At 63.1% G+C, this 45236-nt stretch carries 46 protein-coding genes, 2 pseudogenes and 1 riboswitch; of the genes and pseudogenes, 23 read left to right on the top strand and 25 right to left on the bottom strand.

Annotation, left to right across the window (positions count from 1 at the left end; translation table 11 throughout):
- The 3 genes and pseudogenes from D1012_RS20990 to D1012_RS21000 form a co-directional block, all read left to right on the top strand.
- Positions 1–111, top strand: a pseudogene (locus D1012_RS20990) (IS5/IS1182 family transposase); the annotation flags it as partial.
- A gap of 445 nt (positions 112–556) precedes the next feature.
- Complete coding sequence (locus tag D1012_RS20995; protein WP_118156090.1) at positions 557–3559, top strand: calcium-binding protein; 3003 nt, start codon at positions 557–559, stop codon at positions 3557–3559.
- Complete coding sequence (locus tag D1012_RS21000; RefSeq protein ID WP_118156091.1) at positions 3559–4959, top strand: calcium-binding protein; 1401 nt, start codon at positions 3559–3561, stop codon at positions 4957–4959. Before D1012_RS20995 ends, D1012_RS21000 begins: the two co-directional genes overlap by 1 nt.
- A gap of 43 nt (positions 4960–5002) precedes the next feature.
- Here D1012_RS21000 and D1012_RS21005 read toward each other — a convergent pair whose 3' ends face one another.
- Complete coding sequence (locus D1012_RS21005; protein WP_267897843.1) at positions 5003–5395, bottom strand: transposase; 393 nt, start codon at positions 5393–5395, stop codon at positions 5003–5005.
- 15 nt (positions 5396–5410) lie between these two features.
- Between D1012_RS21005 and D1012_RS21010 the strand changes: the two are divergent.
- The 7 genes and pseudogenes from D1012_RS21010 to modC form a co-directional block, all read left to right on the top strand.
- Positions 5411–5868: pseudogene (locus tag D1012_RS21010) on the top strand (transposase); the annotation flags it as partial.
- A gap of 251 nt (positions 5869–6119) precedes the next feature.
- On the top strand, positions 6120–6392 hold the full coding sequence (locus D1012_RS21015) for a hypothetical protein (protein WP_147335766.1): 273 nt from the start codon (positions 6120–6122) through the stop codon (positions 6390–6392).
- Between the two features lie 135 nt (positions 6393–6527).
- Positions 6528–7220: a sulfotransferase family protein gene (locus tag D1012_RS21020; RefSeq protein WP_158569417.1), complete on the top strand. Its 693-nt coding sequence runs from the start codon at positions 6528–6530 to the stop codon at positions 7218–7220.
- A gap of 159 nt (positions 7221–7379) precedes the next feature.
- The gene (locus D1012_RS21025) at positions 7380–7757 is read left to right on the top strand and encodes a winged helix-turn-helix domain-containing protein (RefSeq protein ID WP_118156095.1); all 378 of its coding nucleotides are present in this window, start codon (positions 7380–7382) and stop codon (positions 7755–7757) included.
- Positions 7758–7819: 62 nt separating this feature from the next.
- On the top strand, positions 7820–8611 hold the full coding sequence (modA, locus tag D1012_RS21030) for a molybdate ABC transporter substrate-binding protein (protein ID WP_118156096.1): 792 nt from the start codon (positions 7820–7822) through the stop codon (positions 8609–8611).
- A gap of 3 nt (positions 8612–8614) precedes the next feature.
- Positions 8615–9283, top strand: coding sequence for a molybdate ABC transporter permease subunit (gene modB, locus D1012_RS21035; RefSeq protein ID WP_118156097.1), 669 nt, complete (start codon positions 8615–8617; stop codon positions 9281–9283).
- Positions 9280–10380, top strand: coding sequence for a molybdenum ABC transporter ATP-binding protein (gene modC, locus D1012_RS21040; protein WP_118156098.1), 1101 nt, complete (start codon positions 9280–9282; stop codon positions 10378–10380). The genes modB and modC overlap by 4 nt, the downstream gene beginning before the upstream one ends.
- Positions 10381–10418: 38 nt before the next feature.
- Here modC and D1012_RS21045 read toward each other — a convergent pair whose 3' ends face one another.
- Positions 10419–11342: an OmpA family protein gene (locus D1012_RS21045; protein ID WP_118156099.1), complete on the bottom strand. Its 924-nt coding sequence runs from the start codon at positions 11340–11342 to the stop codon at positions 10419–10421.
- 343 nt (positions 11343–11685) lie between these two features.
- Here D1012_RS21045 and D1012_RS21050 point away from each other — a divergent pair, with 343 nt between their 5' ends.
- Genes D1012_RS21050 through D1012_RS21060 form a run of 3 tightly spaced genes read left to right on the top strand, consistent with a single transcriptional unit; the run spans position 11686 to position 16810 of the window.
- Complete coding sequence (locus D1012_RS21050) at positions 11686–13401, top strand: cation:proton antiporter (RefSeq protein ID WP_118156125.1); 1716 nt, start codon at positions 11686–11688, stop codon at positions 13399–13401.
- 29 nt (positions 13402–13430) lie between these two features.
- Positions 13431–14201 carry an SDR family NAD(P)-dependent oxidoreductase gene (locus D1012_RS21055; RefSeq protein ID WP_118156126.1) on the top strand — a complete coding sequence of 257 codons (771 nt, stop codon included), beginning with the start codon at positions 13431–13433 and terminating at the stop codon, positions 14199–14201.
- Positions 14201–16810: a cation-transporting P-type ATPase gene (locus D1012_RS21060; RefSeq protein ID WP_118156127.1), complete on the top strand. Its 2610-nt coding sequence runs from the start codon at positions 14201–14203 to the stop codon at positions 16808–16810. The genes D1012_RS21055 and D1012_RS21060 overlap by 1 nt, the downstream gene beginning before the upstream one ends.
- A 29-nt stretch (positions 16811–16839) precedes the next feature.
- Here the strand turns inward: D1012_RS21060 and D1012_RS21065 are convergent, their stop codons facing one another.
- From D1012_RS21065 to D1012_RS21095, 7 genes are all read right to left on the bottom strand, one after another.
- The gene (locus D1012_RS21065; RefSeq protein WP_118156100.1) at positions 16840–17853 is read right to left on the bottom strand and encodes a Gfo/Idh/MocA family protein; all 1014 of its coding nucleotides are present in this window, start codon (positions 17851–17853) and stop codon (positions 16840–16842) included.
- Positions 17850–18737, bottom strand: a complete 888-nt coding sequence (locus tag D1012_RS21070; protein ID WP_118156128.1) for a sugar phosphate isomerase/epimerase family protein — start codon at positions 18735–18737, stop codon at positions 17850–17852. The genes D1012_RS21065 and D1012_RS21070 overlap by 4 nt, the downstream gene beginning before the upstream one ends.
- A 10-nt stretch (positions 18738–18747) precedes the next feature.
- Positions 18748–19578 carry a carbohydrate ABC transporter permease gene (locus tag D1012_RS21075; RefSeq protein ID WP_118156101.1) on the bottom strand — a complete coding sequence of 277 codons (831 nt, stop codon included), beginning with the start codon at positions 19576–19578 and terminating at the stop codon, positions 18748–18750.
- A complete protein-coding gene (locus tag D1012_RS21080) occupies positions 19578–20477 on the bottom strand; it encodes a carbohydrate ABC transporter permease (RefSeq protein ID WP_118156102.1) in 900 nt (299 codons plus the stop codon). Before D1012_RS21080 ends, D1012_RS21075 begins: the two co-directional genes overlap by 1 nt.
- Positions 20478–20552: 75 nt before the next feature.
- Positions 20553–21779, bottom strand: coding sequence for an ABC transporter substrate-binding protein (locus tag D1012_RS21085; RefSeq protein ID WP_118156103.1), 1227 nt, complete (start codon positions 21777–21779; stop codon positions 20553–20555).
- Entirely contained in the window at positions 21776–22753 is a 978-nt protein-coding gene (locus D1012_RS21090) for an alpha/beta hydrolase (protein WP_118156104.1), read from the bottom strand. The genes D1012_RS21085 and D1012_RS21090 overlap by 4 nt, the downstream gene beginning before the upstream one ends.
- Positions 22750–23445: a GntR family transcriptional regulator gene (locus D1012_RS21095; RefSeq protein ID WP_118156105.1), complete on the bottom strand. Its 696-nt coding sequence runs from the start codon at positions 23443–23445 to the stop codon at positions 22750–22752. The genes D1012_RS21090 and D1012_RS21095 overlap by 4 nt, the downstream gene beginning before the upstream one ends.
- 93 nt (positions 23446–23538) lie before the next feature.
- Here D1012_RS21095 and D1012_RS21100 point away from each other — a divergent pair, with 93 nt between their 5' ends.
- Positions 23539–24621, top strand: a complete 1083-nt coding sequence (locus D1012_RS21100; protein WP_118156106.1) for an ABC transporter ATP-binding protein — start codon at positions 23539–23541, stop codon at positions 24619–24621.
- A 21-nt stretch (positions 24622–24642) separates the two neighbouring features.
- Here the strand turns inward: D1012_RS21100 and D1012_RS21105 are convergent, their stop codons facing one another.
- From D1012_RS21105 to D1012_RS21135, 7 genes are all read right to left on the bottom strand, one after another.
- Positions 24643–25260, bottom strand: coding sequence for a TetR/AcrR family transcriptional regulator (locus D1012_RS21105; RefSeq protein WP_118156129.1), 618 nt, complete (start codon positions 25258–25260; stop codon positions 24643–24645).
- A 70-nt stretch (positions 25261–25330) separates the two neighbouring features.
- Positions 25331–26578, bottom strand: coding sequence for a mandelate racemase/muconate lactonizing enzyme family protein (locus D1012_RS21110; RefSeq protein WP_118156107.1), 1248 nt, complete (start codon positions 26576–26578; stop codon positions 25331–25333).
- Between the two features lie 140 nt (positions 26579–26718).
- Entirely contained in the window at positions 26719–27942 is a 1224-nt protein-coding gene (locus tag D1012_RS21115) for a TCR/Tet family MFS transporter (protein ID WP_118156108.1), read from the bottom strand.
- Positions 27939–28661: an alpha/beta fold hydrolase gene (locus D1012_RS21120; RefSeq protein ID WP_118156109.1), complete on the bottom strand. Its 723-nt coding sequence runs from the start codon at positions 28659–28661 to the stop codon at positions 27939–27941. The genes D1012_RS21115 and D1012_RS21120 overlap by 4 nt, the downstream gene beginning before the upstream one ends.
- Complete coding sequence (gene pcaD / locus D1012_RS21125; protein WP_118156110.1) at positions 28654–29439, bottom strand: 3-oxoadipate enol-lactonase; 786 nt, start codon at positions 29437–29439, stop codon at positions 28654–28656. The genes D1012_RS21120 and pcaD overlap by 8 nt, the downstream gene beginning before the upstream one ends.
- Positions 29440–29442: 3 nt before the next feature.
- Positions 29443–30399 (bottom strand): threonine ammonia-lyase, encoded by a 957-nt coding sequence (locus tag D1012_RS21130; protein ID WP_118156111.1) that lies wholly within the window; start codon positions 30397–30399, stop codon positions 29443–29445.
- Positions 30396–31220: an alpha/beta fold hydrolase gene (locus D1012_RS21135; protein ID WP_118156130.1), complete on the bottom strand. Its 825-nt coding sequence runs from the start codon at positions 31218–31220 to the stop codon at positions 30396–30398. The genes D1012_RS21130 and D1012_RS21135 overlap by 4 nt, the downstream gene beginning before the upstream one ends.
- Positions 31221–31495: 275 nt before the next feature.
- Here D1012_RS21135 and D1012_RS21140 point away from each other — a divergent pair, with 275 nt between their 5' ends.
- From D1012_RS21140 to D1012_RS21150, 3 genes are all read left to right on the top strand, one after another.
- Positions 31496–33280 (top strand): ABC transporter transmembrane domain-containing protein, encoded by a 1785-nt coding sequence (locus D1012_RS21140; RefSeq protein ID WP_118156112.1) that lies wholly within the window; start codon positions 31496–31498, stop codon positions 33278–33280.
- A gap of 356 nt (positions 33281–33636) precedes the next feature.
- A complete protein-coding gene (locus D1012_RS21145) occupies positions 33637–35526 on the top strand; it encodes an acyl-CoA synthetase (protein ID WP_118156113.1) in 1890 nt (629 codons plus the stop codon).
- Positions 35527–35724: 198 nt separating this feature from the next.
- Entirely contained in the window at positions 35725–36426 is a 702-nt protein-coding gene (locus tag D1012_RS21150) for a sulfotransferase family 2 domain-containing protein (RefSeq protein ID WP_118156114.1), read from the top strand.
- Positions 36427–36483: 57 nt separating this feature from the next.
- Here the strand turns inward: D1012_RS21150 and D1012_RS21155 are convergent, their stop codons facing one another.
- Positions 36484–37383: a DMT family transporter gene (locus D1012_RS21155; protein WP_233517227.1), complete on the bottom strand. Its 900-nt coding sequence runs from the start codon at positions 37381–37383 to the stop codon at positions 36484–36486.
- Positions 37384–37505: 122 nt separating this feature from the next.
- On the opposite strand from D1012_RS21155, the gene D1012_RS21160 reads away from it, so the two are divergent.
- Positions 37506–38084 (top strand): bifunctional transcriptional activator/DNA repair enzyme AdaA, encoded by a 579-nt coding sequence (locus tag D1012_RS21160; protein ID WP_118156115.1) that lies wholly within the window; start codon positions 37506–37508, stop codon positions 38082–38084.
- A 174-nt stretch (positions 38085–38258) separates the two neighbouring features.
- Here the strand turns inward: D1012_RS21160 and D1012_RS21165 are convergent, their stop codons facing one another.
- Together D1012_RS21165 and D1012_RS21170 are read right to left on the bottom strand one after the other, a co-directional pair.
- A complete protein-coding gene (locus D1012_RS21165; RefSeq protein ID WP_199489598.1) occupies positions 38259–38948 on the bottom strand; it encodes an EI24 domain-containing protein in 690 nt (229 codons plus the stop codon).
- A gap of 4 nt (positions 38949–38952) precedes the next feature.
- Positions 38953–39525 (bottom strand): nitroreductase family protein, encoded by a 573-nt coding sequence (locus D1012_RS21170; protein ID WP_118156117.1) that lies wholly within the window; start codon positions 39523–39525, stop codon positions 38953–38955.
- 120 nt (positions 39526–39645) lie between these two features.
- Between D1012_RS21170 and D1012_RS21175 the strand changes: the two genes are divergently transcribed.
- Positions 39646–39900 carry a DUF167 domain-containing protein gene (locus D1012_RS21175; RefSeq protein ID WP_118156118.1) on the top strand — a complete coding sequence of 85 codons (255 nt, stop codon included), beginning with the start codon at positions 39646–39648 and terminating at the stop codon, positions 39898–39900.
- Between the two features lie 24 nt (positions 39901–39924).
- Positions 39925–40362 carry a DMT family transporter gene (locus D1012_RS21180; RefSeq protein ID WP_118156119.1) on the top strand — a complete coding sequence of 146 codons (438 nt, stop codon included), beginning with the start codon at positions 39925–39927 and terminating at the stop codon, positions 40360–40362.
- A 4-nt stretch (positions 40363–40366) separates the two neighbouring features.
- On the opposite strand, the gene D1012_RS21185 is transcribed toward D1012_RS21180, so the two are convergent.
- A complete protein-coding gene (locus D1012_RS21185; protein ID WP_118156120.1) occupies positions 40367–40609 on the bottom strand; it encodes a DUF8831 family protein in 243 nt (80 codons plus the stop codon).
- A gap of 145 nt (positions 40610–40754) precedes the next feature.
- Here D1012_RS21185 and D1012_RS21190 point away from each other — a divergent pair, with 145 nt between their 5' ends.
- The 3 genes from D1012_RS21190 to D1012_RS21200 all read left to right on the top strand — a co-directional run bounded on the left by D1012_RS21190 (position 40755) and on the right by D1012_RS21200 (position 42239).
- Complete coding sequence (locus tag D1012_RS21190; protein ID WP_199489595.1) at positions 40755–41480, top strand: M48 family metallopeptidase; 726 nt, start codon at positions 40755–40757, stop codon at positions 41478–41480.
- A gap of 86 nt (positions 41481–41566) precedes the next feature.
- The gene (locus D1012_RS21195; protein WP_118156121.1) at positions 41567–41824 is read left to right on the top strand and encodes a DUF6455 family protein; all 258 of its coding nucleotides are present in this window, start codon (positions 41567–41569) and stop codon (positions 41822–41824) included.
- 49 nt (positions 41825–41873) lie between these two features.
- On the top strand, positions 41874–42239 hold the full coding sequence (locus D1012_RS21200; RefSeq protein ID WP_118156122.1) for a YigZ family protein: 366 nt from the start codon (positions 41874–41876) through the stop codon (positions 42237–42239).
- A gap of 9 nt (positions 42240–42248) precedes the next feature.
- On the opposite strand, the gene D1012_RS21205 is transcribed toward D1012_RS21200, so the two are convergent.
- The 5 genes from D1012_RS21205 to D1012_RS21225 form a co-directional block, all read right to left on the bottom strand.
- Positions 42249–42605 (bottom strand): thiol-disulfide oxidoreductase DCC family protein, encoded by a 357-nt coding sequence (locus tag D1012_RS21205; protein WP_118156123.1) that lies wholly within the window; start codon positions 42603–42605, stop codon positions 42249–42251.
- Positions 42606–42695: 90 nt separating this feature from the next.
- Complete coding sequence (locus D1012_RS21210; RefSeq protein ID WP_118156133.1) at positions 42696–43187, bottom strand: 6,7-dimethyl-8-ribityllumazine synthase; 492 nt, start codon at positions 43185–43187, stop codon at positions 42696–42698.
- Positions 43188–43256: 69 nt separating this feature from the next.
- Positions 43257–43395: riboswitch (FMN riboswitch) on the bottom strand.
- A 111-nt stretch (positions 43396–43506) separates the two neighbouring features.
- Positions 43507–44199: a phosphate regulon transcriptional regulator PhoB gene (phoB, locus tag D1012_RS21215; RefSeq protein ID WP_118156124.1), complete on the bottom strand. Its 693-nt coding sequence runs from the start codon at positions 44197–44199 to the stop codon at positions 43507–43509.
- Between the two features lie 7 nt (positions 44200–44206).
- Positions 44207–44929: a phosphate signaling complex protein PhoU gene (gene phoU, locus D1012_RS21220; RefSeq protein WP_118156134.1), complete on the bottom strand. Its 723-nt coding sequence runs from the start codon at positions 44927–44929 to the stop codon at positions 44207–44209.
- A gap of 6 nt (positions 44930–44935) precedes the next feature.
- The coding region (locus D1012_RS21225) for a phosphate ABC transporter ATP-binding protein (protein ID WP_435530939.1) at positions 44936–45236 on the bottom strand (301 nt) is incomplete at its 5' end.

Raw genomic sequence — 45236 nt, forward strand, 5'->3', positions numbered from 1 at the left:
ATGTTTGGAAAACTCAAGGACTGGAGGCGCATTCACACACGATACGACCGCTGCGCCCACACCTTCATGTCCGCAATCGCCATAGCCGCCATCGTCATCTTCTGGATATGATCAATGAGTCCTGAGCCTAGGTCGATACACTTGTTTACCGTCGCCATCTTGCGGGAAATTGTGCGCAATTCTAAGCAATCACACGTGAGGTTTCGTTAGGGCCAGGCGTCGATCAGTGGGTGGGGCGGCTCGGCGATGATGAATTGCGTGAATCTATATTCGCCGATACTGCAAACCAGGAAGGCTAAAATTTATTTCTTAACAAAGTGGCTACCATAGGTCGTGTCTCTGCTGGTAGCCAATTTGATGTAGCGCATTGAATTTGAAGAATTAATATTTTTCCAAATCTTGTGGTAGGATATTTTCTATCGCATTTTACACAACTAAAATGAACTTGTTAATATTAGTATCAAAAATCTGAAGACAAAGGACCTCTTTGTGGTCGGCAGCAATCCGGCATTAATTCAAAACTGGCAACAGTTTCCCATCTACGTATGGGATTGCTATGTACCGCACAGATTGGGAAGGGCTTAGAGTAAGTAGCGAGATTTCCCGTGATCTTCATGGGGGAAATTTTGTGGCCACCGCGAACTCAATCTCGCCCGGTGATTCTTCTGCAGCAGTCATAGATACTCTTTCCTTTTCGTCGATCCGCTTTCCAGGAGGCGATGTCACTGAACGTTATCTTTCTCCTACAGAGCCAACTTGGCTTGAATGGATATCGTCTGAGCAAGCAACCATCTCTTTGCCCAACGGTCGTCAATTTGCGTCGCTCCAGTCGTTTATCAATCATGCAAGTGATCAGAACCTGCAAATTAGCATAGTTCTTCCTACCGAAGGACTTCTGATCAGGAACCCGGACGGCACGGTTTCTGTAGATCAGGAAGCACTTGATCAAGTAGTAGAGTTTGCATGTGATCTGGTATCCGGCAGGTATGGGGATATTACCATACGGCAGTTTGAGATCGGAAACGAATACTACATGAACGGAAGGATGTCCGGCGCCGAATATGGTTTGGTAGCAAACGAAATGGTAGAATCTTTAGGACGAGCGCTTGATGAAATCGGAGATAGTCGTCCGCATGGGCTGTTTAACGAACCAGATATTCTGGTACAGGCGGGGCCTCCGTGGAGGGGGTCAGACAACGAAACAATAATAAACTCTTTAAGCCCAGAAGCGAGAGAATACGTCGACGGCGTCATAATCCACTGGTACCCAAGGAACCTTGCCGGGATTGATAATCTTAATAACAATTTTGAAACTATAGACGCATGGCAGGCAGCTGACGGCTTCATCGATCTTGATTTGCATGTCACGGAATGGAATATCTTCAATAGTCCTGCCGCTGACACGGGATTCTATCAAGCGTCTACTCTGCTTGAAAGCTACGAGCGCCTAGCAATTCAAGAGATATCTTCGGCGGACATCTGGGGAACTTCGTTTCCTAGACTACTCACACGGTTGGCAGTACCCGGGGAAGCCAGTTTGGATGATCCAGGGTTTCGACTCACGCCCGCGGGTGAGGTAGTTAGATCTTTGTTCGCGACAACTGCGGACTTACACGTACTCGAATTGAGCATCGATCACATTGTTAATGCCAATTTTGACTTGGGCGAGGAAAATATTGACTATACATTAGCTTCATTTGGAGATGCTAATCGAGCTGTAGTGTATATTTCATCACGCTCAGATGAGGCGCTCCGGTTGGAGCTCGATATAGATAAGTTTTTTGGTGATGCACATCATGTTGTTGTGCAGACTTTTGAGCTTCATGATGATCCAACAACGTCTGTAAACGAAGCATCTCCCGGACACGCACCATATGCTCAGGTTGTGACGCGTACTTACACAAGAGATGAACTCGCTGAGCTTTTAGTGGAGCTTGGCCCTGGAGAAATAGCTCGAATTGAGTATATAATGGGAGAGGTTGGTGTCCATATAGAAGGTCAGATTGGCTCCCCTGTTCCGGGAATCTCATATGCCGACACATTGGTTGGCACGACTTTTTCTGACACCCTCCTTGGCTACCAAGGTGATGACTTACTTTATGGTGGAGGGGGTAGAGACATCCTTGATGGTGGATCAGGTAATGATCATATATATGGCGGAGGCGGCCATGATCTAATTATGGGCGATAGCGGCGATGATATACTAAGCGGTGCTTCTGGTTCGGACGTCATTCTGGGAGGAACTGGAAATGATAAATTGCAGGGCGGCAACCACGCTGATCTTTTGTTTGGTGGCGAAGGAAACAACACACTGCGAGGGGAAAGTGGTGATGACACCCTTATTGCAACGGGCGACGACGATGTTCTGTATGGGGGGGAGGGAGGAGACACCTTTTCTATTTCAACGGCGGGCAACTCTGTCATTGAAGATTGGTCGCATGAAGATGAAGACTTGATATCATTTCAGGGCCAATATGAGAGTCCCGATCATGTTCGTGAAAGAATGGTCGAGGTTCATTACAGTGACAACCGTCCAGGTGATCTCATTATTGAGCATGACGGAGGCACATCCACCACAATTCGCGGTGCAGCCGGACAGCAGGATGCGGTTATCGATCGGTTGTTTGATCATCAACCTTTAGCGCTTAATACCCTTGCTCAGGCCAATCTATTGACCATAATGACACCTGCTCAAGTGAGGTCAGTCACCGAAGCAATGGGGACAGAAGAGTACGATGCTTATAGATCAGCCATAGATCCAACGCTACTGGCTCAGAACCTGGATGGAGAGCGGCTGTCGAGCTTCCTTAACGGGATGGACGGTATTGAAGCTCAAGAGTTCATTCGTGATATTCCAGAGTCAGATCGTCATGAGCTTTTGTCTGAAATGGAAGGTCTTGAGCTAAACTCGTTTTTGAGCAATCTTGGTTATGATCAGATGGTAGCCCTGCTCTCAAGCATTAGCAATTCTCACTTGGTCGGACTTTCGCACTCATTCGATGATAATACTACTCGTCACATCAATGACCTGATGGCCAGGTTCTTCTCGGATTTGGAGAGTTTGAACGATCATCCAGAGGACAGCGCCCTCGATGACCTGTCTTGGCTGCAAGGACTGCAATCTTCGCCAGGTAGTCCGCCTCTGCAAACAACAGATGATGAAGAACTTGAGCGCGAAGAGCCAAACGCTCCGGAAGCCCCATCCGGAGAAACAAGCGCCGGATGCTTCGTTGCGACGGCTGTATATGCGGATCCAAATCACCCGGACGTTTGGCTCCTCCGATGGTACCGTGACGAAGTCTTGAGGAGTTGTACCTTGGGTCGCCTCTTCATAGCTGTATACTGGGTTGTAGGGCCCAGAATCGCTGAGACAGTTTCTAAATACGCGTTTCTTGTAAATCTGTTCTTGTCGATTATTCGCTTTATCGTGTTGCTAATATGCAGAGCTTACAGTCGCAAACCTGGAAAACAGTTTGACCACATAGATTATCCAGACAGTCGGTATATTACGATAGGGGTGGTGGCAAAAGAAATGGCAAAAAGACGGGAGGAACGGTGATGGCGCTTGGGATGCTCATAATGGGAGGTCTATTTCTTTCGGCGCTACTTATAAACTTCAGTCAAGAACCTGATGAAGAATCTTCTGACCATACAGATGAAGACAGTGGCGATTCTGATGATGATTTGGCTGACTATCTGCCAGACTCTGAAAGTGGCGGCACTGAGGAGCTTGAAGAAGGTGAGCAGGCCCCAGATGTAGATGAGACAGCACCCGACTTATATCTAGACGGAAATACCCTAACAATTGTTATTCCTGAAAATGGATCATCTAGAGTTGACGTTACCCAAAGTGGGAGCTCGGTGGAAGAACTTCGGATTGAAAGTGATCGTGAATCTGTTCAGCTGTCTTGGGGACAGGACGATGATGGTGCATGGATATCTATTTCGTCGGGTGAAGGTCAGCTTGATTTAGATTTTCCTGGGTTTGACTCACCGCCTTTGGATAGCTTCACGATCACTGGCTGCAGCACAACGGGTGAATTATTTGAAGTGATGCCATATGATTATATCACGGATCAAGAATCTGCGACATTTCTGTTTGGTTCACATGATCTATCTGCCCGTGACGTCGATCCTAACTCGTTTTTAATTGGTGGAGCAGACCACGATACGATAATTTCACGCGGCGACGGAGCTCATGCTGAGGTTTCTTTTGAGCGAGGTATCTTGCAGACGTCAGGTCCTTGGACAGGACAGATTTTTGGGGAGGCGGGAAACGATACTATTGTGGCAAATGAGGGCAACTTTCTGATCTATGGGGCGGCGGGTAATGACTGGATCGAATTGAAGGGAAGTTCTGCCGTAGTGTTTGGTGGCATGGGCAATGACACATTGTCCTCAGAAACCCACGCAAGTTTTTTATCTGGAGATGATGGAAATGACGAGTTGCGTGGAGGTGGGGGGCACGATACGTTGATTGGCGGGGCAGGGCGCGACACACTGTTTGGAGGAGGTGGAAACGATCTTCTCGATGGGCACGGACTTTGGATTACTGAACCAGCGGAGCGGGTTGCGTCCCTTTCCAGTATGCTTGAAAGTAGTCCAAACCTAGTTTACGGTGGAGATGGGGCCGATACGATAATTGCCACTGCTGGTGACATGATATACGGTGGTGACGGAGCGGATAGTATTGTTGTTTACATTCTGCCAGGCGAGCAGCCTGTTGATTTGAGGGATTTTGATGCTTCGGACACGTTGGTAGTCGATGTCATTTTGCGCGATCCATTTAATGACGACGAAATGCAGGAGCAGATTTCATTCCAGAATTCCGAGGGAACAGTGAAGCTTTTGTTCCACGGTGATGCGATTGTTGTACTCCCAGCTGAGAGCGTGACAGGCAACAGTAGCATTCTGGTGCGTTTCTCTGCGGTCGGGCCAGACGGAGAGTACCTAGGTTGATTTTCAGTTATTGGTTTAATAGGTGAGTTAGCAACTGTATCTGTCAGGGCCTTGAGGCGGTCCATTTTTGACGGTTCTTGCATAGCGCGTTCGCGATAGTGACCAACTTTCTGGCGACCGCGGTGATGATGACCTTGTGCGGTTTTCCGGCCTTGCGGAGGCGGTCTGCGAAGGATTTCTGGCTCGGGTTGTGATGTGCTGCGACCAATGCCGCTTGGAACATCACGTGCCGCAGGGCGCGACGACCACCGGCAATGGCCCGTTTTCCGCGAAGGGTTCCGCTGTCGTGCGCAACCGGGGCCAATCCAGTGAGTGCGGCAGCTTCCTCGCCGGTGATGGTGCCGATCTCGGGCATTTCTGCGACCAGCATTGAACTCGCAACCGGGCTGACGTTGCCCCCTGCACCTAATCCAGTTTGAGGTAGACTCTGGCCCAACCGAAAGGACCAGAGATGAAGCGCAGCAGGTTCACCGAAGACCAGATCATCGGCATTTTGAAATAGCACGAGGCAGGGGTTTCCGTCGCCGATCTGTGCCGCAAGCACGGCGTCAGCGATGCGACCGTCTATAAATGGAAGGCCAAGTATGGCGGCATGGACGTCAGCGAGGCGAAACGACTGAAAGGCATTGAGGACGAGAACGCCCGTCTGAAACGGCTTCTTGCTGATGCCATGCTCGACAATGCCGCGCTGAAAGACCTTCTGGGAAAAAAGTGGTGACGCCCGCCGCGAAGCGGCAAGCGGTCGCGCATCTGGTGGCAGGCCACGGGATGAGCGAGCGGCGGGCGTGCCGGGTGATCAGCTGTTGCCGGATGACCATGCGCTATGAAGTGGTCCGCCAGGATGACCCTGTGTTGCGGGCACGATTGAAAGAACTGGCTAAAGCCCGGCGCCGGTTCGGCTATCGGCGGACGGCCGCGTATCGCGCAGCTCGTGACGCCGCACTTTTCGCGCCCATGTACCGGCGAGGCAGCTTCTCGGTCGTTCTGTCGTTGGACGACGCACTTGGGCCGGACTACCTGCGACTCGTCGAAGGGGTAAGACGCGCGGATGGACGCATTGTGGACGTCGATTTCGAGGGCGGATTGCTGCTGGCCATATTTCGATTGTAGCCAAGTGGTGCCCCCGTTCTTGTCACCATGTATCCTATCGGGAGGTGAAATTGGTCAGTTTGGAAAGTTGGAAAGAGACCATGTTCCTTCTCTGCGGATCTGAAACCTATGATCCCGACAGCTTGAAAGAAGGACTTGTAGAGAATTCAATCGAAGCCCGCGGCTTTCAAAATCGCTTTGAGGCAATCTTGAGGGATCGACCTCTGGGCGCACAGGAGTATGAGCGTGACATCGGGTTTCATTTCGATACGGGCGAAAAGCTATATCGTTACCTTGCCGCGATGCACGCCTTCTTGTTCGAGAGCGGCCCATTTCCTTTGTGAACGGGAACCATGTCGCTCAGTTTTCGTCTGAGAAGGTTCGACCGGAGTCGCGTTTCCTCCGCCACTTGCACGCTTGTTATGCTTGCCCTGTCAGGCAATCATGGGGTCAAATGGCGGCCACGTGGAGAATGTCGGATGAGAGTCTACGATCCCGACCAGCCGATTGTCTTCATCCATGTGCCAAAGACGGCTGGGTTATCGGTCAGAGAGGTTTTCGACGGGTGGTTCGGCGACGGCCTGATCCGGCATTATTTCAATGAAGTGCAGGGTGGTCGGCCAGAGCGCGAGTCGCGGTTCGATCTCCACAGCCGCGAACACCCGGTCTGTGTCTATGGTCACTTCAACCGTCTGCGGGGATTTGGTGTGACGGACAATTACCCGGACGCGTCACAGTTTGTCACCATCTTGCGCGACCCGTTCGAGATGGCCTGTTCGAACTACCGGTTTCTGCGCAAGGTCTCGGCCAAATGGAAGGACCAGTCGCGCGTGCCGAAAGGGGGGCTTGCCGAATATCTTATGGAAACCGCGCCGAACATGTTGAACCACTTTCCGGATGTGGTCACCGAGCTGAACTTTCGTGAGATGATCGAGACCCGTTTCGTGGCGATTGGCCTGACCGAGCGGCTGAACGACTCTCTGAGCCACATTGCGTCCATTCTGGGTTTTCCTTACGAGCCGACCCGGCTTGGCAGGCTCAATACGACCGAACCAGAGCAAGGCACCAGCGATCTGGATGCGTTGCGCGCGCAGTACCGTGCCCGTCACCCGCTGGAGTTCGAGCTGTACGATTATGTGCGTCAAAGGGCCGAGACGCTCCTGCCAAGCTGATCCCGAGGTCGGATGAGATGCGTCGTTGTCATGGCGGGGCACCCTGCGCGCGATCCGCATTGCTCTGCCCGAAGCTGCGCCATCCTTCTCTCGCTCTTTCCGGGCTCATCCCTTGTTGCAGGGCTTGAAGGCTGGCCGGTTTCCCGCAATTCTGGCGGGATGACATCACACAGCGATCATGCCACTGACCTGCGCCTGCGCATCCGCATTCATTTCGGCGACCAGATGATGGGGCCGGGCAAGGCCGAACTGCTGGAACGGATCGCGCGCACCGGCTCGATCGCGGCGGCGGGGCGCGAGATGGGCATGAGCTACAAGCGGGCCTGGATGCTGATCGAGACGCTGAACGCGATGTTCCGCGCGCCGGTGGTGGACAGCACGCGCGGCGGGCCGGGCGGCGGTGGCGCGGTGCTGACCCAGACCGGGCAGCAGGTGCTGACACTGTATCGCGCGTTTGAAGCAGAGGCGGTCAAGGCCGGTCTGCCGCATTTGACGGCGTTGCAGGCCATGTGTGTCGATATTCCCGACGGAAAATAACGCTTGCCTGCCAGCTGGGCTTGCTGCGATATGGTTTGCGAAACATATCTCATGGGGGTCTGATGCCCGTCAACTTTGTCCGCCGGTCTCTTGTCGGGATTGTCGCAAGCTTGGTCATAGCCGCCGCCGCTCCTGCCCGCGCACAGGAGGAGGCCCCGGTGGTGGCCGTTGCCTCCAGCATGCAGTTCGCGATGGCCGAGATCAGCGACGCCTTTACCAGCGAAACCGGCCGGACAGTGCGGCTGTCCTTCGGGTCATCGGGGAATTTCAACCGTCAGATTCGCGAAGGCGCCCCGTTCGAGGTGTTTATCGCTGCGGATGAAACCAATGTGCTGAGCTTGCACCGCGACGGATTTGCCGCTGATGCGGGGCAGGTCTATGCGGTTGGCCGGCTGGTGCTGGTGGTTCCGCAGGGATCGACGCTTGCCCCGGACGGCACGCTTGACGCCTTGGAGACGGCACTGGCAAACGGCGCGATCCGCCGCTTTGCCATCGCCAGCCCCGAACACGCGCCCTACGGCATGCGCGCGCAAGAAGCGCTGACCCATCGCGGGTTGTGGGGCGATCTGCAACCCTTTCTGGTGATCGGGGAAAACATCACCCAGGCCGCGCAATTCGCGCTATCCGGTAATGCCGAAGGGGGCATCACGGCCTATTCTCTGGTGCTGTCTGCGGATATGAAAGATCTGGGACGCTGGGATCTGATCCCGCAGGATTGGCACCAGCCGCTGAGTCAAAGGATGGTTCTGCTGAAGAACGCGGGCGAAACGGCACAGGCTTTTTATGCGTTCATGGCGACGGACCGGGCCGGTGCGATCATGGCGCGCTACGGCTTCACCCTGCCGCAGGAGTAAGACGTGGATTGGAAAGCCCTGTTCCTGTCGCTTGAACTCGCCGCCTGGACGGTGGCGATCCTGTTGCCGGTGTCGGTGCTGATGGGGCGGTTTCTGGCGGTCCGGTCGTTTCGCGGCAAGGGGCTGGTGGAGGCGCTGGTGATGCTGCCGCTGGTGCTGCCGCCGACGGTGTTCGGCTTTTACATGCTGCTGGCCTTTGGCCGCAATGCACCGCTGGGCGCGCTCTGGCAGCAGATGTTCGGCCATCAGCTGGTGTTCAGCTTTGAGGGGCTGGTGCTGGCCTCGGTCATCTTCAACCTGCCGTTTGCGATCCAGCCCGCGCAGCGCGGGTTCGAGGCGATTCCGGTCGCGCTGCGCGAGGCGGCCAGCTGCTGCGGAATGTCGCCCTGGCGGGCGCTGTGGCGGGTGGAGCTGCCGCTGGCCTGGCCGGGGTTGATGACCGCGATGGTGCTGACCTTTGCCCATACTCTGGGCGAATTCGGCATCGTGCTGATGGTCGGCGGCTCGATCCCCGGCGAGACCAAAACCATCGCGATTGCGATCTATGACCGGGTGCAGGCGTTTGACGACCGGGGGGCCGGGATCATGGCGGCGACGCTGGTGGCGATCAGTCTGGCCACCATCACCCTGACCTATGCGCTGTCGGCGCGGGTCGGGCGGCGGCTGTCATGACGCTGTCGGTCTCGATCCGGGCCGATGCGCCGATCCCGCTGGATCTGGCCTTTGACGTGGCCCCGGGTGAGCTCATGGCGCTGGTCGGCCCCTCCGGCTCGGGCAAGACCACGATCCTGCGCAGCATCGCGGGGCTGTGGACGCCCACAACCGCGCGCGTCAGCGCCGGGGGCGGGGTCTGGCTGGACACGCAGGCGCGGGTGAACCTGCCGCCGCATCGCCGCAAAGTCGGCATCGTGTTTCAAAGCTACGCGCTGTTTCCGCATATGACGGCGGCTCAGAACGTCATGGCCGCCATGCCAATTGCCGACCGGGATGAGGCCGAGCGCCTGCTGGCTCTGGTCAACCTGCACGACCTGTCCGACCGCAAACCGGCGCAATTGTCGGGCGGGCAGCAACAGCGGGTGGCCGTGGCCCGCGCGCTGGCGCGCAGGCCCGATGTGCTGCTGCTGGACGAGCCGTTTTCGGCCGTAGACCGCGCCACCCGCGAAAAGCTGCATGCCGGGATCATCGCCCTGCGCGCGCATCTGAACATGCCGGTGGTGCTGGTCACCCATGACATGAACGAGGCGCAGCTGCTGGCCGACCGGATGCTGGTGATCGACAGGGGCCGCAGCCTGCGCGGCGGCACCACCGCGCAGGTGATGGCCGACCCCGAGGCGCTGCGCGCCATGGGCATCCGCGAGGTGGCCGCCCTGCTGCCCGCCGTCATCTCCGGCCCGGAAGAGGACGGCTTGACCCGGCTTGATACCGCCACCGGCCCGCTGTTCCTGCCCGGCGTGCAGGGCGCGCCCGGAACCCGGCTGCGGGTACGGATCATGGCGCATGAGGTGATCCTGTCGCGCGCGCGGCCTGTCGGCCTGTCGGCACAGAACATCGTGCCCGCCACCATCACCGCGCTGGTGTCGGGCGAGGGGCCGGGCCTCATGGTGCATCTGGCGGTCGGAGACACCGAGATCCTCGCCCGCATCACCCGCCGCGCGGCGGCAGAGATGGCGCTGGCCCCCGGCGATACGGTTCATGCCGTGCTCAAGGCGATGTCGGTCGCGCGCGACCACATCCTCGCCGCGCCGCCCCAGGACAGCGCGGCGCGCTGACTGCACCAGATTTGCGCACTCCGCTGACCGTACACGCCTTATCGCAGCACGATTTCCACCCGGCGGTTCAGCGCGCGGCCTGCATCGGTCGCGTTGCTGGCAACCGGGGCCAAGGGCCCCACGCCCGCAGGCACCGCGCGCCCCGCCTCCACCGCGTGCCGCGATTCAAGCGCCGCGACAACTGCCCCGGCGCGTGCGCGTGACAGGGTGATATTGGCCTCAAACCCGCCGATGCTGTCGGTGTGGCCCACAACATAGACCCCGATTTCCGCCCGGTCCGACAGCAGCCGCGCAATCTCGGCAAGTGCTGCATCAGAGTCCGGCAGCAATTCGGCCTTGCCGAAGTCGAAATAGATGTTTTCCACCGTGATCCGGCCCTGCTGCTCCAGCGACGAGGCCATCGCTTCGGCATCCAGCACCCGGACCTGTCCGGTTTCCATATCGGTGGTCTGCAGCACCTGCACATAATGGTTGGCCCGCTCCACCCCGACCGAGACAAAGACTGTGCCGCCCTCATAAGGCATCTGGCCGGTAACATACTCGATATCCCGCCCGATCCCCAGATTCATGCCGTTGCGCGACACCCACCCCCCGTCAGCAGCGTTGCCGCACAGCGTGCGCGCGCTGCAATGCCAGTCCACCGTCAGACCACGCGCCTCCAGCGCCTGTCGGTAATTGGTCATGATTTCCAGCGCCGAGCGGTCTTTCGGGTTTCGGAACCGCATCAGCAGCACCCGGCCTTCGAACGGTTCTGCCAGTACCTTGCCATCGTCAAACCCGACAATCCGCGCGCTGCGGCCAAATTCCTGCGTCAGCCGCTCGCGGTCACGCTCCACCGATCCGGCATAGGGCTCGATCGCCAGCGTCAAAGCCCCCGGCAAAGGCTCCTGCGCGGCAAGCGGCAAGGTCAGCGCCCCAAAAAACGCTGACAAAGCAAAAACGCGGGTTCTGCATCCTGTCATCGTGCTGTCCTCCTGTCTTCCGGCATCCGGAACGGGCAGGCCGGTCTGCTTGACTTTGGGTCAGTCAGGCGGCGGGATCAAGCTTTTCAGGCATCTGCCGCGCAGGAATTGATGCAGGTCATGTCCCGGCATGCGCCACCCGCTACACTGCTTCCGACCCGTAGCAAAGAGACAGCCCGATGCAACCAGAGCCGATCCGGACCCCTCTGCCCGATAGCGTACAGCCACGTGGCTTGCGCCACCAATGCGGGCGGATCGCAATTGCGGGTCTGGAGTTGTCTGTGCAATGCCCGCAGACTGCCCTCTGTGCGCCACAGGGCGCGGAGCCGCGAAAGAGACCATGATGCTGACAGCCACACCCTTTGCCGAAATCGCCATTCTGCTGGTCATGGCGGCCGCAATCGGTCTGCTCGGCACCTTGCTGCGTCAACCGCTGATTGTCAGCTTCATTGCTGTGGGTCTGATCGCAGGCCCCTCGGCGCTGGATCTGGTGCAGTCGGATCAGGAAATCGACCTGCTGTCAGAACTGGGCATCGCGGTGCTGTTGTTTCTGGTCGGCATCAAGCTGGACGTAAAGCTGATCCGCTCGCTGGGTGCGGTGTCGGTGGTGACCGGGTTGGGGCAGGTCGCGTTTACTGCGTTCTTTGGCTATCTGATCGGTCTTGCGCTTGGTCTGGACCATATCACCAGCCTGTATGTCGCGGTGGCGCTGACGTTTTCCTCGACCATCATCATCGTGAAGCTGCTGTCGGACAAGCGCGAGATTGACGCGCTGCATGGCCAGATCGCGCTGGGCTTTCTGATCGTGCAGGATCTGGTGGTGGTGCTGGCGATGATCGTGCTGTCGGCCATCGGCATCGGCGCGGCGGATGCCGGACATGGCGGCGGTTCGGTACTGACGGTGCTGGCGGCGGGCGTGGCGATGGTGGCGGCGGTGGTGCTGTTCGTGCGCTACATTGCCAACCCGCTTACTGAACGGCTGGCGCGCGCACCCGAACTGCTGGTGATCTTTGCCATAGCGCTGGCTGCCATTTTTGCCGCTGTCGGCGATGCGGTCGGCCTTGGCAAAGAGGTGGGCGGGCTGATGGCCGGTGTGGCGCTGGCCTCGACCGCCTATCGTGAGACGATTGCGGCCCGGCTGGCCCCTTTGCGCGACTTTCTGTTGCTGTTCTTTTTCATCGCGCTGGGCTCCACCCTCGATCTGTCGCTGCTGGGCAGTCATGTCACCGGGGCGGTGATCTTTTCGCTGTTCGTGCTGATCGGCAACCCGTTGATCGTGCTCGCCATCATGGGGGCCATGGGCTACCGCAAGCGTACCGGGTTTCTGGCGGGGCTGACCGTGGCGCAGATCAGTGAGTTTTCGCTGATCTTTGTCGCCATGGGCGTCAGCCTTGGCCATGTCGCCGACGATGCGCTGGGCCTTGTCACCATGGTCGGTCTCGTCACCATTGCGGCCTCGACCTACATGATCACCTGGTCGCACCATCTGTATGCCCTGTTCGAGCCGGTCCTCGGCGTCTTTGAGCGCAAGGGCACCCCGCGCGAGCCGTCCGAGGCCGGGTCGCATAAAGCGCACCATTTCAAGATCGTGCTCTTTGGCCTTGGCCGTTTTGGCACTGCCATCGGCCTGCGCCTGAAAAAGCGTGGCATCCCGGTGCTGGGCGTCGATTTCAACCCGCAGGCGGTGAAGCGATGGCGCGAACTGGGGCTGGAGGCGGAATTCGGTGACGCGACCGATCCCGAATTCGTGGCCGAACTGCCGCTGCGCGGGGCGGAATGGGTGGTCTCATCCGTGCCGGTCCATCCCACCGGCCTGAGCCATGAAGATGCGCGCCTGACCCTGATCCAGCTGGTCCGGGCGGCAGGGTTTTCCGGCCAGGTCGCCGCCGCCTCGCATGGCACCGCCGAGACCGAGCTTTTGTTCAGCGCCGGGGCCGACACCGTGCTGGAGCCGTTTCAGGATGCCGCCGACCGGGCGGTCGAGCTGCTCTGCGGCGCGCGCGCGCAGGACCGAACTGATATTCCCGAAATCTCGACCGAAGGCCGCATGACCGGCTGAGGACCATACCAAAACCAATGGAGGATCAGATGAACCGTACCGCAAACAAGACCGCCATCATCACCGGAGGGGCCGTCGGCATCGGCCGCGCCTGCGCCATCCGTCTGGCACAAGAGGGGGCCCGCGTCGCCATCTTTGACATGCTGGCGGCTGAAGGAGAGGCGCTGGCGGCAGAGCTGACCGCGCACGGGCATCAGGCCGCGTTCTGGCAGGTCGATGTGACAGATGAGGCGGCGCTGGAAACCGCCATCGACGCCGCCGCCGCCCGCTTTGGCGGGGTGCAGATCATGGTCAACAACGCGGGCATCTCGGGCAGTCCCAAACCCACCGATCAGGTGACCGAGGCCGAATGGGACAAGGTGCAAGCCGTGAACGTCAAAGGCGTGTTCTTTGGCACCAAACACGCCATCCCGCATCTGCGCGCGGCCGGGGGCGGGTCCATCATCAACCTGTCCTCGATTGCCGGGCTGATCGGGGTCGGCAATCTGGCACCCTATCACGCCTCCAAAGGCGCGGTGCGGCTGATGACCAAGAACGATGCCATCACCTATGCGCCGGAAAAGATCCGGGTGAACTCGATCCACCCCGGCTATATCTGGACCCCGATGGTCGAAAACCACCTGCGCAATACCTCCCCGGATCTGGAGGCCGCCAAGGCCGCCGCCGGGTCGGTGCATCCGATTGGCCATATGGGGGAGCCCGACGACATCGCCTGGGCCGTGGTCTGGCTGGCCTCGGATGAGGCGAAATTTGTCACCGGGGCGGAAATTGCCATCGACGGGGGCTATACGGCGCGATGATGCAGGTTACAGACCCGCATGCCCGCCCCGCAGCTGACTGCCTGACCGCGCTGGACACCACCGAGGCTGGCCTGACATCGGCCGAGGCCGCGCAGCGGCTGACCACCCATGGCCCCAACCGCCTGCCCGAAGCGCATGCGCGCGGCCCGCTCCTGCGCTTTGCCGCGCAGTTCCACAATGTGCTGATCTATGTGCTGCTGGCCGCCGCCGTCGTTACCGGGGCTTTGCAGCATTGGGTGGATACCGGCGTAATCCTCGCCGTGGTGCTGGCCAATGCGATCATCGGCTTTGTTCAGGAGGGCAAGGCCGAAACCGCAATGGCGGCGATCCGCAACATGCTGGCCCCGCGCGCCACCGTGCTGCGCGACGGGCAGCGGACAACGGTAGAGGGCGTGGCGCTGGTCCCCGGCGACATCGTGCTGCTGGAGGCGGGCGACAAGGTGCCCGCTGACCTGCGGGTGCTGCATGCGCACGGCCTTGCCGCGCAAGAGGCGATCCTGACCGGCGAATCCGTGCCGGTCGAAAAAGCAGCAAGCCGTGTCGCACAGACTGCCCCTCTGGGTGACCGCCATTCGATGCTGTGGTCGGGCACCCTGGTCACCATCGGCACCGCACGCGGGCTGGTGGTGGCGACCGGCCCTGCGACTGAGATCGGGCGCATCGGCGGGCTGCTGGCGGGGGTCGAACAGCTGACCACCCCACTCGTCGCGCAGATGGATCATTTCGCACGCTGGCTGTCCTTGCTGATCGTGCTGGCGGCGGGGCTGCTGCTGGCCTGGGGCACTTTTGTCGGCCATCAGGATTTTGGCGATCTGTTCATGACCGTGGTGGCCATCGCCGTCGCCGCCATCCCCGAGGGCCTGCCCGCCGTGATGACCATCACGCTCGCCATCGGGGTGCAGGCGATGGCGCGCAGGAATGCCATCGTGCGCCGTCTGCCCGCGATCGAGGCCATCGGATCGGTCTCGGTGATCTGCACCGACAAGACAGGCACGTTGACCCGCAACGAGATGGTGGTGGCGGCGGTCGAGACGTCCGAGGGCAGCTATGCGGTGACGGGTGAGGGCTATGCGCCACAGGGTCAGATCAGCCCGGCGGGCGATCTGACCCGCATCGCCGCTGCGGCGGCGCTGTGCAATGACGCGGCGCTGGTGGAAAAATCCGGGAGCTGGGCGGTCGAGGGCGACCCGATGGAGGGGGCGCTGCTCGCCTTTGCCGGAAAGGTCAGCCCGCGCAGGGCGGCGGACCGGCTGGATGCGATCCCGTTTGACAGCCGCCACCGCTTCATGGCCACGCTGACCGAAGGGGCAGGCGGGCGGATCACGCATGTCAAAGGCGCACCGGAACGGGTGCTGCGCATGTGCCGCGACATCGACCAGACCCATTGGCAGCACAAGGCCGACACCATGGCCCGGCGCGGCTTGCGGGTGCTGGCACTGGCCGAACGGGCGGAAGCGGGCGCACAGATCCCGCGTGACAGCCTTGAGGGCAGTCTCACCTTCCTCGGCCTCGTCGGTCTGATCGACCCGCCCCGGCCCGAAGCGATTGCGGCGGTGGCCGAATGCCGCGCCGCTGGCATCCGCGTCAAGATGATCACCGGCGATCATGCGGGCACGGCGGCTGCCATCGCGGCGCAGATCGGGTTGCAGAACACCGACCGCGTGCTGACCGGGACGGATCTGGACAAGCTCGATGATGCCCAGCTGGCGCTGGAGGTGGCCTCGGTCGATGTCTTTGCTCGCACCAGCCCCGAAGACAAGCTGCGCCTTGTCACCGCGCTGCAGGCCAACGGCCTGTCGGTCGCGATGACCGGCGACGGGGTGAACGACGCCCCCGCCCTCAAACGTGCCGATGCAGGCATCGCGATGGGGCTGAAGGGGTCTGAGGCCGCCAAGGAAGCCGCCGATCTGGTGCTGGCCGATGACAACTTTGCCAGCATCGCGGCGGCGGTGCGTGAAGGGCGCACGGTCTATGACAACCTGAAAAAGGTGATCAGCTGGACCCTGCCGACCAACGCAGGGGAATCCCTTGTGATCGTTGTCGCGCTGGTCGCGGGCATGGCCTTGCCGGTGACTGCGGTGCAGATCCTGTGGATCAACCTGATCACCGGCATCACCCTTGGCATCGCGCTGGCCTTCGAGCCGACCGAGGCCGGCACCATGGCCCGCCCGCCCCGCAAGCGCGATGCGCCGGTGCTGTCCGGGGCGCTGGTCTGGTATGTGATCTTTGTCAGCGGCCTGTTTATCGTGGCAATTTTCGGCATGTTCAGTTATGCGCTGTCGCGCGGCTACCCGCTGGCTCTGGCGCAGACCATTGCGATGAATACGCTGGTGGTGCTGGAAATTTTCAACCTGTTCTTTGTGCGCAACATGCACGGCACTTCGCTGACATGGGCGGCTGTGCGGGGGACAAAAATGATCTGGAGCGTGGTGCTGACCATCACCGCCGCACAATTCATGGTCACTTATGTGCCGCTGTTCCAGAGCATCCTCGGCACACAGGCGGTGTCGCTGACCGACGGCCTTTTGATCGTCGGCGTAGGGGCCGCGTTCTTTGCGATTGTCGAGATCGAAAAGCAGATCCGGCTGGGTTTGCAAACGCGCGGGTAAAAAGGGGGGGGCTGACCGCCCCCCCCGCCTCAGGCCTGCGCCTCCAGCAGTGCAATCATCCGGTCGAGGGTCGCCATCGCCGTCACGCCATCGGCAATCGTCGGAGCGGCCGATGGCGCGCCCGACAAGCCCGCCGCCACATCGGCCAGAAGGGCGGCATAGCCCTTGTGGTCCTCATTCGCGGCGGCGGTGAAATTCGGGGTCCAGCACAGCGTGTCGCAGGCCCCGTCCAGCGTTGCCGCCGGATCATCGGCCTTGAACGGCGGGTCGCGGTGCCAGGCCACGTTGATCACATTCGACACCTCGACCCGGTTATGATCGCCCATCACCGTGATCTGCTCCATCGGCGTGCCGCGCGATTGCAGCGTGCCCATCACCACATTGCCGATGGCCCCGTTTTCGCAGGCAAAGCCCATGTGGAACAGCACCCGCCCCTTGGCCGGGCTGATCCGCCGCACGGTGATATCGGCCAGCGGGCTGCCCGCCAGCCAGGGCATCAGATCCATGTAATGCACGCAATGGTGCAGATAGAAGCCGGAGTAATCCTCCTCCCCGGCGAAATAGGTCGGCGCGGTCATATAGCTGCCAGTGATCCCCAGCACCGGGCCAAAGTCGCCGCCGCGCAGGATGTTGGCGGCGATCCGGTTGCCGGTGGAATAGCGCTTCATGAAGCCGACATAGACCGGCTTTCCGGCGGCTTGCGATGCGCGCTGCAACTCCAGCGCCTGTGCGTGATTGGCGGCGGGAGGTTTTTCCATGAACACCGGAATGCCCCGTGCCAAAGCCGCCAGCGTGGCGGCGTGGTGCACCTGTGGCCCGACCGCCATGAAGACGGCATCCAGCCCCGGCTGTTCCAGCATCTGTTGCCAGTCAGAATAGGTCTGCGTCACGCCATATTGCGCCGCCGTCTCGGCCAGCGCCTCGGCGTCGCGGTCGCACAGCGCCGCGAGGCGGAACCCGGCCTTTGCCATCTGCGGCAACAGCATCCAGCGGGCATGGCGGCCACAGCCGATCCAGCCGATGTTCAGGAGCTTTTCGGTCATTGCGCATACTCCGCGAAATCCAGCGCCGCACGGATCAGCGCGTGGCCTGCCTTCAGTTTCGCCGTCTCATCCTCGGCGGGTGCGCGCCACTGCGCGATGGGCAGGGCCAGCCGCTGGTCATCGCGGCGGAACGGCTCCAGCGACACCGGGCCGGTATAGCCGACCTGCGACAGCGCGCGCATGATCGCGGGCCAGTCCATGTTGCCGGTGCCGGGAAAGCCGCGGTGGTTTTCATTGGCCTGAAAATGCATGGTGCGATGTCCCGCCAGCCGGATGGCATCGGGGATCGACTGATCCTCCATGTTCATGTGGAAGGTGTCCAGCATCAGGCCAAGGCCCGCGTCATTCACCGCGTCGACCAGCGCAATCCCCTGCCGGGTGGTGTTGAGCATGTCGGTTTCAAACCGGTTCAGCGGCTCCACCGCAAACACCTTGCCCGCCGCGCGGGCCTGCGGGGCCAGACGCGACAGCCCGTCGATCATCCGGTCGGCGCGCGCCTTCATTTCATCGCTGGTGCGGGGCAGGGGCGGCCTGCCGGCAAACACCATTGGCTCGCCATAGAGCGGCCCGCCGATGATCGTGGCGCCAAGGCCATCAGCCACCTCGATACAGCGGGCGAGGTAGTCCAGCCCCCCCTGCCGCGCGCCCGCATCGTCGGACGCGATGGAGCGCTGGGTATTCACCCGCGCCGCCAGCACCACCGACAGCCCCGCGTCGTCAAGCGCGCGCCGCGCGGTGGCCAGATCCAGCCCATCCTCGGGTTCCGGCACCAACAGCTCGATAAAGTCAAACCCCAGCGCGCGGATCTGCGCGAACAGCCCCAGATGCGCGCCGGTAAACGGGCGCACGAATTGCATCGAAATGATGCCCACCTGATTTTTCACCATAGTCTCCTTATCCTTTGACCGCGCCTTGGGTCATCCCGGCGATCAGACGTTTCTGCACGAACAGGAACAGCAGCGTGGCCGGCATCGCGCCGACAATGCCGCCTGCGGTCAGCAGGCCCCATTCGATCTGGTATTCCCCGATCAGCGTCTGGATCGCGACGGTGATCGGCTTGACGCTGCGCCCGCCCAGGGTCAGCGCATAAAGGTATTCGTTCCAGGCGGTGATGAAGATATAGACGCCGGTGGCGATGATGCCGGGCGTACACAGCGGCAGAACCACCCGGAACAGCGCCCCAAACCGGGTGCAGCCATCGGTCATCGCCGCCTCGTCCAGCGAGCGGGGGATGTTGTCGATATAGCTGGTCATCATCCAGACCGAGAACGGGATCGCCACGGTGGAATTGGCAATGATCAGCGCAAGGTAGGTATCAACGAGACCAAGGCTGCGCATCAGAATGAACAGCGGCAGGATCAGCAGTACCAGCGGGAACATGTTGATCAGCAGGAACTGCAGCATCAGCAGCCGCCGCCCGCGAAAGCGAAAGCGCGAGAAGGCGTAAGCCGCGGGCACCGCCAACCCAAGGCCGACAATCATCGTGCCACCCGCCACCACGAAACTGTCAAACAGGTTGCGGCCAAAGCCCACTGTACCGAACAGCCGGACATAGTTTTCCAGCGTCGCCCCGGCAATCGACGGCCCTTCGGTGAACAGTCGCGATTTTTCGGTAATCGAGGTCAGCGCCATCCACAGATAGGGCGACAGCGTGAAACACAGGATCAGGATCACCGGCAGATCAATGGTCAGGATGCGCCTGACAACAGAGCGATTGCGTACCATTATCCGATATTCCTTCCCGCGCGGCGCAGGTACAGGATGACAAAGCCCAGCAGCACCAGCGTAAAGCTGACCGCAAGGGCAGAGCCGTAGCCGTAATCAAGGCCGGTGCGTGCGTTGATGAAGGCGTAGAGCGGCAGGGTATAGGTCGAATACCCCGGCCCGCCGCCGGTCATGACAAAGATCACGTCGATGGAATTCGCGACCCAGATGATCCGCAGCAGAGTGGCGGTCATCAGCACCCCGGCCAGACCCGGCAGGGTGATGTGCCAGAACTGGCGAAAGCTGGATGCGCCGTCAATCGCCGCCGCCTCGTAATAGCTTTTCGGAATGCCCTGCAACCCGGCCAGGATCATCACCGCAAAGAACGGAAACCCCTGCCATGTCAGCGTCAGGATGATGGCATAGAGCGCGGTATCGGGGTTCGCCAGCCACGGGATCGACGTGGTGATCAGGTTCATCCGCAAGAGAAGATCGTTCAACACCCCGTAATTGCTGTCATAAATCCACACCCACATCAGCGCGATCACGACTGATGGCAGCGCCCATGGAATGATGACCAGCGCCCGGGCCAGACCGCGCCACGGAAACTCCTGATTGAGCAGCAGCGCCGTCGCCAGCCCCAGCAGCATCTGCGCGGGCACGGTGATGACGATCCACAGCACGGTATGGCGCAACGAGATCCAGAACACCGGATCGGCAAGCGCGGTCTGGAAATTCTTGAACCAGACGAAATCAAACACCCTCGGGCGGAACAGCACGTAGTCGTGCAGGCTCATCCAGACGGCCTGAATCATTGGCAGGAACACGATGGCAAGCGTCACCAGAACGGCGGGCGACAGCATCGCATAGGGCAGCACACGGCGCGACAGCGGCACCGGCGGGGCGGAAAGTGCGGACATGGGATTGCCTTGCAGCTAAAGGGGGGGCAGGCCGGGGAGGTGCGGCCTGCCCAAGGCTCGCTCAGGGGGCAGGCGTCACTTGTTGTAGAGCGAGTCGATCTCGGCGTTCATCGCCTCGGCGCTGATCTCACCGATCAGGGCGCGCTGCATGGCCACCGGCCAGACGGTATTGGCGAAATCTGCCGTTTCGCTGACATTCGGCAGCAGGGTGGCAAAGGGCAGCGAATTGACCGTCGCCTCGACAAACCGCGCCGCGTGCAGATCCCAGTTGGCGCTGTCGGTCTTGGTCACCGGCAATTGCCCGGTGGCCACGTTAAAGGCCGCGTTGTTTTCCGGGCTGGACAGGAAGCTGATCCACTTCCACGCCGCATCCTTATCTTGCGCCGAGGAGAAGATCGCGGTGCTTTCGTCGCCGAACGAGGTCCAGCGCCCGCCGCCGCATTCCGGCACCGGCACGGCCGACACCTTGTCGCCCAGCGTGGCGACCATATCGGCGGACGATCCGATGTGGTGGATGGTCATCGCCGTCGTGCCATTCTTGAACGCGCCGATGATTTCCTGAAAGCCGTCATTCGGGGCCGATGGCGGGAACACCTTGTCGGTGCGGAACAGATCGACCACGAACTGCGTGCCCTCGACCCCGGCGGCGCTGGTCAGCTCACCCGGGCCGAAGCCCACGCCTTCGCGCGACAGCACCAGACTGGCCCAATGGTCATGCCCGCCCTTGCCACCGCGAAAGCCAAAGCCATAGACATCTGTTTGCCCGTCGCCATTGGTGTCCCGCGTCAGCGCAAGGGCGGCATCGCGGAACTGCTCACAGGTTTCCGGCGGGGTCAGGCCCAGTTCGGCAAACATGTCGGTGCGGTAATAAAGGTACAGCACCACATATTGCACCGGCAGATAGTAATGCCCGCCATCCGCCGCCGCCGTCAGGTTCAAAAGGTTGTCCTGAATCTCTGCCGTGCCCTCCCAGGCGTCCAGCCGCGCATCGAGCGGTTCCAGCGCCTCCATCTCCAGCAGACGGGGCAGGGCGTTCAGCTTGACCAGCGCCGCATCAGGCGCGGTGCCAGCGGCGAGTGAGGTATAAAGCTGGTCGTAATAGCTGTTCCACGGAATATTCTCGGCATTGATCGTGATGCCGGGATTCTCCGCCTCGAACTTGGCGACCAGATCCGACATCGGGTTGTCGGCATTGTCAAAGTGATACCAGAAATTCACGGTCTGCGCGCTGGCCGTTCCGGCAAGCAGGGTGCTTGCCATCAGCGCTGCCGCGACCCTGCGGGTCAATCGGGTGGTGATCATGTGTCTCTCTCCCTTGTTGCAGTCTTTCGCGGCGGCTGGCTGGTCAGGCTGCGAAACGCCTCCCCCGCATCTGCCAGCGCCCGCCGCGCCTCCTCCAGTTCAAGGCTCATCTGCATGAAACCGTGAACAACTCCGCCATGCAGGCGAAACCTGTCGGCCCGGCCAAGTGCCATCAGCCGCGCATACAGCCGCTCGGTATCCGACCGCAGCGGGTCGATCTCGGCGGCGTTGAGATACAAGGGCGGCAGCGCGCGCAGCGCGGCATCACTCGCCTGCAGCGGGGCCACGCGCGGATCGTCGCGCTGGTCCTGCGGCGCATACCAGTCGAAATAGCGCTGCATCTTGGCCCGACTCAGGCCCGGCCCTTCGGCAAATTCGGTATAGGATGCCGTGTTGAAATCCGCGCCATAGACCCCGTAGAACAGCAGCGCACAATCGGCGGGCGGGGCTTTGGCGTCCAGCAGCACCGCCAGCGCGATGTTCGCCCCGGCACTGTCGCCCGAAATCGCCCAAGGCCCGCCCAAACCCTCAAACGGTGCCGCACCCGTGCGCAACGCCGCCCAGATCGCGGCGGCATCCTCCAGCCCGGCGGGAAACGGGTGCTCGGGGGCCAGCCGGTAATCGGCACTGACCACCACCGCACCCGTCTTGTGGGCCAGAATCCGCACCGCACGGTCATGGGTGTCGCGGTCGCAAAACGCCCAGCCGCCGCCGTGCAGATACAGGATCGTGCCGCGCACCGCGCCGGATGGCACCACAATCCGGCAGGGCAGGTGGCCATCCGGCCCCGCGACCACCACCTCATCCACCCGCGCCATCTCCGGCAGTTCCCGGTTCCAGCGCGCATTGCCCCGCGCCGCCTGAGCGCGCCCCTCAGCCGCAGGCAGCAGCGTCGGATCGGGCAGGCCCGCATCCTCCTGCGCCAGCCGCGCCAGAATCGTGGCCATCTGTGCCGATGGCTGACCCCGGTTCATGCGCTGGCTCCCAGCACGCTGGGCCCGAAATCGACAATCGTGGTGATGTGATGCGACAGCGCTTCGACCGCCGCCCCGGCATCGCCCGCCGCCACCGCGTCGATGATCACCTGATGCCGGTTCGCGGTTTCCAAAAGGTCACGCTGTTGATCGGGATGCAAGATCTTGAACCGATGCGCATGGATCAGACAGCGCGCCAGCACCGGCTGCACCGGCGGCAGATCGGCCTGCTCGAACAACCCGGCATGAAACGCGCGGTCATGCACCGACAGCAGGTATTCATCCCCCGCCGCCGCCGCCTCTTGCATCGCGGCCAGATGGTGGCGCAGATCGTCGACCAGTGCCATCCCCCGCCGCGCCATCGCCCGGCGCACGCCCCGGCATTCGATGTCATGGCGCAGGCGGATCAGCTCTTCGGCATCCTCGGCCCGGCAATCGGCAATCACCGTGCCGCGATGCGCCATCCGGTGCACCAGCCCCTCTTCCTGCAACAAAAGCAGGGCCTCACGGATCGTCCCCTGACTAACCTCGAACCGGTTCGCCAGCTCCAGCTCCAAGAGCGCGGAACGTGGGGCCAGCATGCCCAGCACGATTTCGCGTTGCAGGCTGCGATAGATCACATGACTGCGGCGCGAGGCAAAGGCGCGCACGGTGGGCTGGGGCAGGCTTTGGGAAAAAGTCTCGGCAGCCATCTCGACTCACTTGATCTACGTTATCATTATCAATATTGATAATAGCAAGATTTTGGGCTGACAAGCCCTTTTGTCACAGGGAAGGGGGCACAGATGGCCACAATCACGCTGGAGAAACTCGCCAAAAGCTATGGCGCGGTGCAGACCATTCACGGCATCGACCTTGCCATTGGCGATGGCGAATTCGTCGCATTGGTCGGGCCGTCCGGCTGCGGCAAGTCCACGCTGTTGCGGATGATCGCGGGGCTGGAAGAGGTCAGCGGCGGGCGGCTGTCAATCGGTGACAAGGTGGTGAACGCGGTGGAGCCGCGCGACCGCGATGTGGCGATGGTGTTTCAGGATTACGCGCTGTACCCGCATATGACGGTCGAGCAGAACATCGGTTTCGGGTTGAAAATGCGCAAAACCGACGCTGCCGACATCGCCGCCCGCGTGGCCGAGGCGGCGCAGATCCTGCAGATCGAACCCCTGCTGCAACGCCGCCCGGCCGAGCTGTCGGGCGGTCAGCGCCAGCGGGTCGCCATGGGCCGCGCCATCGTGCGCCGCCCGTCGGCCTTTCTGTTCGACGAGCCGCTGTCGAACCTCGACGCCAAGCTGCGGGTGGAAATGCGCACCGAAATCAAGCGCCTGCACGGGCTGTTGGGCCGGACCACGGTTTACGTGACCCATGATCAGGTCGAAGCCCTGACACTGGCCGACCGTGTGGTGATCCTGAAAGACGGGCGCATCATGCAAGAGGGGCCGCCGCTGACGCTGTATGAACAACCGGCCAATCTGTTCGTCGCCGAATTCATCGGCTCGCCGCAGATGAACATGTTCGCGGGCACCATCGCGGGCGATGGCCAGCCCGGCATCCAGCTTGACGGCTTTCGCCTGCCGCTGTCGGCGCAGGCAGCGCCGGGCACCAAGGTCAAACTCGGCGCGCGGCCCGAGGCGATCTTGCTGGCCGGGTCCGATACCCCCGATCTGGTGACCAAGGTCGAGGTGTTCGAGCCGCTGGGCTCAGACACCATGGTGTCGTGCCGCATCGCGGGCACCATGGCCGTGGTGCGGCTGTCGCCCGAGGTTCCGGTCGCGCGCGGCATGGAGCTGGCCCTGCGCTTTGACCGCCGCAAACTGCACCTGTTCGACGCGACCTCGGGCAACCGGATCGCGTCAGAGCCGCACAGCGCCTGATGCAAGGTGCCGCCGGGGCCGTCAGGGCCCCGGTGTCGCCCCGGCGGTGACATTGCCCAGCACCACTGCGATCATCTGTTCGATCCGCTCCACCGGCACGCCGGAAATGCGCTTTTCTAGACCCAGGAGCACGATGCCATGGACGGAGGAAAACAGCGCCCGCGTCATCAGGTCAATCTGCCCCGGCGTCCAGTCGGGAAAGATCCGCCGTAGGGGCGCCGAGATCAGCGCAAACAGTGCGCCCAGTTCGGCCAGATACCACTCTGGCACCGGCGAGTCGGAGGCCATTTCCAGATCAAACAGCGCCCGCCAGACCTTGGTATTGCTGGCGGCAAATTGCAGATAGGCCTGTGACATGGTGATCAGACAGTCGCGCGGCGCCAGATCACGCCCGGCGATGGACGCGGTCACCGCCTCGCCCAGCCGCCGAAAGGTGCGGCCGTTGACCGCCATCACCAGCTGGTTCAGATCGGCAAAGACGTTGTAGATCGCCCCCACCGAACAGCCGACATCCGACGCCAGATCGCGCGCCTTCAGCGCCGCCAGCCCTTGCGTCGCGATCACCCGCTCGGCCTGATCGGTCAGGCGGGTGCGCAGATCCTCGCGCCGCAGATCGGTCTTGCTTGGCGCTTTCGCCATATCCCACTCCATGAACTTTGTTCATGAATAACCGTGGATCATGACAAGCGCAAATCAAGTCTCTGAAAACTCAGGTCTTGTGCGGCAGGCTTGACGGCGCGCCGCCCTCGAAGCGGTTGCCATTGGTGTAATCACAGGGCGCCTCCTGCATCTGCAGATGCAATGCGCTGCCGGTATAGGGATGGGCGCGCGCCACGTCCTCGTCAAAGTCGATCCCCAGACCGGGGGCGTCGGGCGGCAGGATATAGCCGTTTTCCCAGACAATCGAATTGCGGATCAGCTGCTGGTGGAACGCCCCGCCGGTTTCGATGGTCTCGGCCATCAACAGGTTGGGGATGGATGCCGCCAGATGCACATTCGCCGCCCATTCGACCGGACCGGCATACAGATGCGGGGCCATCTCGGCGTTGAAAACCTCGGCCATGGCGCTGATCTTTTTCGCCTCCCAGATGCCGCCCACGCGCCCCAGCGCCGGTTGCAGGATCTTGACCCCGCCATGGCGCAACAGCGCGCCGAATTCCGCCTTGGTGGTCAGCCGCTCGCCTGTCGCCAAGGGAATCCGCACGCCTCGCGCCACTTCGGCAAATTCCAGCAGATTGTCCGGCGGGATCGGCTCCTCATACCAGAGCGGATTGTACGGCTCCAGTTCGCGCCCCAGCCGGATCGCCCCGGCGGTGGTGAACTGGCCGTGGGTGCCAAACAGCAGATCCACCCGGTCGCCGACCGCATCCCGGATCGCCCGGCAGAACGCGACCGAGCGCGAGATGTCAGACAGCGCAGGCTGATGCCCACCCCTTATGGTATAGGGCCCGGCAGGATCGAACTTTACCGCCGTGAACCCCATCTCCATGAATCGCACCGCAGCGCCGGCTGCGGCATCGGGATCGACCCAGAACTCGGGATCGACGTGGCCCGGTTCGGGGTAAAGATAGGTATAGCTGCGGATGCGGTCGTTGATCTTGCCGCCCAACAGCGCCCAGACCGGGCGGTTGCGGGCCTTGCCCAGAATGTCCCAGCAGGCGATCTCCAGCCCCGAAAACGCGCCCATCACCGTGGGATCAGGGCGTTGGGTGAAGCCTGCGGAATAGGCGCGGCGGAACATCAGCTCGATGTTTTCGGGGTTTTCCCCCTCCATATGGCGCGCGAACACATCCTCGATCACCGCGATCATGGCTTTAGGGCCGACGGTGGAGGCGTAGCATTCGCCGTAGCCCACAATGCCGCAGGCGGTGGTCAGCTTGGGAAAGATCCAGTAACGCCCACCCCAGCCCGGAAACGGCGGGGCCACGACAAAGATTTCAAGGTTTGCGAGTTTCATGCCAGCGGCCCTCTTGCGGCAAGCGCCGGGGGACGTCGCGTCCCCCGGACCCCCTGCGGAGTATTTCCCAAGCAGCAACCTAAAGCGGGTTGCGCGGCAACGCAAAGGCGTCTGCGACATGACGTGCCGTAAACGGGCGATCAGGCGGGCTGTCTGTGGCCAATGCGCGGGCCAAGCACGTGCAGCGCAAGGCAGGCCAGCATCATCGCCGCCGCCAGCAGGAACGGCGCGCCGGGGGCATGGACGGGGGCACCGGGCGCGGTAAAGGTGCTGAAGGTGGCGGTCATGATCAGGGGCGAGGTGATCATGGCAATGGCGTTGAGGCTGGCGAGCACGCCCTGCACCTCGCCTTGCGCATCCGCCGGGGCGGCGCGGCTGGCGATGGCCTGCAGCGCCGGGGTGACCGCCCCACCCAGCGCGGTCACCGGCGTCAGGGCAAGGGCGATCACAGGCGAGGTCACAAGGCCCAGCCCGGTCAGGGTGATCACATCGACCCACATGCCATACTGCGCGGCGCGGTGTTCGCCCCAGCGGCGGATCATCGGCCCGACCAGCAGCGCCTGACCCAGCGCATAGCTGATGCCATAGACCGCGAGCGAGACGCCGACCATCTGCGTGCTCCAGCCAAAGCGCGCCTGCCCGTAATAGGCCCAGATCGCCGGATAGACGTTCATCGCAATGCCGAGGATCAGGAAACAGGCCAGCGTCAGCCGCAGGCCGGGCAGGCGGCTGACCGCGCGCAGCGCGCCGAGCGGGTTGGCCCGGTGGAGGCTGAAGGGGCGGCGGGTGGCGTCGGTCACGGTTTCGGGCAGGATGAGGAAGCCAAAGATCAGGTTGGCAAAGGCCAGCGCCGCTGCGGCATAGAACGGCGCGCGGATATCCACCGCCGCCAGCAGCCCGCCGATCAGCGGGCCCAGCACAAAGCCCACGCCAAAGCCCGCGCCGATCAGGCCAAAGCGTGCGCCGCGCTGATCAGGCGGGGTGATGTCGGCGATAAAGGCGGTGGCGGTGGAATACGTGGCCGCCGTGATCCCCGCCACCATCCGTGCGATCAGCAACAGCCAGATCGTCGGCGCTACTGCCATCACCAGATAATCGAGCCCCATCACCAAGAGCGACAACAGCAGCACCGGGCGGCGGCCAAAGCGATCCGACAGAGAGCCGAGGATCGGGCCGAACAGGAACTGCATCACCGCAAACGAGGTCGCCAGCACACCGCCCCACAGGGCGGCATGCGCCAGATCCTCCCCGGTCACCGCGCGGATCAGGTCGGGCATCACCGGAAAGATCAGCCCGATCCCGATGGCATCCAGCGTCACCGTGGTGAGGATGAAGGTCAGCGCAAGCTTTGGCGTGGGGGTCACTGTGCGCTCCCGCTTTCCGCAATCTCATGCAGCCGATCTGCCAGCGCCTCGGGGCAGGCGAAGAACGGCGAATGCGAGGCGGGCAGGATGCTGCGGTGCGCGGGGGGTACGCTTTGCGCCATCGCCTCCTGATATTCGGGCGGAATGGCGCGGTCGTCGGTGCAGCGAATGTAGTGCCGGGGCAGGGACTGGCTGCGGGGGGTCAGTGTCAGCGCGGTTTCCTGCGGCACAATCGGCTGCGGCGTCAGGCACAGCGACGCCAGAACCTGCGCCGCCCGGTCACAGTCATGATAAAACAGCGAATCGACCTGCGCGGGGTCAAAGCTGAAGACGCCTTGCCCCTTGTCGACCCGGATCGCGGGAGCGAGTGGCTGGCGCGGGCCAGCGCGCCGCATGTCGCCCAAAGTCATGCCCGACACCGGCGCATAGGCGCACAGATAGACCAGTGCCGCGATATGGGTCGGGTCCGCTTCGGCGGCGGCAGTGATCGGATAGCCCGCCATCGAATGTCCGACCACGATCGTCGGCCCGGTCAGTGCGCCGCAGATCGCGTTTGCGTAGCTGTCCAGAGTGACGGCACGCGCCGGGGTCTGGTCGCGGCCATGGCCGGGCAGGTCGATGGCGCGGGCACGGTGGCCCAGCGCCTCCAGCGCCGGAATCACCCGGTGCCAGCACCACGCGCCATGGCAAGAGCCGTGGATCAGCAGAAACTCAGACATGGCCGATGCTCTCCAGAAAGCCGCGCAAGGCGTCTGTATAGGCATCGGGCTGTTCTACCATCGGCAGATGCCCGGCCCCCCGGATCAGCTGGAACCGGCTGCCGAGGATCAGATCGGCGGTTTCCTTGACCAGATCTGGCGGGGTCGACCCGTCACGCAAGCCTGCAATCGCCAGAGTCGGCAGGGTCAGCCCGGCGGTCGGGGTATAGAAATCGGTGCCCGCAATCGCGGCGGCCGCGCCCATCCAGCCCTCGGGCGGGGTGGCCAACAGCATCGCGCGCATCTGCGGCAGCTCGGGCAACTCACGCCAGTTGCGGCCAAACCAGCGCTCCAGCGTGGCATCGGCAATCGCCTCCAGCCCGCCCGCGCGCACCGCCTCGATCCGGGTCTGCCATTGCGAGGCGATCCCGATCCGTGCGGCACTGTTCGACAGCACCATCCCGCGCACCAGATCGAGCCGCTTCACCGCCAGCCCCTGCGCGATCATGCCGCCAACCGACAGGCCCACCACCACGGCGTCGCGCAGCCCGGCCTGCGCCATCACCCGCTCGACATCATGGATCAGCGCGCCCATGGCGTAGGGACCGGGCGGCACATCCGACAAACCATGCCCGCGCATATCCATGCGCAGGATGCGGTGCCCCGGCAGCCGCGCCACCACGCCATCCCACAGCCGCAGGTTGGTGCCCAGCGCATGCAGCAGCACCAGTGGCGGCGCGCCTTCCGGCCCGGAGAGTTCAACATTCAGCCGCAGATCGGGGAAAAACATCCGCGCCATGGCTCAGCCAAACCGCGCCAGCGCGTCCCGGAACAGCGCGGGGTCGGCATTGCCGCCACTGGCGACGCAGATCACCGGGTCCGTGGTGTCGGCAAACAGCGCCGCCGCCAGCGCGACCGCCCCCCCCGGTTCCAGCACGATCCGCAGATGGGTGAAGGCGAGCGCCACCGCCTGCAACGCCTGATCATCGGTCACCGCGATCCCCGGCCCGGCCAGCCGTTGCAAGACGGGGAATGTCAGCTCCCCCGGCGCAGGCGTCAGGATGGCATCACAGACTGAGCCGCTGGTCTGCGCATTGCGCAACCGCTCGCCTGCGAGCAGCGACCGTGCCATGTCGTCAAACCCCACCGGCTCCACCGTGCGCAGCCGCAGGCCGGGCGCGCGCGCCTCCAGCGCCAGCGCGATCCCCGCCGACAGCCCGCCGCCACCGCAACAGACCAGCACATCGGCAGTCTCCACCCCCGCGTCATGCGCCTGTGCGGCAATCTCCAGCCCCACCGTGCCTTGCCCCGCGATCACCTGAGCCTCATCAAACGGCTTGATCAGCACCAGCCCGCGCGTCGCACAGAGCGCCGCGCCCAAAGCATCGCGATCCTCGGTCGCGCGGTCATAAAGTACCACCTCGGCCCCATAGGCCCTTGTGTTGGCGATCTTCACCTCCGGCGCATCCGCGGGCATCACCACCACCGCCGTCAGACCATGGCGCGCGGCGGCCAAGGCCACGCCCTGGCCGTGATTGCCCGACGAATAGGCCAGCACGCCACGCGTGCCCGCAGGCAGCGCCGAGACCGCCGACCACGCCCCGCGAAACTTGAACGAGCCTGTGACCTGAAGGCATTCCGCCTTGACAAACACCCGCTTGCCAAAGGCCGCATCCAGCAGCGGCGCGTTCAACAGCGGCGTCAGGCGCGCCTGCCCCGCCAGCCGCCCCGCCGCTGCCTCGATCATCGCAAAATTCATGCGCAGGCCCTCAGGAAATCATTGATCACCGCCACCGCCTCCGGCTCATCCAGAAATGGAATATGCGCCCGGTCCGGCACTTCGGCAAAAATCATGTCCGGGCGGCGGCGGCGCATCTCTGCCGTGGTCTGCACCGACAAAAGGTCCGAGTTCGCCCCCCGGATCAGCGCCAGCGGTAGCCCGGCACAGGCATCGAACAGCGGCCACAGGTCCACCGCAGGCCCCTCGAACGCCGCCAGAAACGCTTCGCGCAAGGCAGGGTCATAGGTGATCCGCAACCCCTCCGGTGTGTCCCGGTAGTGAAGCTGTGCCTCTTCCAGCCAGCGGCTGGCGGGCACGTTGGCGAAGCCGGGCATCACCCATGGCAGCGCCGCCGCCAGCACCGCATGGCTCTTTGCCGAAGGATTGCGCCCGACATAGTCGGAAATCCGCTCCAGCCCCGGCTTGTGAATTTCCGGCCCGACATCATTCAGCAGCAACCCCAGCAAACGCGGCTTGGCCAGCGCCGCGAGCATCATCCCGATCAGCCCGCCGCGCGAGGTGCCGATCACCGCCGCCGCCTCGACCCCAAGATGATCCAGCAGCGCCAGCGCATCGCCCGCCTCCACCGGCACGGTGTAGCTGTCCGCCCCGGTCCAGGCACTTTCCCCGCGCCCGCGGTAATCCATCCGGATCACCCGGCAGGGCGGCAGATGCGGCAGCATATAGTCAAAGTCTTGCATGGTCCGGGTCAGGCCGGGCAGGCACAGCACGGGCAAACCTTCGCCCCGGTCATCATAAGCCAGCCTTGCCCCATCCGGCGCGGTAAAAAACTCGGTCATCGGCAGGTTCCTTGATCCATCCGAGGCAGCGTGCATCCAGCCCGCCCCGCAGGTAAAGCCCAAGCGCGCCTGCGCCGCAATATGCCATCCGCTCTTCAGACCTGTCACGCCCCGCATTGCTGCTTTGAAAATACTCCCGCGCGGAGCGCTCCGCGGACACCACCCACTGTGCCGCCCGAAATCCTGTCCCCCGGTAAAACCGGGGCGCGGCAATTGCGGCGCTTGCCCCGGTGGTCATGGTTGCCTAAACCCGTGGCGCAACAAGGCAGGACGATATGGCACGCACACCGACAGTGACCGAGGACCGCGCGAAATCGAAACAGGTCAGCGCCCTTGCCGGGCTCGTGCCCTTCCTCATGCCCTATCGCCGGCTTCTGGTGCTGGCGCTTCTGGCGCTGATCCTGACCGCCGCCGTCAGTCTGGTGCTGCCGCTTGCCGTGCGCCGGGTGGTCGACAACTTCAACGCCGATGTCGTTATCCTGGACCAGTATTTCGGCGCGGCCATTGTCATCGCTGGTCTTTTCGCCTTTGGCTCCGGCATGCGCTACTACCTCGTCACCCGGCTGGGCGAGCGGGTGGTGGCCGACATCCGCCGCGCGCTGTTCGACCGGGTGCTGGGCCTGTCGCCTGCGTTCTTCGAGCGGATCATGACCGGCGAGGTGCTCAGCCGCATCACCACCGACACCACGCTGATCCTGTCGCTGATCGGCTCCTCGGTCTCGATCGCGCTGCGCAACAGCCTGATTCTTCTGGGTGGGCTGGTGCTGATGCTGCTGACCTCGGCCAAGCTGGCGGGCCTTGTGCTGCTGATCGTGCCGGTGGTTGTGGTTCCCATCATCATCCTTGGCCGCCGGTTGCGCAAACTGGGGCGCAAAAATCAGGACTGGATCGCCAGCTCCTCCGGCTCCGCCTCCGAAGCGCTGTCGTCGGTCCAGACCGTGCAGGCCTTTACCCATGAGGCCCAGACCCGAGCCGCCTTTGCCGACGTCACCGAAAAAAGCTTTGCCTCCGCCCGCACCCGGATCGGCACCCGCGCTGTGCTGACGATCTTTGTGATCTTCCTCGTGTTCACCGGCATCGTCGGCGTCCTGTGGATGGGCGCGCGCGATGTGCGGGCCGGGGCGATGACGGCGGGAGAGCTGATCCAGTTCGTGATCTACGCCATCATGGTCGCAGGGTCCGTCGGCGCATTGTCGGAGATCTGGGGCGAGCTGCAACGCGCTGCCGGGGCCACCGAACGCCTTGTGGAACTGCTGCACGCCACCGACCCTGTGAAAGACCCCGCCCAGCCCAAAACCCTGCCCAGCCCGGTAAAGGGCGACATCCGGTTCGATGCCGTCACCTTCCGCTACCCCGCCCGGCCCGACACCTCGGCGCTCGATGGCATCAGCCTGCACGTCCGCCCCGGCGAAACCGTGGCGTTGGTCGGCCCCTCGGGCGCGGGCAAGACCACGATTCTGCAACTCCTGCTGCGGTTCTACGATCCGCAGCAGGGCGCGGTGCTGCTCGACGGCATCGACCTGCGCGACCTTGACCGCACCGATTTCCGCCGCGCGCTGTCGCTGGTGCCGCAAGACCCGGTGATCTTTGCCAGCTCGGCGCGCGAAAACATCCGCTTCGGCCGCATTGACGCCACCGATGCGCAGGTCGAAGCCGCCGCTCGCGCCGCCGCCGCGCATCTGTTCATCGAGGCGCTGCCGCAGGGCTATGACACCTATCTGGGCGAGCGCGGCGTCATGCTGTCGGGCGGTCAGAAACAGCGCATCGCCATCGCCCGCGCCATCCTGCGCGACGCGCCCGTGCTGCTGCTGGACGAAGCAACATCGGCGCTGGACGCCGAATCCGAACGCCTCGTGCAATCCGCCGTGGAAACCCTGGCGCAGGGCCGCACCACCCTTGTCGTCGCCCACCGCCTCGCCACCGTGAAACGCGCCGACCGCATCGTGGTGTTCGATCAGGGCCGCATCGTGGCGCAAGGCAAGCATGATGATCTGGTGGCCGAAGGCGGTCTTTACGCCCGTCTTGCCCGGCTGCAGTTCACCGATGGCACGGCCAGCTAGCGGCCCAACTGTCGCTTTTTGAGTATTTTTAAAGCAGCAAATCCAGGTCGTGCGCCAGTTTTGCTGCTTGACCAAATACTCCCGCCGGAGGCATCTGCCCGTTGTGCGGGGGGGAAACGCGGCCCGCTTTTTCCCGCAGCCAGCGCCTCGCCGTCCCTGTGCTTTGATCTGCAACACGCCTGAGACCGCGCAAATGGCCCTGAGGTCCATCTTTTGGATAGTGTGCGCCCCGGTCTGACGTTGCGTTGTCCGGCGCGCCCGCCGCTTGGCAAACGCTGCGTTTGCACACATTGTGTAACGCAGGGATAACAGGCCCCCCATCAACGGGGCCGCAGGGGACGACTGGGGAGGATAGAATGGTAAAATTCGTCACGCGTGAAGATATCGCAGCGACCGAGGCCGAAATGTCATGGGCCGACCGCCCGGTGGCGCGCACGATGCATGAGTTCATCTCTGCCGCCAAAGCCGCGCATGGCGCGCGGCCGGCTGTCAGCTATCAGCTGCTGTCGGGGGCCGACACCCGGCGCGACAGCCTGACCTGGGCCGAGCTTCACGCCCAGACCACCCAGGCCGCGAACCTGTTCCGCAGCCTTGGCGTCGGCGAGAAAGATGTGGTCGCCTATGTCCTGCCAAATGCGCTGGAAACCGTGGTCACGCTGATCGGCGGCGCGGTTGCGGGCATCGTCAACCCGATCAATCCGCTGCTGGAGCCCGAACAGATCAGCGCCATCCTGCGCGAGACCAAGGCCAAGGTCGTGGTCACGCTCAAACCTTTCCCCAAGACCGACCTTGCGCAAAAGGTGGCGCAGGCGGTACGCCATGCGCCCTCGGTGAAAACCGTGCTGGAGGTCGATCTGGTCCGCTACCTGTCGGGCGCCAAGAAATACATCGTGCCGCTGATCCGGCCGAAAAACCCGACCCACCACACCGCCAATGTGAAATCCTTTGCCGCCGAACTCGCCCGCCAGCCCTCGGACCGGCTGTCCTTTGCCGATGAGCCGCGTGACCGGGTGGCGGCCTATTTCCACACCGGCGGCACCACCGGCATGCCAAAGGTGGCGCAGCACAAGGTGTCGGGCATGGTCTACAACGGCTGGCTGGGCCAGCAGCTCTTGTTCAAACCCGATGATGTGGTGATGTGCCCCTTGCCGCTGTTCCACGTCTTTGCCGCCTATCCGATCCTGATGAGCATGATCGCCTCGGGCGCGCATGTGGTGTTCCCCACCCCCGCAGGCTATCGCGGCGAGGGCGTGTTCGACAACTTCTGGAAACTGATCGCGCGCTACAAGGCCACCTACATGATCACGGTGCCCACCGCGCTGTCGGCCCTGATGCAGCGCCCGGTGGATGCCGACATCTCGTCCTTGCGCAGCGCGTTTTCCGGCTCCTCGCCGCTGCCGATCGAGCTGTACAACCGGTTCAAAAAGGAAACCGGCATCGACATCGTCGAAGGCTACGGGCTGACCGAATGCACCTGCCTTGTGTCGATCAACCCGCCTGATGGCATCAAGAAGATCGGCTCGGTCGGGATGCCGTTCCCCTACAGCCATGTCCGCATCCTGCACAAGAACGGTGACGGTTTCCGCGAATGCGGCGTGGACGAGGTGGGCGAGATCTGTGTCGCCAACCCCGGCGTGTTCGAAGGCTCGACCTATACCGAAGTCGACAAGAACAAGGATCTGTTTGCCGAAGGCCGCTTCCTGCGCACCGGCGATCTGGGCCGGATTGATGCCGATGGCTATCTGTTCATCACCGGCCGCGCCAAGGATCTGATCATCCGCGGCGGCCACAACATCGACCCCGCCATCATCGAAGAGGCGCTGATGGGGCATGAGGCCGTTGCCGTGGTCGGTGCCATCGGCCAGCCCGACGCCCATTCGGGCGAACTGCCCGCCGCCTATGTCGAACTGGTCAAGGGCGCCACCGCGACCGTGGCCGACCTGTTGGACTATGCGACAAAGCACATCCACGAACGCGCCGCCCAGCCCAAGCATATCGAGATCCTGCCAGAAGTGCCGAAAACCGCCGTGGGCAAGGTGTTCAAACCCGACCTGCGCCGGATGGCGATCACCCGCGTCTACAATGCCGCACTGGAAAAGGCCGGCATCCCCGCTTCTGTGGCAATGGTGGCCGAAGACAAGAAACGCGGTCTGGTCGCCAGACTCGTCAAAACCGGCGAGGTGGACGATGCAAAAGTCACCGAAACCCTCGGCGGCTTCACAAACCCCTGGGAATGGGCGGCCTGACCGGCCCACCACACCGGCGCGCTCAGCAAGGGCGCGCCGGTATTTGATCCTGCCTGTTGCAGCCATCCGGCACCAGACACGCACTGAGCCGCATCGGGCCGGTCAGGCGTTAGGCGCTTGACCCCTGGGAAAGATCAGGCGACATATCCAATTCATTACCTACGAAATTGAGTGTGTCGGAACAGAGTGAGAGCGCGCATGCACATTTTTCTGCATATACCGAAATGTGGCGGGTCGACCATTCGTCAACTGTATTATCAGGCCTTTGAACGCGTTCTGCTTGTGCAGGCCAATGGTGATATTGACAGTTCGGCGTTCCCCGCACTGCCCGATCTCAATGCCTACGACGCCGTGATCGGCCACCTGCAAGTGCGGCACATGATCCAGCATCCCGGCGTTATGGCCCTTGATCCGGTTCTTCACAGCGTCATCCGTGATCCCATCGACCGGTTGATCAGTCTGTGGAACTTTATCCGCGTCTATCCCAGCCACAGGCTGCACGCCAAGGCAAAGCAGACAACGGGGGTTCAGTTCGTCATGTCACAGGCGCAGAACCAGCAAGCAGACTTTCTGGGGCTTGGTAAGCTGTTTGACAGCATTCCCGACATCATCGACCGGGTGACCTGTGTGCCTCTGGAACAGTCTGTCGACTATTTTTCCGCCTATTTTTCAGATCGTGTGCCGCCGACCACCGAACGCATCAAGATCACCAACACCACGCCGCAAAAGAAAGAATTCTCGATCAACCGCGACAGTTTTTCCAAAGCTCAGTTGTCCGAACTGCTGGACCGGCACGCGACAGATCTGGAGCTTCTGGCAAGCTGCCGGGCGGTTTACGACCGCACGCGCGAGACGATTGTGACGGCCCGCAAATCACCGCAAAGCTCACTCCGCGCTTAGACGGTCACGGTCCGGCGCGAAAACCCGCCACACCGTAGCCCCAGCGGCGCAGGGCCGCTACCGTCGCCATCGGTCCAGCACCCGGCCGTCGATGGCCAGAAGACCCGCGCCGATCAGCGCCAGCCCGGCGTAGTGACGCGCGGCAAGCACCTCACCCAGAAACAGCACCCCCAGCAGAATCGCACTGGCCGGAATAAGCAGGGTGACCAGCGCCGTGTTGACCGCGCCCGCCGAGGCCAGCAGCCGGAAAAAGATCACATAGGCCAGCGCGGTCGAGGCCAGCGCCAGCGCCAGCACCGCCAGCACCACCAGACCACCGGGCATGGCCAGGGTCCATGGCCGGTCCACCACCGCTGCCAGCGGGATCATCATCAGCGTCGTCGCCACCAGCTGGCCCAGCGCGACCTGCGCTGGCGAGAACCCCATCGACCGGAACCTGCGGCCATAGGTTCCGGCGAGCCCGTAAGACAGCGCCGCCCCCAGACAGGCCAGCATCCCCAGCAGCGCAAAGCCCTTGCCATCAACCAGCCCACCCCCCAGCAGCACAACCACTCCCAGAAAGCCAAATCCGATCCCGACCGCCTTGTTCAGCGCCATCCTTTCATCCGTCAGCAGGACATGCGCCGCGATGATGGCAAAGACCGGCGTGGTCGCGTTCAGGATCGATGCCAGACCGCTGGGAATCATGGTCTGCGCCCAGAACAGCAGGCTGAACGGCACCAGATTGTTCAAAAGCCCCATGATCAGGAACGCCGGGATGGCCCGGACCCGGAACGGCCAGCGCTCCCGGCCAAGGCGCAGAACAACGGCCAGCGCCATCGCGGCAAGGCCACAGCGGGCCAGAACCACGGTCAGCGGCGGCAGCTCCTTCACCGCAACGGCGGCAAAGAAAAACGCCCCGCCCCACAGAAAGGAGAGCAAAAGCAACAGCCCCCAGTCCCGAGTGCTCATCCGCATAAAATCCATCCTTGCATCCCTGACCGTGCAGTACCGTCTGGCGCACCCGCTGTCTGGCAGAATTCGGACCTCATCCCCGGCACGGCCTCGCCAAGGTGGCGCGGCGGGATTAGACTTGTCCCATGCTCGATTTCGACACCTGCAACGCCGCCCGCCTCCGACGTGACCCGTCTTTTGACGGCCTGTTTTTCACGGCGGTCCGCACCACCGGCATCTATTGCCGCCCGGTCTGCCCGGTAAAGCACCCGCTGACCCGCAATGTCAGCTACTACCCGACCGCCGCCGCCGCAGAACGCGCGGGCTATCGGCCCTGCCTGCGCTGTCGCCCGGAAACTGCGCCGTTCTGCCCGGCATGGCAGGGCACGAAAACCACGGTGGAACGCGCGCTGAAGATGATCGGCGAGGGGGCCCTTGACCGGGGCACGGTCGATGCACTGGCGGCACGCCTTGGCATCGGCAGCCGCCACCTTGCCCGGCTGTTCGAGCGTCATCTCGGGGCCTCGCCGGTCCAGACCGCCCAAACGCTGCGGATCGCCCGCGCCAAGCGGCTGCTGACCGACACCCCATTGCCGCTGAGCGACATCGCCTTTCAGGCCGGTTTCGGCAGCATCCGCAGCTTCAACGCGGCTTTTCTCAAACTCTACGGCCGCAGCCCCTCCAGCCTGCGCCCGCAAAAGCCCGCAGAGCGGCTCCGCCCCTGACCGACAAGCCGGACCGTCCTTTGCGGCTTTTCCTGTTCAAAAATATCCCGGGGGTCCGGGGGCTGGCCCCCGGTCCTGCCGCCTCAGCCGCGAAACTGTTAAGAACTGGTAAATTCCATCAGGCCAAGCTATTGATAATAAGCAATTTCCCTGTCTGTAACACAGGGGGAAGCCTCACCCCTGCCGGTTCAGCCGGTGGAACAGATGGGTGAATGTCGCCACCCCCAGCACCGGGATCAGCAGGTTGACCAGCGGCACCGACAAAGGCGCGGCCATCAGGGTTCCGGCCAGCCAGACCTTGCCCCAGTGCCGCTTGCGCAGCGCCTTGGCCCCGACCCGCCCCAGCCGCCGCATCGCCACCAGCGTAAAGTATTCCCGCCCCAGCAGCAGCCCGTTGACCGCCCAGAACACCACCGGAATGAACGGCCCGGCAAAGGCATACAGGATCAGCGCCAGCGCATTGACCGCGATCAGCAGGGCGGCAAAATTGGCCGCATCCACCAGCGCATCGCCCCAGCTCATGCGCGGCACCGGCGGCAGGGCGGGGTAATGCCGGTCCTCGACCGCCTGCGCCACGTCCTCCAGAAACAGCCCGGTAAAGGCCGAGGCCACCGGCATCATCAGAAACACCGACAGCCCGATCATCAGCAGGGCCGACCCCCAGGACAGCAACGTATCAAGACCGCCCACCGGCCCGACAAAGGGAATGTCGATTGCATCGGGCACGAAGGTCTGGATCACCGCCAGAAAACCCGCATAAACAGCCACCAGCAGGGCCAGCGACAGCAGCACCCCAATCGCCATCACCCGCCGGAACCGGCGGTCGCCCAGCTGCAAGACTGCCTTCAGGAAATCACCCAGAATCATCTCAGGCCCAGCTCACCAGCTTTGACAGATCAGGGCGCGGACGGTCCGGCGCCATCGGGGCAGGGGTGGCGATGTGGATGATCCCCGCCACCGTCTCGCCCTCGCCGCAGCCAAAGGCCTGCGCGCGAAAGGCGGCGTCATGCGACGGCCAGCCCGACAGCCAGCACGCGCCCCAGCCCGCCGCGGTGGCGGCATGGACCAGATTCATGCACAAGGCCCCCGCCGACAGCAGCTGTTCGGCCACCGGCACCTTTTCCGCCACCTTCGGCGACGAGATCACCACCACCGCCAGCTGCCCGCGATCAAACTGGCCCCGGCCTTTCTCGATCTTCTCGGCATCGCCGTCCAGCGCACGCGCCCGCGCCTCGGCCAGATCGGCCAGGCCCGCCATCGCTGCGCGGTCCAGCACGATCATCCGCCAGGGTTCCAGCTTGCCATGATCAGGCACGCGGGTGGCCAGGGACAGGATCTGCATCAGCTGATCGCGGTCCGGCACCGGCGCGGTAAAGGTCTTGGCCCCCGGCGAGCGGCGGGTGGCCAGATAGTCGAGCACGGCAGGGTTCGGGTCAGGCATCACACACTCCGGTCAGGGTCGGGGCCAAGCTATGCCGAAGGGCAGGGGATTTCCAGAGCGGGCAGGCGGTTGCATCCACCTGCGGGCTGCGCCAGAGTCCGGCGTAAAAGGGGCGCGGGCATGGCCAAGGGCGAGTGGGAAGATCTGGCGGTTCCGGGGGCAGAGTTCCGGGTGCGGGCCACGCCACGCGCCCGCCAGCCGGGGCTGACCCATGAAAGCGGCGTTTTTCGTATCAGCGTCACCGCCCCGGCGGATGAGGGCCGCGCCAATGCCGCCGTGGCCGAGGCATTGGCCCGCGCGCTTGGCGTGGCCAAAACCCGGCTGACCCTTGTGCGCGGGGCCACGTCGCGCGACAAGACGTTCCGTCTTGACTGACCCCCACCCGAAAGGCTTTGCCCCATGTCTCAGATCCCCGCACTTCTGACCATTCTTGTGGGCGGTATCGCCATTGCGGTGCAGGCCCCGCTGAACGGGGCCTTGGGGCGCACACTTGGGGCCGCTTTGCCAGCGGCGGCAGTGTCGTTTGCGGTGGGGTTCATCGCCCTCATGGTGCTGAGCTTTGCCACCGTGGGCAACCCGTTCGGCAGGTTGGGGGCGGTGCCGCTGTGGCAATGGGCGGGCGGGCTGCTCGGGGCCTATTACGTCTGGTCGGTGATCTGGGGCGTGCCGACACTGGGGGTGGTGACGGCGATGGCGGCGCTTATTCTGGGCCAGATGGCGGGCGCGCTGATGCTGGACGCGGTGGGCGCTTTTGGCGTGCCGGTGCAGCCGATCAGCCTGACCCGCATTCTTGCGGTGGTCATGGTCGCAGGCGGGCTGGTGCTGTCGCGGCTGTGAGCCGTCAGGTCTCTGGCGGCCGTTTCAGCCGGTAGCTGCCTTCGGGCAGGTCAAGCGCTGCGGCAAGGTCGGCCAGCTGCGCCATCGACAGGCTGATGCGGACCACATCGCCCGAGAGCGGGTCTTCCTGTTCCAGCACCACACATTCCTCGAACGCGAGGATGGTGACGTCTTCTTCCAGCGCTTCGGACCCCTCATCAATCAGGGTGATCACAGTCGCGTCGAAGTCGTGTTCGATGGTAAACATGGCCCCAGACTAGCCGCGCGGCAAGCCAGAGTGCAATGGCGATTCCAAATTGCGCGCAACTTGGCGTGAGCGGGCATGCGGGGCCTTTTGTCTGCGGGGGCACCTGCTATTCTGTGTGCAAAATCTATAAAAAATGAGGCGGCAGATGGGCTTTCGACGATCAGCGTGGGCGGCGGTGGCGGCGGTGGTGCTGGCTGCCTGTCAGCCGGTGAGCACTCCCGTCGCTGGTCCCGCCATTGCGGTGATGCCGCCGCCGTTGCCCGATGGCCCGCTGAGCGCAGAACAGGCGGCGCGCAATTTCGTCGCGGTGGTGGCGCGCGTGGAGCCGGTGGCCGAGGCGATGTGCCGCGAGCGCAATCCGGGCAGCAATTGTGATTTCCAGATCGTGGTCGATGACCGTCCGGGCCAGCCGCCCAATGCGTTTCAGACGCTGGACCGCGCGGGGCGCCCGATTGTCGGGTTCTCGCTGGCGCTGATCGCGGATGCGCGCAACGCGGATGAAATCGCCTTTGTCGTCGGGCACGAGACGGCGCATCACATTGCCGGTCATATCCCGCAGGTGCAACGCACCGCGACGACCGGGGCGGTGCTGGCCGGCGTGCTGGCGCAGGCCTCGGGGGCCACGCCCGAGGCAGTGCGGGCGGCGCAGCAGATGGGGGCCACGATGGGCGCGCGCACCTATGCCCGCGATTTCGAGCTGGAGGCTGATGCGCTGGGGGCCGAGATTGCCTTTCGGGCCGGGTTCGATCCGCTGCGGGGGGCCGCGTTCTTTGACCGGCTGCCCGATCCGGGCGATCAGTTTCTGGGCAGCCATCCGCCAAATGCGCAGCGCAAAGAGATCGTGCGCCGCGTGGTTGCCGGGCTGCGCTGATCCGGCAGCATCCCTTGATCTGGGTCAAGGCGGCGCGGGCGGGCAGGGCGCAGTCTGGCGTCACGTGCAAAACAACAGGTGGTGCGATGATTGGATATTCGGAAACCCCGCTTGCCTGGGGGCTGACGCGTGGCATGGCGCGGGTGCTGGGGGTCAATCTGGCCGCAGCGGTGGTCGAGGGCTGGCTGAGTCGCAAGGAATTGGGCCATCTGGTGGACCGCTGCGAGGCCTGTTCCCAAAAGGCCGCCTGCTCGGCCTGGCTGGCCACGGCGGCGGGTGGGCCGTGCCCGCCGGTGTTCTGCCCCAACAAATCCGCGCTTGAGGTGCTGTCGCTGCGGCATTGACCTTTGGGCCCGTCCCCGGCAGGTATCCGGGGACGGCAAAGGGGGATGAATGATCCGGCTGGAGAATGTGGTCAGCGACCGCGGCTCGCGCTATGCGGTGACCGGCGGCGCGGTTCAGGGTCGTGCCGGGGTGGATGCCTTTCTGCGCGAGGTGAAGCGCGAGAAAAAGTTTGCCAAGGCGACGCATAATTCCTGGGCGGTGATCCTGAGCGGTGAGGGGCCGGTCAAGAATGACGATGGTGAATCAGGGGCCGGGGCGGTCATTCTGAAAATGCTGGACCGGGAGGGGCTGACCGATTGTGTGGTGGTGGTCACCCGCTGGTATGGCGGCGTGCATCTGGGCGGCGACCGGTTTGCCCATGTCGTGACCTGTGTGCGGGCCTTTCTGGAGGCCTGGCGCAAGGGCAGTGGCTGAGGCGACGGCCTATCCCTGTCTGCGACGGTGCGCGCGGTACAGCAGCGGGGCAAGGATATGGTCATAGATCCGATCCGCCAGCCAATGCACCCCCGGCACCCCGGTCAGCCGCGCCAACCAGCGCAAATGCGGCATCTGCGCCCACAGCGCGCGAAAGGCTGCCAGTCCCGACAGCACCTGACCCTCATGCCAGACATGCAGCCGCCGTGTAGCATCCTCGGCACTCAGGCCCCAGTCGGCGGCGTGATCAAGCGTGTCAAACCGGATCGGCAGACCGTCGCGCAGGGCACGGCGCTGATAGGCCGAAATCTCGGCCCGGCAGATCGGGCAGGTCTGGTTGTAAAGTACGCGGGTCTGGTTTTCCATCGCTGTTAACCTAACGCAGGGTGCGGTTCCGGCCAGTGTGACAGCACAGCGCAGGGGCCGGGCGCGGTGTGATCGCGCCCGGCGTTGGTGTCAGGCGCTTTTGCGCGTGGCTTGCGCCGGGGCCAGCTGCGCGGTGAGCGTCAACACCTGACGCACCGCCTCAACCGCTTCGGCGCCTTTTTTCACGAAGTGATCGGCAAAAAATGCGGTCAGCACATCGGCGGGCTGATAATTGTGCGGCGTGAGCGAGACCGAAAACACCGGAATGCCTGTGGTCATCTGCGCCTGCATCAGCCCGTCGATCACGGCACCGGCCACGAAATCATGCCGGTAGATGCCACCATCGACCACAAAGGCGATGGCCACCACCGCATCATAGCGCCCGGTTTCCGCGAGCTTTTTCGCCAGAAGCGGCATCTCGAACGCGCCGGGCACGTCGAAGGTATCTACCTGCGCCTGCGGCAGCTGGGTTGCCGCCTCGGATACAAAGCTATCATGGGCGCGGTCCACGATGTCGCTGTGCCAGCGGGCGCGGATCACGGCGATACGGGCAGGAGAGGTGTAGGGGGAAGAGTTGGTCATTTTGGAACCTTTGCGTTGCTGCGTCAGGCCCCAGAGCATCAAACGGCAAGGCCCGCCAAGGCGGAGCCAGACCATTCTCTTTCATCCGGACTATACCGTCGGCCCCGGAGTTACACCGGATCTGCTGACCCAAGTGTCCCCAAAGGGACACGAAGCGCTCGCGGGCTATACCGCCGGTGGGGAATTGCGCCCCGCCCTGAGAACAGGGAATTGCTACGGCTTTTGCGGGCACAGGGCAAGACAGGATTCTGCACAGTGACTGCGCAGAATTTACCTGACGGCGATTACCGCCCCGTCGATCCCTGAAACGCCCATCCCATCAGCCCAGAGCGTAGCCTGCGCCGCGCACCGTGCGCAGAGGGTCCATGCCGCCGTTCTGCATCAGGGATTTGCGCAACCGGCCGATGTGGACGTCAACTGTGCGGCTGTCGACATAGATGTCGCGGCCCCAGACCCGGTCGAGCAGCTGTTCGCGCGACCAGACCCGGCCCGGCTTTTCCATAAAGGTCGAGAGCAGGCGGAATTCGGTCGGGCCGAGTTTCAGAACGGAATTGCCCCGGTAAACCCGGTGGGTTTCCGGATCGAGCCGGATGTCATCCCATTCCAGCACCACGCCGATGGACGATGGCCGCACCCGGCGCAACTGCACCCGCGCGCGGGCCATCAGTTCCAGCACCGAATAGGGCTTGATCACATAGTCATCGGCCCCGGTTTCCAGCCCGCGGATGCGGTCCACCTCTTCGGCGCGGGCCGAGAGCATGATGATCGGAATGCCCCGCGTTTCTGGCCGGATCTTCAGTCGACGACAGACCTCGATGCCCGACAGTTCCGGCATCATCCAGTCCAGGATGATGATATCGGGCGTGTCTTCATCGACCATCATCAGCGCGTCTTCGCCATTGGCGGCCTGAACCACACGAAAGCCTTCCGACTCCAGATTATAGGCCAGAACTTCGCGTTGCGCCGGTTCGTCTTCGACGAGCAGCACGACGGGTTGTGAGGTATGCGCCATATGTGCCTCAGACAGTCGAATTGGGGGTGTCGGTCAACGACGTGACATCGCTTTTGGGCCGGTCATCATCGGGCAGCGTGCCGGTGACCAGATAGATCACCTGTTCGGCAATCCCGGTGGCGTGGTCGCCGACCCGTTCGATGTTCTTGGCGATGAAATGCAGATGCATGCAGGCGGTGATGTTGCGCGGGTCTTCCATCATATGGGTCAGGAATTCGCGGAACACCGAATTGTACATCTGATCCACCTCGGCGTCGCGGCGGCGGACATCTTCGGCCAGTTTGGCATCGCGGGCGATATAGGCGTCGAGTGCGTCCTTGAGCAGACCGACAACCGAGCGCGCCATGCGCGAAATCGACCCGGCAGAGCCGTTGACCGGGCGCATCTGACCCAGCACCAGCGAGCGCTTGGCCAGGTTCTTGGCATAATCGCCCGAGCGTTCCAGCGAGCCCACGATGCGCATGACCGTCAGGACGGTGCGCAGATCGGTGGCGGTCGGGGCGTTCAGCGCGATGATGCGGGCGCATTCGGTGTGGATCAGGTCTTCGAGTTCGTCGATGGCCCGGTCCCCGGCGCGCACTTCGGCGGCCAGCGCGTCGTCGCGGGTTTCCAGCGCCGACGCGGCCTGCAAGAGGGCATGTTCAACCAGCCCCCCCATCTTCATCACAAGGGCCTGAACGCCTTCGAGATCGCGGTCAAAGGCCGTGCGGATATGTGGTTCCATGTTCATCATTCCTCAGCCAATCCGGCCACTGATATAGCTTTCCGTGCGCGGATCGACCGGGTTGGTAAAGATCGTGCCGGTTTCGCCGTATTCCACCAGATGGCCGAGGTGGAAAAAGGCCGTGCGTTGCGAGACGCGGGCGGCCTGCTGCATCGAGTGGGTCACGATCACCACCGAGAACTGGCTGCGCAGCTCGTCGATCAGCTCTTCGACCTGGGCGGTGGCGATCGGGTCCAGCGCCGAGCACGGCTCGTCCATCAGCAGCACCTCGGGCGAGGTGGCGATGGCGCGCGCGATGCACAGCCGCTGCTGC

The organism is Pseudotabrizicola alkalilacus (assembly GCF_003443995.1).
GTDB classification, from domain to species: domain Bacteria; phylum Pseudomonadota; class Alphaproteobacteria; order Rhodobacterales; family Rhodobacteraceae; genus Pseudotabrizicola; species Pseudotabrizicola alkalilacus.

Coding starts and splice junctions, on each gene's coding strand:
- D1012_RS20995 (WP_118156090.1), top strand. CDS start 557: ATGTACCGCACAGATTGGGAAGGGCTTAGAGTAAGTAGCGAGATTTCC.
- D1012_RS21000 (WP_118156091.1), top strand. CDS start 3,559: ATGGCGCTTGGGATGCTCATAATGGGAGGTCTATTTCTTTCGGCGCTA.
- D1012_RS21020 (WP_158569417.1), top strand. CDS start 6,528: ATGAGAGTCTACGATCCCGACCAGCCGATTGTCTTCATCCATGTGCCA.
- D1012_RS21025 (WP_118156095.1), top strand. CDS start 7,380: ATGACATCACACAGCGATCATGCCACTGACCTGCGCCTGCGCATCCGC.
- modA (WP_118156096.1), top strand. CDS start 7,820: ATGCCCGTCAACTTTGTCCGCCGGTCTCTTGTCGGGATTGTCGCAAGC.
- modC (WP_118156098.1), top strand. CDS start 9,280: ATGACGCTGTCGGTCTCGATCCGGGCCGATGCGCCGATCCCGCTGGAT.
- D1012_RS21045 (WP_118156099.1), bottom strand. CDS start 11,342: ATGACAGGATGCAGAACCCGCGTTTTTGCTTTGTCAGCGTTTTTTGGG.
- D1012_RS21050 (WP_118156125.1), top strand. CDS start 11,686: ATGCTGACAGCCACACCCTTTGCCGAAATCGCCATTCTGCTGGTCATG.
- D1012_RS21055 (WP_118156126.1), top strand. CDS start 13,431: ATGAACCGTACCGCAAACAAGACCGCCATCATCACCGGAGGGGCCGTC.
- D1012_RS21060 (WP_118156127.1), top strand. CDS start 14,201: ATGCAGGTTACAGACCCGCATGCCCGCCCCGCAGCTGACTGCCTGACC.
- D1012_RS21065 (WP_118156100.1), bottom strand. CDS start 17,853: ATGACCGAAAAGCTCCTGAACATCGGCTGGATCGGCTGTGGCCGCCAT.
- D1012_RS21075 (WP_118156101.1), bottom strand. CDS start 19,578: ATGGTACGCAATCGCTCTGTTGTCAGGCGCATCCTGACCATTGATCTG.
- D1012_RS21080 (WP_118156102.1), bottom strand. CDS start 20,477: ATGTCCGCACTTTCCGCCCCGCCGGTGCCGCTGTCGCGCCGTGTGCTG.
- D1012_RS21085 (WP_118156103.1), bottom strand. CDS start 21,779: ATGATCACCACCCGATTGACCCGCAGGGTCGCGGCAGCGCTGATGGCA.
- D1012_RS21090 (WP_118156104.1), bottom strand. CDS start 22,753: ATGAACCGGGGTCAGCCATCGGCACAGATGGCCACGATTCTGGCGCGG.
- D1012_RS21095 (WP_118156105.1), bottom strand. CDS start 23,445: ATGGCTGCCGAGACTTTTTCCCAAAGCCTGCCCCAGCCCACCGTGCGC.
- D1012_RS21100 (WP_118156106.1), top strand. CDS start 23,539: ATGGCCACAATCACGCTGGAGAAACTCGCCAAAAGCTATGGCGCGGTG.
- D1012_RS21105 (WP_118156129.1), bottom strand. CDS start 25,260: ATGGCGAAAGCGCCAAGCAAGACCGATCTGCGGCGCGAGGATCTGCGC.
- D1012_RS21110 (WP_118156107.1), bottom strand. CDS start 26,578: ATGAAACTCGCAAACCTTGAAATCTTTGTCGTGGCCCCGCCGTTTCCG.
- D1012_RS21120 (WP_118156109.1), bottom strand. CDS start 28,661: ATGTCTGAGTTTCTGCTGATCCACGGCTCTTGCCATGGCGCGTGGTGC.
- pcaD (WP_118156110.1), bottom strand. CDS start 29,439: ATGGCGCGGATGTTTTTCCCCGATCTGCGGCTGAATGTTGAACTCTCC.
- D1012_RS21130 (WP_118156111.1), bottom strand. CDS start 30,399: ATGAATTTTGCGATGATCGAGGCAGCGGCGGGGCGGCTGGCGGGGCAG.
- D1012_RS21135 (WP_118156130.1), bottom strand. CDS start 31,220: ATGACCGAGTTTTTTACCGCGCCGGATGGGGCAAGGCTGGCTTATGAT.
- D1012_RS21140 (WP_118156112.1), top strand. CDS start 31,496: ATGGCACGCACACCGACAGTGACCGAGGACCGCGCGAAATCGAAACAG.
- D1012_RS21145 (WP_118156113.1), top strand. CDS start 33,637: ATGGTAAAATTCGTCACGCGTGAAGATATCGCAGCGACCGAGGCCGAA.
- D1012_RS21150 (WP_118156114.1), top strand. CDS start 35,725: ATGCACATTTTTCTGCATATACCGAAATGTGGCGGGTCGACCATTCGT.
- D1012_RS21155 (WP_233517227.1), bottom strand. CDS start 37,383: ATGCGGATGAGCACTCGGGACTGGGGGCTGTTGCTTTTGCTCTCCTTT.
- D1012_RS21160 (WP_118156115.1), top strand. CDS start 37,506: ATGCTCGATTTCGACACCTGCAACGCCGCCCGCCTCCGACGTGACCCG.
- D1012_RS21170 (WP_118156117.1), bottom strand. CDS start 39,525: ATGCCTGACCCGAACCCTGCCGTGCTCGACTATCTGGCCACCCGCCGC.
- D1012_RS21175 (WP_118156118.1), top strand. CDS start 39,646: ATGGCCAAGGGCGAGTGGGAAGATCTGGCGGTTCCGGGGGCAGAGTTC.
- D1012_RS21180 (WP_118156119.1), top strand. CDS start 39,925: ATGTCTCAGATCCCCGCACTTCTGACCATTCTTGTGGGCGGTATCGCC.
- D1012_RS21185 (WP_118156120.1), bottom strand. CDS start 40,609: ATGTTTACCATCGAACACGACTTCGACGCGACTGTGATCACCCTGATT.
- D1012_RS21190 (WP_199489595.1), top strand. CDS start 40,755: ATGGGCTTTCGACGATCAGCGTGGGCGGCGGTGGCGGCGGTGGTGCTG.
- D1012_RS21195 (WP_118156121.1), top strand. CDS start 41,567: ATGATTGGATATTCGGAAACCCCGCTTGCCTGGGGGCTGACGCGTGGC.
- D1012_RS21200 (WP_118156122.1), top strand. CDS start 41,874: ATGATCCGGCTGGAGAATGTGGTCAGCGACCGCGGCTCGCGCTATGCG.
- D1012_RS21205 (WP_118156123.1), bottom strand. CDS start 42,605: ATGGAAAACCAGACCCGCGTACTTTACAACCAGACCTGCCCGATCTGC.
- D1012_RS21210 (WP_118156133.1), bottom strand. CDS start 43,187: ATGACCAACTCTTCCCCCTACACCTCTCCTGCCCGTATCGCCGTGATC.
- phoB (WP_118156124.1), bottom strand. CDS start 44,199: ATGGCGCATACCTCACAACCCGTCGTGCTGCTCGTCGAAGACGAACCG.
- phoU (WP_118156134.1), bottom strand. CDS start 44,929: ATGAACATGGAACCACATATCCGCACGGCCTTTGACCGCGATCTCGAA.